Source organism: Streptomyces massasporeus, from assembly GCF_014648995.1.
In the GTDB taxonomy this organism is placed as follows: domain Bacteria; phylum Actinomycetota; class Actinomycetes; order Streptomycetales; family Streptomycetaceae; genus Streptomyces; species Streptomyces massasporeus.
In genome coordinates this window covers 171,751-228,337 of the sequence record NZ_BMSE01000003.1, presented here as the reverse complement: position 1 = coordinate 228,337, position 56,587 = coordinate 171,751, and the positions used below count along the sequence as shown (strand labels likewise).

At 71.8% G+C, this 56,587-nt stretch carries 51 protein-coding genes, 7 tRNA genes and 1 pseudogene (2 of these 59 running past the window's edge); 40 read left to right on the top strand and 19 right to left on the bottom strand.

From position 1 onward, the window contains the following. From IE153_RS10330 to IE153_RS10320, 3 genes are all read left to right on the top strand, one after another. On the top strand, positions 1 to 873 hold the 3' portion of the coding sequence (locus IE153_RS10330) for an aldo/keto reductase (protein ID WP_189589440.1). The gene continues 99 nt to the left of window position 1, outside the view; the window shows 873 of its 972 coding nt (coding positions 100–972); its start codon lies off the left edge, out of view; its stop codon occupies positions 871 to 873. An 89-nt stretch (positions 874 to 962) separates the two neighbouring features. Further along, positions 963 to 1,514, top strand: a complete 552-nt coding sequence (locus IE153_RS10325; RefSeq protein WP_189589439.1) for a TetR/AcrR family transcriptional regulator — start codon at positions 963 to 965, stop codon at positions 1,512 to 1,514. Then, positions 1,511 to 3,046 (top strand): MFS transporter, encoded by a 1,536-nt coding sequence (locus IE153_RS10320; RefSeq protein ID WP_189589438.1) that lies wholly within the window; start codon positions 1,511 to 1,513, stop codon positions 3,044 to 3,046. Before IE153_RS10325 ends, IE153_RS10320 begins: the two co-directional genes overlap by 4 nt. Before the next feature lie 237 nt (positions 3,047 to 3,283). On the opposite strand, the gene IE153_RS10315 is transcribed toward IE153_RS10320, so the two are convergent. Continuing rightward, entirely contained in the window at positions 3,284 to 3,958 is a 675-nt protein-coding gene (locus tag IE153_RS10315; protein WP_189589437.1) for a lysophospholipid acyltransferase family protein, read from the bottom strand. A gap of 386 nt (positions 3,959 to 4,344) precedes the next feature. Here IE153_RS10315 and IE153_RS10310 point away from each other — a divergent pair, with 386 nt between their 5' ends. The 3 genes from IE153_RS10310 (at position 4,345) to IE153_RS10300 (ending at position 6,662) form a co-directional block, all read left to right on the top strand. Continuing rightward, on the top strand, positions 4,345 to 5,505 hold the full coding sequence (locus IE153_RS10310) for a glycerophosphodiester phosphodiesterase (protein WP_189589436.1): 1,161 nt from the start codon (positions 4,345 to 4,347) through the stop codon (positions 5,503 to 5,505). A gap of 107 nt (positions 5,506 to 5,612) precedes the next feature. Then, a complete protein-coding gene (locus tag IE153_RS10305; protein WP_189589435.1) occupies positions 5,613 to 6,107 on the top strand; it encodes an RNA polymerase sigma factor in 495 nt (164 codons plus the stop codon). 57 nt (positions 6,108 to 6,164) lie between these two features. Next, positions 6,165 to 6,662 (top strand): GNAT family N-acetyltransferase, encoded by a 498-nt coding sequence (locus IE153_RS10300; RefSeq protein ID WP_189589620.1) that lies wholly within the window; start codon positions 6,165 to 6,167, stop codon positions 6,660 to 6,662. Between the two features lie 72 nt (positions 6,663 to 6,734). On the opposite strand, the gene IE153_RS10295 is transcribed toward IE153_RS10300, so the two are convergent. Continuing rightward, positions 6,735 to 7,163 carry a hypothetical protein gene (locus tag IE153_RS10295; protein ID WP_184913432.1) on the bottom strand — a complete coding sequence of 143 codons (429 nt, stop codon included), beginning with the start codon at positions 7,161 to 7,163 and terminating at the stop codon, positions 6,735 to 6,737. Beyond that, entirely contained in the window at positions 7,144 to 7,503 is a 360-nt protein-coding gene (locus tag IE153_RS10290) for a hypothetical protein (RefSeq protein ID WP_189589434.1), read from the bottom strand. The genes IE153_RS10295 and IE153_RS10290 overlap by 20 nt, the downstream gene beginning before the upstream one ends. A gap of 69 nt (positions 7,504 to 7,572) precedes the next feature. Between IE153_RS10290 and IE153_RS10285 the strand changes: the two genes are divergently transcribed. From IE153_RS10285 to IE153_RS10240, 10 genes are all read left to right on the top strand, one after another. Continuing rightward, complete coding sequence (locus tag IE153_RS10285; protein ID WP_189589433.1) at positions 7,573 to 8,223, top strand: HAD-IA family hydrolase; 651 nt, start codon at positions 7,573 to 7,575, stop codon at positions 8,221 to 8,223. Positions 8,224 to 8,597: 374 nt separating this feature from the next. Then, entirely contained in the window at positions 8,598 to 9,632 is a 1,035-nt protein-coding gene (locus tag IE153_RS10280) for a methionine ABC transporter ATP-binding protein (protein WP_189589432.1), read from the top strand. Next, positions 9,629 to 10,336 carry a methionine ABC transporter permease gene (locus tag IE153_RS10275; protein ID WP_189589431.1) on the top strand — a complete coding sequence of 236 codons (708 nt, stop codon included), beginning with the start codon at positions 9,629 to 9,631 and terminating at the stop codon, positions 10,334 to 10,336. Before IE153_RS10280 ends, IE153_RS10275 begins: the two co-directional genes overlap by 4 nt. Positions 10,337 to 10,398: 62 nt before the next feature. Continuing rightward, the gene (locus tag IE153_RS10270; protein ID WP_189589430.1) at positions 10,399 to 11,220 is read left to right on the top strand and encodes a MetQ/NlpA family ABC transporter substrate-binding protein; all 822 of its coding nucleotides are present in this window, start codon (positions 10,399 to 10,401) and stop codon (positions 11,218 to 11,220) included. A gap of 140 nt (positions 11,221 to 11,360) precedes the next feature. Continuing rightward, positions 11,361 to 11,993, top strand: a complete 633-nt coding sequence (locus IE153_RS10265) for a GNAT family N-acetyltransferase (RefSeq protein WP_189589429.1) — start codon at positions 11,361 to 11,363, stop codon at positions 11,991 to 11,993. Positions 11,994 to 12,138: 145 nt separating this feature from the next. Next, positions 12,139 to 13,359 (top strand): precorrin-6y C5,15-methyltransferase (decarboxylating) subunit CbiE, encoded by a 1,221-nt coding sequence (cbiE, locus tag IE153_RS10260; protein ID WP_189589428.1) that lies wholly within the window; start codon positions 12,139 to 12,141, stop codon positions 13,357 to 13,359. A gap of 379 nt (positions 13,360 to 13,738) precedes the next feature. Next, the gene (gene cobT / locus IE153_RS10255; RefSeq protein WP_189589427.1) at positions 13,739 to 17,848 is read left to right on the top strand and encodes a nicotinate-nucleotide--dimethylbenzimidazole phosphoribosyltransferase; all 4,110 of its coding nucleotides are present in this window, start codon (positions 13,739 to 13,741) and stop codon (positions 17,846 to 17,848) included. Between the two features lie 176 nt (positions 17,849 to 18,024). Next, positions 18,025 to 19,266, top strand: coding sequence for a uroporphyrinogen-III C-methyltransferase (cobA, locus tag IE153_RS10250; RefSeq protein WP_189589426.1), 1,242 nt, complete (start codon positions 18,025 to 18,027; stop codon positions 19,264 to 19,266). A gap of 64 nt (positions 19,267 to 19,330) precedes the next feature. Further along, positions 19,331 to 20,149, top strand: coding sequence for a TrmH family RNA methyltransferase (locus IE153_RS10245; RefSeq protein WP_189589425.1), 819 nt, complete (start codon positions 19,331 to 19,333; stop codon positions 20,147 to 20,149). A 10-nt stretch (positions 20,150 to 20,159) separates the two neighbouring features. Then, positions 20,160 to 20,552: an NUDIX domain-containing protein gene (locus IE153_RS10240; protein WP_189589424.1), complete on the top strand. Its 393-nt coding sequence runs from the start codon at positions 20,160 to 20,162 to the stop codon at positions 20,550 to 20,552. Between the two features lie 33 nt (positions 20,553 to 20,585). On the opposite strand, the gene IE153_RS10235 is transcribed toward IE153_RS10240, so the two are convergent. Then, positions 20,586 to 22,022, bottom strand: a complete 1,437-nt coding sequence (locus tag IE153_RS10235; protein ID WP_189589423.1) for a serine/threonine-protein kinase — start codon at positions 22,020 to 22,022, stop codon at positions 20,586 to 20,588. Between the two features lie 195 nt (positions 22,023 to 22,217). Here IE153_RS10235 and IE153_RS41580 point away from each other — a divergent pair. The 4 genes and pseudogenes from IE153_RS41580 to IE153_RS10220 all read left to right on the top strand — a co-directional run bounded on the left by IE153_RS41580 (position 22,218) and on the right by IE153_RS10220 (position 24,447). Continuing rightward, positions 22,218 to 22,489, top strand: a pseudogene (locus tag IE153_RS41580) (DUF8836 family protein). 235 nt (positions 22,490 to 22,724) lie between these two features. Continuing rightward, a complete protein-coding gene (locus IE153_RS10230; RefSeq protein ID WP_189589422.1) occupies positions 22,725 to 22,931 on the top strand; it encodes a hypothetical protein in 207 nt (68 codons plus the stop codon). 204 nt (positions 22,932 to 23,135) lie between these two features. Next, positions 23,136 to 24,077, top strand: coding sequence for an aminoglycoside phosphotransferase family protein (locus tag IE153_RS10225; protein ID WP_189589421.1), 942 nt, complete (start codon positions 23,136 to 23,138; stop codon positions 24,075 to 24,077). Positions 24,078 to 24,156: 79 nt separating this feature from the next. Continuing rightward, positions 24,157 to 24,447 carry a TFIIB-type zinc ribbon-containing protein gene (locus tag IE153_RS10220; protein ID WP_107458274.1) on the top strand — a complete coding sequence of 97 codons (291 nt, stop codon included), beginning with the start codon at positions 24,157 to 24,159 and terminating at the stop codon, positions 24,445 to 24,447. Positions 24,448 to 24,508: 61 nt separating this feature from the next. Here the strand turns inward: IE153_RS10220 and IE153_RS10215 are convergent. From IE153_RS10215 to IE153_RS10195, 5 genes are all read right to left on the bottom strand, one after another. Continuing rightward, positions 24,509 to 24,580 (bottom strand) — tRNA-Val (locus tag IE153_RS10215). Between the two features lie 43 nt (positions 24,581 to 24,623). Continuing rightward, positions 24,624 to 24,695: transfer RNA gene (locus tag IE153_RS10210), tRNA-Val, on the bottom strand. A 24-nt stretch (positions 24,696 to 24,719) separates the two neighbouring features. Further along, a tRNA-Val gene (locus IE153_RS10205) sits at positions 24,720 to 24,791 on the bottom strand. Between the two features lies 1 nt (position 24,792). After that, positions 24,793 to 24,866, bottom strand: a tRNA-Cys gene (locus IE153_RS10200). 37 nt (positions 24,867 to 24,903) lie between these two features. Then, a tRNA-Gly gene (locus tag IE153_RS10195) sits at positions 24,904 to 24,976 on the bottom strand. Between the two features lie 178 nt (positions 24,977 to 25,154). Between IE153_RS10195 and IE153_RS10190 the strand changes: the two genes are divergently transcribed. Genes IE153_RS10190 through IE153_RS10180 form a run of 3 tightly spaced genes read left to right on the top strand, consistent with a single transcriptional unit; the run spans position 25,155 to position 27,895 of the window. Then, positions 25,155 to 26,198, top strand: a complete 1,044-nt coding sequence (locus IE153_RS10190) for a chorismate-binding protein (RefSeq protein ID WP_189589420.1) — start codon at positions 25,155 to 25,157, stop codon at positions 26,196 to 26,198. Continuing rightward, positions 26,195 to 27,016, top strand: a complete 822-nt coding sequence (locus tag IE153_RS10185; RefSeq protein WP_189589419.1) for an aminotransferase class IV — start codon at positions 26,195 to 26,197, stop codon at positions 27,014 to 27,016. Before IE153_RS10190 ends, IE153_RS10185 begins: the two co-directional genes overlap by 4 nt. Before the next feature lie 54 nt (positions 27,017 to 27,070). Next, on the top strand, positions 27,071 to 27,895 hold the full coding sequence (locus IE153_RS10180; RefSeq protein ID WP_189589418.1) for a GNAT family N-acetyltransferase: 825 nt from the start codon (positions 27,071 to 27,073) through the stop codon (positions 27,893 to 27,895). A 25-nt stretch (positions 27,896 to 27,920) separates the two neighbouring features. Here the strand turns inward: IE153_RS10180 and IE153_RS10175 are convergent, their stop codons facing one another. Then, complete coding sequence (locus tag IE153_RS10175; RefSeq protein ID WP_189589417.1) at positions 27,921 to 28,445, bottom strand: DsbA family protein; 525 nt, start codon at positions 28,443 to 28,445, stop codon at positions 27,921 to 27,923. Positions 28,446 to 28,621: 176 nt separating this feature from the next. Here IE153_RS10175 and IE153_RS10170 point away from each other — a divergent pair, with 176 nt between their 5' ends. After that, positions 28,622 to 29,065 carry a hypothetical protein gene (locus IE153_RS10170; protein WP_189589416.1) on the top strand — a complete coding sequence of 148 codons (444 nt, stop codon included), beginning with the start codon at positions 28,622 to 28,624 and terminating at the stop codon, positions 29,063 to 29,065. Between the two features lie 157 nt (positions 29,066 to 29,222). Further along, positions 29,223 to 29,399, top strand: a complete 177-nt coding sequence (locus IE153_RS10165; RefSeq protein ID WP_185009190.1) for a hypothetical protein — start codon at positions 29,223 to 29,225, stop codon at positions 29,397 to 29,399. A gap of 83 nt (positions 29,400 to 29,482) precedes the next feature. On the opposite strand, the gene IE153_RS10160 is transcribed toward IE153_RS10165, so the two are convergent. Then, on the bottom strand, positions 29,483 to 30,043 hold the full coding sequence (locus IE153_RS10160; RefSeq protein ID WP_189589415.1) for a CGNR zinc finger domain-containing protein: 561 nt from the start codon (positions 30,041 to 30,043) through the stop codon (positions 29,483 to 29,485). Between the two features lie 290 nt (positions 30,044 to 30,333). Then, positions 30,334 to 30,747, bottom strand: a complete 414-nt coding sequence (locus IE153_RS10155) for an SsgA family sporulation/cell division regulator (RefSeq protein ID WP_004002642.1) — start codon at positions 30,745 to 30,747, stop codon at positions 30,334 to 30,336. Between the two features lie 191 nt (positions 30,748 to 30,938). On the opposite strand from IE153_RS10155, the gene IE153_RS10150 reads away from it, so the two are divergent. From IE153_RS10150 to IE153_RS10120, 7 genes are all read left to right on the top strand, one after another. Beyond that, complete coding sequence (locus tag IE153_RS10150; protein WP_031109812.1) at positions 30,939 to 31,397, top strand: TIGR02611 family protein; 459 nt, start codon at positions 30,939 to 30,941, stop codon at positions 31,395 to 31,397. 46 nt (positions 31,398 to 31,443) lie between these two features. Next, a tRNA-Val gene (locus IE153_RS10145) sits at positions 31,444 to 31,515 on the top strand. Between the two features lie 709 nt (positions 31,516 to 32,224). After that, a complete protein-coding gene (locus IE153_RS10140; protein WP_189589414.1) occupies positions 32,225 to 33,514 on the top strand; it encodes an ABC transporter substrate-binding protein in 1,290 nt (429 codons plus the stop codon). Next, complete coding sequence (locus IE153_RS10135) at positions 33,514 to 34,515, top strand: carbohydrate ABC transporter permease (protein WP_189589413.1); 1,002 nt, start codon at positions 33,514 to 33,516, stop codon at positions 34,513 to 34,515. Before IE153_RS10140 ends, IE153_RS10135 begins: the two co-directional genes overlap by 1 nt. Then, entirely contained in the window at positions 34,512 to 35,399 is an 888-nt protein-coding gene (locus IE153_RS10130; RefSeq protein WP_142165008.1) for a carbohydrate ABC transporter permease, read from the top strand. The genes IE153_RS10135 and IE153_RS10130 overlap by 4 nt, the downstream gene beginning before the upstream one ends. Positions 35,400 to 35,406: 7 nt before the next feature. Then, entirely contained in the window at positions 35,407 to 36,036 is a 630-nt protein-coding gene (locus IE153_RS10125) for a hypothetical protein (protein ID WP_189589412.1), read from the top strand. Between the two features lie 115 nt (positions 36,037 to 36,151). Then, positions 36,152 to 38,887: an exo-rhamnogalacturonan lyase family protein gene (locus IE153_RS10120; RefSeq protein ID WP_189589411.1), complete on the top strand. Its 2,736-nt coding sequence runs from the start codon at positions 36,152 to 36,154 to the stop codon at positions 38,885 to 38,887. A gap of 54 nt (positions 38,888 to 38,941) precedes the next feature. Here IE153_RS10120 and IE153_RS10115 read toward each other — a convergent pair whose 3' ends face one another. From IE153_RS10115 to IE153_RS10100, 4 genes are all read right to left on the bottom strand, one after another. Next, positions 38,942 to 39,148 (bottom strand): hypothetical protein, encoded by a 207-nt coding sequence (locus IE153_RS10115; RefSeq protein ID WP_189589410.1) that lies wholly within the window; start codon positions 39,146 to 39,148, stop codon positions 38,942 to 38,944. 10 nt (positions 39,149 to 39,158) lie between these two features. After that, positions 39,159 to 40,514, bottom strand: coding sequence for a type III PLP-dependent enzyme domain-containing protein (locus tag IE153_RS10110; protein ID WP_189589409.1), 1,356 nt, complete (start codon positions 40,512 to 40,514; stop codon positions 39,159 to 39,161). Positions 40,515 to 40,763: 249 nt separating this feature from the next. Further along, a complete protein-coding gene (locus tag IE153_RS10105; protein WP_189589408.1) occupies positions 40,764 to 42,425 on the bottom strand; it encodes a helix-turn-helix domain-containing protein in 1,662 nt (553 codons plus the stop codon). A gap of 141 nt (positions 42,426 to 42,566) precedes the next feature. Next, the gene (locus IE153_RS10100; protein ID WP_189589407.1) at positions 42,567 to 44,987 is read right to left on the bottom strand and encodes an SCO7613 C-terminal domain-containing membrane protein; all 2,421 of its coding nucleotides are present in this window, start codon (positions 44,985 to 44,987) and stop codon (positions 42,567 to 42,569) included. A gap of 61 nt (positions 44,988 to 45,048) precedes the next feature. On the opposite strand from IE153_RS10100, the gene IE153_RS10095 reads away from it, so the two are divergent. Next, entirely contained in the window at positions 45,049 to 45,495 is a 447-nt protein-coding gene (locus IE153_RS10095; protein ID WP_189589406.1) for an SRPBCC family protein, read from the top strand. A 39-nt stretch (positions 45,496 to 45,534) separates the two neighbouring features. Continuing rightward, a tRNA-Val gene (locus tag IE153_RS10090) sits at positions 45,535 to 45,606 on the top strand. Positions 45,607 to 45,675: 69 nt separating this feature from the next. Here IE153_RS10090 and IE153_RS10085 read toward each other — a convergent pair. Then, positions 45,676 to 46,407, bottom strand: a complete 732-nt coding sequence (locus IE153_RS10085) for a 3'-5' exonuclease (protein WP_031104480.1) — start codon at positions 46,405 to 46,407, stop codon at positions 45,676 to 45,678. Between the two features lie 169 nt (positions 46,408 to 46,576). On the opposite strand from IE153_RS10085, the gene IE153_RS10080 reads away from it, so the two are divergent. The 4 genes from IE153_RS10080 to IE153_RS10065 all read left to right on the top strand — a co-directional run bounded on the left by IE153_RS10080 (position 46,577) and on the right by IE153_RS10065 (position 51,126). Then, positions 46,577 to 47,143 (top strand): DUF4365 domain-containing protein, encoded by a 567-nt coding sequence (locus IE153_RS10080; RefSeq protein WP_189589405.1) that lies wholly within the window; start codon positions 46,577 to 46,579, stop codon positions 47,141 to 47,143. Next, positions 47,140 to 48,357, top strand: a complete 1,218-nt coding sequence (locus IE153_RS10075) for a hypothetical protein (protein WP_189589404.1) — start codon at positions 47,140 to 47,142, stop codon at positions 48,355 to 48,357. The genes IE153_RS10080 and IE153_RS10075 overlap by 4 nt, the downstream gene beginning before the upstream one ends. A gap of 168 nt (positions 48,358 to 48,525) precedes the next feature. After that, on the top strand, positions 48,526 to 50,502 hold the full coding sequence (gene thrS, locus IE153_RS10070) for a threonine--tRNA ligase (protein WP_185009161.1): 1,977 nt from the start codon (positions 48,526 to 48,528) through the stop codon (positions 50,500 to 50,502). Between the two features lie 66 nt (positions 50,503 to 50,568). Continuing rightward, entirely contained in the window at positions 50,569 to 51,126 is a 558-nt protein-coding gene (locus tag IE153_RS10065; RefSeq protein ID WP_189589403.1) for an HIT family protein, read from the top strand. Positions 51,127 to 51,237: 111 nt separating this feature from the next. Here IE153_RS10065 and IE153_RS10060 read toward each other — a convergent pair whose 3' ends face one another. Together IE153_RS10060 and IE153_RS10055 are read right to left on the bottom strand one after the other, a co-directional pair. After that, on the bottom strand, positions 51,238 to 52,905 hold the full coding sequence (locus IE153_RS10060) for an AbeC-like domain-containing protein (protein ID WP_189589402.1): 1,668 nt from the start codon (positions 52,903 to 52,905) through the stop codon (positions 51,238 to 51,240). 171 nt (positions 52,906 to 53,076) lie between these two features. Then, entirely contained in the window at positions 53,077 to 55,275 is a 2,199-nt protein-coding gene (locus IE153_RS10055) for an elongation factor G-like protein EF-G2 (RefSeq protein ID WP_189589401.1), read from the bottom strand. 218 nt (positions 55,276 to 55,493) lie between these two features. Here IE153_RS10055 and pgsA point away from each other — a divergent pair, with 218 nt between their 5' ends. Then, on the top strand, positions 55,494 to 56,258 hold the full coding sequence (gene pgsA / locus IE153_RS10050; protein ID WP_229828958.1) for a phosphatidylinositol phosphate synthase: 765 nt from the start codon (positions 55,494 to 55,496) through the stop codon (positions 56,256 to 56,258). Next, positions 56,255 to 56,587, top strand: the beginning of a protein-coding gene (locus IE153_RS10045) for a phosphatidylinositol mannoside acyltransferase (RefSeq protein ID WP_189589400.1). The gene runs 576 nt beyond the window's last position; 333 of the gene's 909 nt are visible here — the first part of the coding sequence; the start codon lies at positions 56,255 to 56,257; its stop codon lies beyond the right edge, outside the window. Before pgsA ends, IE153_RS10045 begins: the two co-directional genes overlap by 4 nt.

The window sequence follows — 56,587 nt, the reverse complement described above, 5'->3', positions numbered from 1 at the left end:
GACGAAGACCTCGGAGAAGACCGCAGCGTGGAGACGCTGCGCACCCGCACCCACGAACTCCTCGACGCCGCCTACGCCCAGGGCGTCCGCTACTTCGACGCCGCCCGCTCCTACGGCCGCTCCGAGGAGTTCCTCGCCGACTGGCTCAAGGACAGGCCCGGCCTCGACGACATCGTCGTGGGCAGCAAGTGGGGCTACACCTACACCGCCGACTGGTCCACCGACGCCGAGAAGCACGAGGTCAAGGACCACACCCTCGCCACCTACGAACGGCAGCGCGCGGAGAGCGACGCCCTGCTCGGCGACCGGCTCGACCTCTACCAGATCCACTCGGTGACCCCGGACAGCCCGGCCCTGACCGACAAGGAACTGCACGCGAGGCTCGCGGAAGCCGCCGCACAGGGCCTCACCGTCGGCTTCTCCACCAGCGGCCCCGCCCAGGCGGACGCGATCCGCGCCGCCCTCGCCGTGACGGTCGACGGCGAATCCCTCTTCCGTACCGTGCAGTCCACGTACAACGCGCTGGAGACCTCCGCCGCCCCCGCCCTCGCCGAGGCGCACGACGCCGGGCTCACCGTGATCGTCAAGGAGGGCATGGCCAACGGCCGGCTCGCCGGGCCGCACGCCCCGGACGTCGTCAAGGAGATCGCCGAGGCGACGGGGCTGGGCTGCGACGCCGTCGCCCTGGCCGTGATCCTCCGGCAGCCCTGGGCCGGTGTCGTCCTCTCGGGCGCCGCCACCACCAACCAGCTCGCCTCGAACCTGCACGCGGCCGTGATCGACCTCGACGACGACCAGCTGAGCCGCCTCGCCACGCTGGTGGAGGAGCCTCCCGCGTACTGGGAGCGGCGCGGGCAGCTGCCCTGGCACTGATCACCCCGTCCCGCGCGCCAGCACGACAGTCGTGAGTCACGCATACCCCTGATGAGACATTAGTGTCTCATATGGACTATGCTTGTCTCATGGCTGTCGATCCCGAACATGTGCTGCGCGCCGCCGCGGCCCTGCTGACCCGTAAATCCACCGCGACCATGGACGAGGTGGCCAAGGCCGCCGGAATCAGCCGGGCCACGCTGCACCGCCACTTCGCCGGACGGGACGCCCTCGTCCGCGCGCTGGAGTCGCTGGGCATCGCGGAGTGCGAGGCCGCGCTGGACGCCGCCCGGCTCGACGAGGGCACGGCGAGCGAGGCCGTGCGCCGACTGGTCGCAGCCATCGAGCCTGCCGCCGGGCTGCTCGCGTTCCTCTACTCCGAGAACCAGCTCTTCGAGGGCGAGGAGCTGAACGCGGGCTGGACCCTGATAGACGACCGGATCTCCGCCCTGTTCCGGCGCGGCCAGCTCGGCGGCGAGTTCCGCATCGACCTCACGCCCGCCTGGCTCACCGAGGCGCTGTACGGCCTGCTGGCCTCCGGCGCCTGGATGGTGCACAGCGGCAAGGGCGCCCCCAAGGACTTCCAGCACATGATCGTCGAGCTGCTGCTCGGCGGCGCACTCAGGAGAGAGGAATCATGACCAGCACCCTGCAGCCGACGATGACGACGGAGGCCGTGAAGCGCCCGGGCCGCTGGCTCGCGCTCGGCGTTCTCGTGCTCGCCGTGCTGCTGGTGGCCGTCGACGCGACCGTTCTCGGCCTCGCGACCCCCTACATCAGCGAGGACCTGAAGCCCTCCGGCACCCAGCTGCTGTGGATCGGCGACGTCTACTCGTTCGTCATCGCCGGTCTGCTCGTCTCCATGGGCAGCCTCGGCGACCGGATCGGCCGCAAGCGGATCCTGCTGATCGGTGCGACGGCGTTCGGCGCGGTATCCGTGTTCAACGCCTACGCCACGACACCCGAGATGATGATCGTCGCCCGGGCGCTGCTCGGCGTCGCCGGCGCGACCCTGATGCCGGCCACGCTCGCCCTGATCCGCAACCTCTTCCACGACCCGCGCGAGCGCAGTCTCGCCGTCGGCATCTGGGGCGCCACCGCCTCCGCCGGTACGGCCGTCGGTCCGATCGTCGGCGGGTTCCTGCTGGAGCACTTCTGGTGGGGCTCGGTTTTCCTGATCAACCTGCCCGTGATGGTCGTCCTGGTCCTCGTCGGGATCAAGCTGCTGCCCGAGTCGCGCACCGCGAACCCGGGCCCCTGGGACCTGGCCAGCGTCGTGCTGTCGCTGGTCGGCATGATCGGCGTCGTGTACGCGATCAAGGAGGTCGCCACCCACGGCTTCGCGTGGAGTGCCCTGGCCGCCGGTCTGCTGGGCGCGGCAGCCCTGTACGGGTTCGTCCGCCGCCAGCTCAGGCTGCCGACGCCGCTGCTCGACATGCGGCTGTTCCGCAACCGCGGTTTCAGCGGGGCGGTCCTGGCCGACCTGCTGACCATCCTCGGCTTGTCCGGGCTGGTGTTCTTCCTGTCCCAGTACCTGCAACTCGTCCAGGGCAGGCGCCCGTTCGAGGCCGGGCTGGCCGAACTCCCCGCGGCGATCGGCGCGGTGGTGGCCGGACTGATCGCGGGGCGCGTGGCCCGGCGCTTCTCGGTGCGGTCCGTCGTCTCCGGCGGCCTCGCGGCGATAGGCCTCGCTCTGGCCGCGCTCACGGTGCTCGACCAGTCCACGGGCTATCCGCTGCTCGGGGCCGCACTGCTGGTGGTCGGGGTGGGCGCCGGCTTCTCGTTCACCGTGACGGCGGACGTGATCCTCTCCAGCGTGCCCAAGGAGCAGGCGGGGTCGGCCTCCGCCGTGTCCGAGACGGCGTACGAACTCGGTGCCGCGCTCGGTATCGCCGCGCTCGGCTCGATCGTGACCGGCGTCTACCGCGACTTCACCGGCCCCGCGGGCACACCGGCCGCGGCCCACGAGTCACTGGGCGGTGCCGTCGAGGCGGCCGCCCGGATGCCCGCCGACAGCGCCGCGACCATGCTGGACGCGGCCCGCACATCCTTCGTCGACGGCCTCGCCCTCGCGTCGGGCGTGGGCGCGGCAGTCCTGTTGGCAGCGGCGGTGGCGGCGTGGTTCCTGCTGAGGGGCCAGAGGCTGGAGGGCGGCGCGACGAAACACTCGTAGGTGAGCGGCCTACGCCCTTGAGGTCACGCCTTCAGGGGCGCGGGGAACTGCGCGACAAGCCCCCACTCACCCGCAGCCGCCCGAGACAGGCACGCCCACACATGCACGGGGTTCCACACGGCCACGCCCTCGAGGGTCACGCCTTCAGGGGCGCGGGGAACTGCGCGACAAGCCCCCACTCACCCGCAACCGCCCATGCTCCCCGGCAACCCGATCCCACCGGCGCCCCGAAAAGCCCTACGCCGCTTCCTTCGCCTTGCTCGCATACATGTCCACATACTCCTGCCCGGACAACTGCATGACCTCGGTCATCACCGAGTCGGTCACGGCCCGCAGCACATACCGGTCCCGGTCCATCCCCTCGTACCGGGAGAACTCCATCGCCTCACCGAACCGCACGGTGACCTTCCCGGGCCGCGGCAACCCCGCCCCACCCGGCTGAAGCTTGTCCGTGCCGATCATCGCGAACGGCACCACAGGCGCACCCGTCATCAGGGTCAGCCGGGCGATCCCCGTCCGCCCCCGGTACAGGCGCCCGTCGGGCGACCGCGTCCCCTCCGGGTAGATGCCGAACATCCGGCCTTCCTCCAGCACCCGACGCCCGGTCATCAGCGCGGCGACACCACCCCGGCCGCCGTCGCGGTCCACGGGGATCATGCCGACGCCGGTGAAGAACCACGCCATCAGCCGGCCCTTGAGGCCCTTGCCGGTCACGTACTCGTCCTTGCCGATGAAGACGACCTGGCGGTCGCAGACCAACGGCAGGATCATCGAGTCGATGAACGTCAGGTGGTTGCCGGCCAGGATGACCGGGCCATCGCCGGGAATGTGCTCCGCACCTTCCACCTGTGGGCGGAACATCAGGCGCATGATCGGGCCGAGCACTGCCTTGATGAACGCGAAGCGGGACAACGGGCCCTCCGGTGTCAAGGGATTCTGTATGAGTCTGTGCAGGTGAGGACGATACTCGTGGCCCCGGGCATCGTGCACATCGGGCACGGCGACTTCACCGAGGCCTTACGCACTGTTGACGCGTGTTTACCTGCGGTGGCGCCCCGCCGGCGGTCCGTAACGCGGCCGACATGATGTGACGCACATCGCCCGGGGGTCCATCGGACGCGTTCCCAGAACGGCCGGACCGAATCGAACGGACGCGATGGACCGTCAACTCATCCTCCTCACCAGCCGCTACGACATCCGACATCACCCGCGTGTTCCGCCCGGGGTCTCCCACTCGTCATGTACGCGCCCCTACGATCGGCCCGCACTGACGAGCCGAACGGCCAGGGAGGGCGCTCATGGGAACGCAGGAGTCGAACGAAGAAACGAGCGGTACCGGACGGCGGGCCCTGCTCGGCGCGGCGGTGTTCGGTGCCGGCGGAGCGGTCCTCGGCATGGCCGGCACCGCGCGTGCCGACGCCGCCCGGCACGGCGGCGGAGTGCGGAACCTGCCCAAGCCGACGATCATCGGCCACCGTGGCGCCAGCGGCTACCGCCCGGAGCACACCTTCGGTTCGTACCAGCTGGCCCTCGACCTGGGCGCCGACATCGTCGAGGCGGGCGACCTGGTCCCGACGAAGGACGGTCACCTGGTCTGCCGCCACGAGCCGGAGATCGGCGGCACCACGGACGTCGCCGACCATCCCGAGTTCGCCGACCGCAAGAAGACCACACTGCTCGACGGCGTCTCCACCACCGGCTGGTTCACCGAGGACTTCACCCTCGCCGAGCTGAAGACGCTGCGGGCGGTCGAGCGCATCCCGGCCAACCGCCCGCACAACACCCTCTACAACGGCCGCTGGGAGATCCCCACGTTCGAAGAGGTCCTCAGGTGGCAGGACGAGCAGACCCGCAAGCGGGGCAAGCAGGTGTGGATCTACCCCGAGCTCAAGCACCCCACCTACTTCCGCCGGCTGGGCCTCCCGCTCGAGGAGCGTGTCGCCAAGCTGCTGCACAAGCACCGCAAGGACCGGCGCACCTCCCCGGTCATCCTCCAGTCCTTCGAGCCGACCAGCGTCCAGCGCCTGCACAAGCTCGTCGACAACCCGCTCGTCGTCCTGCTCTCCTCGGCGAACTCCCGGCCCTGGGACTTCGTCGAGACCGGCGACCCGCGCACGGTCGCCGACCTGGTCAAGCCGGCCGGCCTCAGGGAGATCGCCTCCTACGCGCAGGGCATCGGCCCGACCCTGGACCTGATCATCCCGCGTGACGCCCAGGGCAACCTGACCCGGCCGACGACCCTCGTCTCCGACGCGCACAAGGTGGGCCTGATCCTGCACCCGTACACCATGCGCAACGAGAACCCGTTCCTGCCCGCGAACTTCCGCAAGGGCGCGGACGCGGACGCCTACGGCGACGTCTTCGGCGCGTACAAGGCGTACTTCGCGACCGGCATCGATGGCGTCTTCACCGACCAGCCCGACACGGGTCTGCTCGCCCGCGAGGACTTCAACGGTTGAGCGGCGTCACGATCCGCGCACGTCAACATCCGGGCTCACGCCCCCCGGTCGAGTGAGCTTCGGCCGCCCGGGCAACCCGCCGCCCGGGCGGCCGCGTCGCTCCGCATATGACGCACGACATGGTCACCGCCCTGCGCCCGCTGCTCACCGCCGAGGCCTCCGCGGAGGCATATTCCACCGGAACCGAGCCGGGCGACCTGGAGCAGGCGGTCTGGCTCCGGCTCCTGGAACGTCTTGATGCCGAGGGCCCACCGGCCGACCCCCAGCAGTGGCTCCGCCGTGCCGTCCGCTCCGAGGTGCGCCGCACCCGCCGTACGAGCCGCCTCGAACGGCCGTACGTCGAAGAACCGGTCGACGACGGGGGGCGTGATCCCGAACAGCTCGCTCTCGCCGCGGCTCGTGGCCGGGCCCTGCGCGAGACCGTGCGCCGCCTCCCGGGCCGCTGTCCCCGGCTGATGGAGGCCCTGCTCTCGCCGGAGGACCCGACATACCGGGAAATCGCAGGGGAGTTGGGTATCTCACAGGGCAGTCTTGGCCCAGAACGTTCCAGATGCCTGGGATGTCTCCGGAGATTGCTCTCGCCGGAGGTTGCGGCCCGCTGAGGACGGGGATAGGAGTGGGGGACGACAGGTGATCAGATGAGCGGGAGGCGTGCGCACATGGGCATGAGCGTGACCATCTCTGCGGCGACCGAGCAGGACGCGGAGCAGATCTTCAGACTGCAGTACCTGTGCTTCCAGCCGGAGGCGGCTCTGTACGGGAACTACCGCATCGACCCGCTCGTCCAAACCCTCGACTCGGTCCGCGAAGAGGTCGCCCGCGACTGCGTCTTCGTGGCCCGGCTGGGCGAGGAGGTCGTCGGCTCGGTCCGCGGCGCGGCCACCGAGGACGGCGCCGCCGCGATCGGCAAGCTCTGCGTCCACCCCCGCCTCCAGGGCCACGGCATCGGCGCCCGACTCCTCCGGGCGGCCGAATCGGCCCTCGCCGGCCAGCACGGCGCCACCCGCTTCCGCCTGCACACCGGCCACCGCAGCGAGGGCAACCTCCGCCTCTACCGCAAGGTCGGCTATGAGACGGTGGGCACGTCCCAGGGCGCCGACGGCGTACCGATGATCGTCCTGGAGAAGCCGGCGAGCACCTACGCGGCGACGGCGTGACGACCGGCCCTCTTTAGGGGCGCGGGGAACTGCGCGACGAGCCACCGTCGGCCCGCGGCCGCCTGACCGACCTCAGGCGGCATCCTCCTTGGGCGCACCCTTCCGCAGCCAGTAAATGGCGGACACCGGCAAGATCACGGGAATGAAGAGATACCCCATCCCGAAGTCCGACCACACGGTCGCGTCCGGGAAGGCCGACGGCTCGACCAGGGTCCAGGTCCCCACCGTCAGCACCCCCACCAACTCGGCGACACAGCACGCCAGGGCGACCCTCCGTGCCGTCTCCCCACCCCGCACCAGCGTGTACGTGATGAACCCGTACACGACACCGGCGACCGCCGACAGCGAGTACGCGAGCGGTGCCCGGTCGAATTCCGTCGCGATCTGATACGCGGACCGCGACACCGCCCCCACGACCATCACGCCGTACAGCCACACCAGCAGCGTGCCCGGACCGCTGATCAGCCGACGCCGGCTCACCTCAGCCTCCCCAGATGTCATAGAGACGCACCTCCAGCACCGCCAGCACGACACCGCCGGCGGCGACCGTCACCGAACCCCAGCGGCTCCGCTCGGCCAGCGACATGAACCCGGCGGCCGGGACGCACGCGAACGCCCCCAGCAGATACGCCACGAAGATCGTCGTGCCCTGGTCCGGCTTCTCGCCCTGCGCGAGCAGCACGATCCCCACCACCAGCTGGATCAGCGACAGCAGCGTGACCACGGCCATCCCGATGAAGTGCCAGTCCTTCGTCGGCTGGTCGCGGTAGGCAGCCCAGCCGCACCAAGCGGCGAGCAGCAGCGCGGCGACGCCGGTCACCAGCGTCAGGGCATCAAGCATGCTGCGACCTTATTACGGCCGAAAAGGCCCGATGCTTCCGGCCCTGGCCTGCACCGTAGGGTCGAGCGCATGACGATCCATGCCCAGGCCCTGCTCTTCGACAACGACGGAACCCTCGTCTCCTCCCTCGCCTCGGTGGACCGCTGCTGGACGCGGTGGGCCGGGGAGTACGGGATCACGGCCGATCGGTTCGCGCGGGTCGAGCTGCACGGCCGGCCGGCCGCCGAGATAGCCGCCGACCTGCTGCCCGCCGAGCTCGTGCCCCAGGCCGTCGCGCGGATCGAGGACCTGGAGGTGGACGACGTACCGAACGACGGGGTGCACCTGCTGCCGGGAACCCGGGCCTTCCTCGACGTGCTGCCCGCCGAGCGCTGGGCCGTGGTCACCTCCGCCACCCGGCGGCTGGCCGAGGCCCGGCTCGACGCCGTCGGCATCCTGCCCAAGACCCTCGTCGCCGCCGACGACATCACGCGCGGCAAGCCCGACCCCGAGCCCTACCTGCTCGCCGCCCGCGCGCTCGGCGTCGACCCCGCGCACTGCGTCGTGTTCGAGGACGCCCCGGCGGGCCTCGCGGCCGGTCACGCCGCCGGCATGACCACCGTGGCGTTGACCACAACCCACCAGGCCCACGAACTGCACGCCGATCTGATCGTCGAGAACCTGTCGGCCCTGTCCGCACTGGTCACCGAGCAGGGCGTGGAGATCTCCCCGCGCCGCTGACAGGCCGCGACTCCGTCCACCGCTGTCCAGCATCCGGACAGCGGAGAGGAGGTCAGGACCGTACACATGTTTTACTGACGGCATGACCACGACGAGCGACCGCATCCCCGCGACCGAGGCGACCCTGACGCCCGGTGCTCGTTGTATGTGTCGAATGTGCGCCTTCTAGAGGGCCCCTGCACCACCCCTGAGCTCGCGCCCCGAAGCGAGACGCGGCCTGTCCGCACGCCCTGAGCGCTGCGTGGCCCGAAGCCGCCCCGCGCACATGTTCTCCCCGGTTCCACTTCCCAGCGAGAACCGTGTCGCGTCCCTGACCGAATGCACCTGTGCCCGGGCACACCCACGCCCGCGCACTCGACAGTGACGGAATCCCAGTGATCACCACCTCGGGTCTGACCAAGGTCTACCGTGCACGCGGCCGCGAGGTCACCGCCCTGGACGGCGTCGACCTGCACGTCCGCGAAGGCGAGGTGTACGGCGTCATCGGCCAGTCCGGCGCCGGCAAGTCCTCGCTCATCCGCTGCGTCAACCTGCTGGAACGCCCCACCTCCGGCACCGTGACCGTCGCCGGGCAGGACCTCACCGCCCTTTCCGGCCGCGGCCCGCGCGCCGGAAAGGAACTGCGCCGGGCGCGCAGCCGTATCGGCATGGTCTTCCAGCACTTCAACCTGCTGTCCTCCCGGACCGTCCAGGACAACGTCGAGCTGCCGCTGGAGATCCTCGGGAAGTCCGGGCAGGAACGCTCCCGCAAGGCGCTGGAGCTGCTCGACCTGGTCGGCCTCGCCGACAAGGCCTCGTCCTACCCGGCGCAGCTCTCCGGCGGCCAGAAGCAGCGCGTCGGCATCGCCCGCGCCCTCGCCGGAGACCCGAAGGTGCTGCTGTCCGACGAGGCCACCAGCGCCCTCGACCCCGAGACCACCCGCTCGATCCTGGCGCTGCTGCGCGACCTCAACCGCCAGCTCGGCCTGACCGTCCTGCTCATCACCCATGAGATGGACGTCGTGAAGTCGGTCTGCGACTCGGCCGCGCTGATGGAGAACGGACGCATCGTCGAGTCGGGCACGGTCAGCGAGCTCCTCGCGACCCCCGGCTCCGAACTCGCCTCGGCGCTGTTCCCGCTCGGCGGCGAGGCCTCCGGCGAGGACCGCACGGTCGTCGACGTCACCTTCCAGGGCGAGAGCGCCACCCAGCCCGTCATCTCGCAGCTCGCCCGCACCTACAACATCGACATATCGATCCTCGGTGCCGCCATCGACACCGTCGGCGGCCTCCAGGTCGGCCGGATGCGCATCGAACTGCCCGGCCGCTACGAGGACAACGTCGTGCCCATCGGCTTCCTGCGTGAACAGGGCCTCCAGATCGACGTCCTGGGCCACGAGTCCGAACTGGTGAAGGAAGGTGCGAAGTGACCTGGTCCGAGATGCAGCCCCTGCTGGAGCAGGCGTGTTGGGACACCCTCTACATGGTCGGCTGGTCCACGCTCATCGCCGTCGTCGGCGGACTGCCGCTCGGCGTCCTGCTGGTCCTGACCGACCGCGGCGGCCTGCTCCAGAACCTCGCCGCCAACAAGGTCATCGGGCAGGTCGTGAACATCGCCCGCTCCCTGCCGTTCATCATCCTGATGGTCGCGCTGATGGGCTTCACCCGCTCGATCACCGGGACGACCATCGGCGTCGAGGCGGCCATCGTGCCGCTTGCCGTCGGCGCCATCCCGTTCTTCGCACGCCTGGTCGAGACGGCCGTCCGCGAAGTGGACCACGGGCTCGTCGAGGCCGTGCAGTCCATGGGCGGCAACACCTGGACCATCGTCCGCAAGGTGCTCGTCCCCGAGTCCCTGCCGTCGCTGATCTCCAGCACCACCACCACGATCGTCGCCCTCATCGGCTACTCCGCCATGGCGGGCACGGTCGGCGCCGGGGGCCTCGGAGACATCGCCATCCGGTACGGCTACCAGCGCTTCGAGACCCAGCTGATGTGGATCACCGTCGCGATCCTCGCCGTCGTCATCTCGGTCATCCAGTTCGCCGGCGACTTCGCGGCCCGCTCCCTGCACCGTCGCGGCGCCCACTCGGGGCCCGCCCCCAAACTGCGGCTGCTCAAAGCCGCCTCCTGAACCCCCCGTACACCCACAACGGGGTCGCACCACTCGCAAGGTCATAAGGAAAGGCACTTTTCGTGCGTAACACCGCCAAGATCACCACCGCCGTTCTCGCTGCCGGAGCCCTCACCCTCGGGCTCAGCGCCTGCGGCGGCGCGGACAGCTCCGACACCGACGGACCCCTGATCGTCGCCGCCAGCCCCGTCCCGCACGCCGAGATCCTGAACTTCGTCAAGGACAACCTGGCGAAGAAGGAGGGCCTCGACCTGCAGGTCAAGGAGTTCACCGACTACGTCACGCCGAACACGGCGACGCAGGACGGCTCCGTCGGCGCCAACTACTTCCAGAACAAGCCGTACCTCGACGACTTCAACAAGAAGAACGGCACCGACATCGTGCCCGTCGTCACGGTTCACCTGGAGCCGCTCGGCCTCTACTCCCACAAGGTCAAGAAGGCCGACGACCTGAAGAGCGGTGCGACCGTCGCCATCCCCAACGACACGGTCAACGAGGCCCGCGCCCTCAAGCTCCTCGCCGCCGACGGGCTGATCACCCTCAAGGCCGGCGTCGGCAACGAGGCGACCCCCTCCGACATCACCAAGAACCCCAAGAACCTCAAGTTCAAGGAGTTGGAGGCGGCCCAGACCCCCCGCTCCCTGGACGACGTGGACGCCGCCGTGGTCAACGGCAACTACGCCATCGAATCCGACCTCAAGCCGTCCAAGGACGCCCTCGTCCTGGAGTCCCCGAAGAACAACCCCTACGGCAACTTCCTCGCCGTGAAGAAGGGCAACGAGGACGACCCGCGCGTGAAGAAGCTCGCGAAGCTCCTCACCTCGCCCGAGGTCAAGAAGTTCATCCAGGACAAGTACGCCGGCTCGGTGCTCGCCTCCTTCTGAGCCCTCGCCCGGCACCCGCGCACACGGGGTCCTTCCCCCACCCGGTGGGAAGGGCCCCGTGGTGCGGATCAGTGCTTTCATGCTGCATGCTGGGCAGTTCAGCATGCCCTGAAGGTTCACCGAAGGTTACGGAGCGGCGCATGACGAGCACCTTCCCCAACATCTCCATCAGCACGGAGCGGTTGGTGCTGCGTCCCCTCGACGAAGACGATGTCGCCTCCCTGGCCGCGATGATGAACGACGAACAGGTGGCGGCCTGGACCTCCGTCCCCCAGCCCTTCACGGAGGACGGCGCCCGCACCTGGATCACCGAGTACGCCCCCACCGAGCGCACCGAGGGACGCGGACTCGACTTCGCCGTCACCGAGTTCCTCACCCAGCGCCTGGTCGGCGTCATCCAGCTCTCCAAGACCAACTGGCACGTACGCTCCACCGAACTGTCGTACATCATCGCCCCCTGGGCCCGCGGCGAGGGCTACGCCTCCGAGGCCGCCCTCGTCACCGCCCAGTGGCTCTTCACGGACCAGAAGTTCGAGCGCATCGAACTGCGCACGGCGGCCGACAACACCGCCTCCCAGCAGGTCGCCCAGAAGATCGGCTGCATCAGCGAGGGCGTGCTGCGCAACGCCTGTATAGCCCGGGCCCGTGCCGAGGACGGCACGTGGACCGACGTACGCACCGACTTCATCGTCTGGAGCCTGCTCCCCGAGGACCTGGAAGGCGTCGGAGAACAGCTCCGCGACGGCTTCACGTCCTTCGGCGACTGGAACTGACCGGAACCACCCGGCAGGCGACGGTGACGACGACACCGAGGCTCCCTCCGACACCTCCACCGGGTACCCTCACGGAGCCCGCCCCCGGGCTGCTCCCCACCACGCCACGCAGACGACCTGCGAAAACCCCTGGAGACTGACGACGATGGCCGACCGGGTCACGGTGATCGGCTGGGACGGTTCGCCGCTGACCGCCGCGGCGAGCGCCGCCCTCGGCGCCGCCACGCTCGTGGCCGGTGCCGCCCACCACCTGGCGCTCCCCGAGGTACCCGCCGGGGCCGAGCGCATCCGCCTCGGCAGTGTCGCCCTCGCCGCCCGCCGCGTCGCCTCCCACCGCGGCACGGCCGTCGTGCTCGCCGACGGCGACCCCGGCTTCTTCGGCGTCGTACGCACCCTGCGCGCCCCCGAGTTCGGCCTCGAGGTGGAGGTCGTCCCCGCCGTCTCCTCCGTCGCCGCCGCCTTCGCCCGCGCGGGCATGCCCTGGGACGACGCACAGGTGGTCGTCGCACACCCCCGCACCCTGCGCCGCGCGGTCAACGTATGCCGCGCCCACACCAAGGTCGCGGTCCTCACCTCGCCCGGCGCCGGCCCCGCCGAACTCGGCCTGCTCCTCGAAGGAGTCCACCGCTCCTTCGTGGTCTGCGAGGAACTCGGCACCGCCCGCGAACGTGTCTCCGTCGTCACCTCCGACAAGGCCGCCGACCACGCCTGGCGCGACCCCAACGTCGTCATCGTCCTCGGCGGCCCGGCCGGGCCCGGCACCGCAGGGGAGACCGGGGGCTGGATCTCCGGCCGCGACCCGTCCACCGGGCCGCGCGGCTGGACGCTGCCCGCCGACGCCTACGGCGCGGACTTCGGCGAGGGCGAGACCCAGTTGCTGCGCGCCTCCCAACTCGCCCACCTCGGACCCCGGGTCGGCGACCTCGTGTGGGACATCGGCTGCGGCAGCGGCGCCTTCGCCATCGAGGCCGCCCGCGCCGGTGCCGCCGTCCTCGCCGTCGACAGCGACCTGACCGCCTGCGTCCGCACCGACGCAGCCGCCCGCCGCCTCGGCGTCCAACTCCAGATCGTGCACGGCACCGCCCCGCACATCCTGGAGAACCTCCCCGAACCGGACGTCGTCCGCGTCGGCGGCGGGGGAGCGGCCGTCGTCTCGGCGGTCGTCGACCGCCGCCCGCAGCGCATCGTCACGCACGCCGCGACCCGCGACGCCGCCGAACTCATCGGCCGCGACCTGACCGAGCACGGCTACGGCGTCGAGTGCGCCCTGCTGCAGTCCGTCGAACTCGACACCAGGGCCTGGGCGGAGAAGGAGCGGAGCGTCGCGTTCCTGCTCAGCGGTGTCCTGCCGAAGCGCGGCGCCTGACCCCGCGTCCGTCCCCACGACTGTCCCCGTGATCGGTTTGTCGTACTGCGCGCGGTAGGCTGGCCGATCGCTGCACCGCACAAGGACGCCCGGCGCTTCGTCGGTCAATGTCCGGAAAACCCGCCCGTTTTGGGGTGTGTGTGGTACGGCAGAACCTGAGGGCGCGCAACGTGGCGCAGTCCACAGCGGAACCGTCGCGGATCAAGCTGCCGTGAGGGTGCTACGGCCGCAACAATGCCAGTGAATGGCTTTGTCGCCTTTTCCGGGCGGACCGTTCGTGCCGCTGGGGACGCACGCTCGTTCTTCACTGCGGGGCGGTCGGTGCGCCGTTCCGGGCGAGCAGGTCGTAGGAGCACTAACCGATGGGCGAGGGGTACGCATGACCGACACCGGCCAGGTCCCGGGCGAGGGACTGCCGGAGAGCGCAGGCATGGTGGAGCAGCCGGGCACCTCCGCGCCCGGTGCGTACACCTACCTCTCCGAGACCACCGCCGATACCGAGGAAGAAGACCTGCTGCTGCCGGGCGCCCAGGGCGCCTGGGGCAACGAGGTCCCTCCGCCCGCGCCGGAGCCGGTCCTGGAGACCGTGCACCAACCGGGCCCGCACGAGATGTCCGGCCGCGACAGCGGCTCGGTCGACCTCAGCGCGGTCCGTCTGCCCGACCCGCCGCCGATCCCGCCCATCACCCCGCGCCGGCCCCTGCACCTCGGCCCGCCGCTGCCCGACAGCTCTGCCAGCCCGGTCCGCTCCCTCGCCGACCGCGGCCCCGCGGGCGCGCCCGTCCGCCAGCCGGGGCCCGCCTCGGCGGGCCCCGAATACCTCGACGGCCCCCGCGCCCCCGAGGCGGCGGCCTCACCGCCCGCCGCGCCGTGGGGCGCACCGGTCACGAACCCGGCGCCGGTGAGCGCAGGGGTGGCACCTGCGGAAACGGTTGTTCCGGCGACGGAACCGATGAGCACGGCCCAGGCGGTCGCGACCGGCGTCACGGCGGACGCGGCGACGGGTGTGACGGCGGACGGGACGGAGGTCGCGTCGGCGGAGGCGAGCCACACCACCCCGCCGGTACCGGCACCTATGCCGGCACCGGCCGAGGCAGAGCAGGCCGCCCCCGCCGAGCAGCCCGTGAGCGAGCCGCCGGCCACCACCGAGGCCGGTCAGGCCCCGGCGGGTGACCCCGCCGGTGCGGGCGCCGGCCCGGAGGGAGCCCAGGCCGCCGTCGCGGAGCAGGTCATGCCCGCGCAGGTCGACCCCGCGGCGCTGGGCGTGGACGCGGTGGCGGGTCAGGTGGCCGCCGCCCAGGCCGGTCTGGCCGCTGCCGGTGACGCCGCCGCCGGGGCGATCGAGGCCCAGGTGGCCGAGGGCGGGTACGCGGTTCCCGAGCAGGACGTGGCCGTAGCGGGCGACCCCGCCGGGGCCGGCGCCGGTCCGGACGTGGGCCAGGTGGCTGCCGTCGAGGCCGGGGCCGTAGCCGCTCCGGAGGCCGTTGCGCAGCCGGCTTCAGCACCGGAGCCGGTCGTGGACAGCCCTGTCCAGGGCGGTGAGCCCGCCGCCACTTCGCAGGCATCCGCTCCGGACGCCCCCGCCGCACAGGTCCCGGACGCCCCCGCCGCACAGGCCCCGGCGGTCGCTCCCGAGCAGGCTGTGGCACCGGCCCCTGCTCCGGAGGCCGTTCAGGCCCCCGAAGCGGTCCCGTTCCCCGAGGCAGCCGTTGCCCCGCAACACGCCGCCGTCGTGCCGCCCGAGGCCCCCGGCGCGGAGACTCCTGCCCAGGTTCCGGACGCTGCGGCCCACGCTCCCGAGGCAGCAGCACCCGAGGCCGACGTCGCTCCCGGTCCTCCCGAGGCCGCCGCACCGGGGCCGGAGGACATCGCCGCCGAAGAAGCAGCGCCCCAGCCTCACCCTCAGCCCCCGGCGGCAACTGACGCCGCGCCAGTCGCGCATGAGCCCGAGGCGACGGTTCCGCAACCCACCACACCTGGCCCTGAAGCCCTGGGCCAGGCCGCCGTTGCCCCGGCCGCCGAACCGGTCGGCCCGGAACCGGTCGGCCCGGAAGCCGTCGCCCCGGAACCGGTCGCGCCTTCCGCCGAAGCTGTCGCCGCCCCCGAGCCGGCCCCGGCGCCCGAGGCCGTCGCCACTCCTGCCGCCCCCGAGCCGGTGGCCCAGGCCGCCGCCGTACCTGCCGACGCACCCGCACCCGCCGCGCCGGAAGTCCCGGAAGCTCCGGAAACCCCGGAAGCGACCGCCCCGGCCCAGCCCCCCGCGGCAACGGCGCCCACCGAGGCCCCCGCCCCCGCCGAGGCCCCCGCCCCCGCCGCTCAGGCACTCGAAGTACCCGAGGCACCGGAAGTACCTCAGGCGCTCGACGTACCCGAGACCTCCGAGGCGCCGGCCCCGGCCCCCGAGGCGGTCACACCCACCCCCGCTCCCGAAGCCGTCGAGCCCGGCCAGGCCCCGGACACCCCGGCACCCACCGAGGACGTCACCGTCGTACTCCCTGCCACGGACGAGCAGCCCGAGGAGCATGTGGAGCCCGAGCAGCACATGCAGGGCCCCCAGCAGGCCCAGCCGGCGCCGCCCGAGACGTTGGAGCCCCCCGCCCCCGCGGTCACCGTCCCGGCGCCCCGCGACGGCGACGCCGAACTCGCTCAGAACGCCGACGACCTGGACACCCGGGCCGCCGAACAGGAAGATCTCGCCGACCAGGAACGCCGAGAAGAGAGTGCGGCCGCAGTGGCAGAAGCCCGACAGTCCACCGGCCCCGCGGCCCCCGGCTACGACCCCGCCGAGCGCGAGGCCGTCCTGAAGGTAATGCGCGAACGCCGCGACATCCGCAACGGCTTCCGCAGCGACCCGATCCCGCACGAGGTGCTGCTGCGCGTCCTGGAGGCCGCCCACCACGCCCCGTCCGTCGGCCACTCGCAGCCGTGGGACTTCGTCGTCATCCGCTCCGCCGACACCCGGCGCGCGATGCACGAACTGGCCATGCGCCAGCGCGACGCCTACGCCAAGTCCCTCCCCAAGGGCCGGGCCAAGCAGTTCAAGGAACTGAAGATCGAGGCCATCCTCGACACACCGGTGAACATCGTCGTCACCGCCGACCCGACGCGCGGCGGCCGCCACACCCTCGGCCGCCACACCCAGCCCCAGATGGCCCCCTACTCGGCCGCCCTGGCCGTGGAGAACCTCTGGCTCGCCGCCCGCGCCGAAGGCCTCGGTGTCGGCTGGGTCAGCTTCTTCGACGAGCGCGAGATGGTCCGCGCCCTCGGCCTGCCCGAGCACCTGGAGATCATCGCCTATCTGTGCGTCGGCTACGTCGACGAATTCCCGGACGAGCCCGAGCTGTTGCAGGCCGGCTGGTCCAAGCGCCGCCCGCTGTCCTGGGTCGTGCACGAAGAGACATACGGCCGCCGTGCCCTGCCCGGAGAGGAACCCCACGACCTGCTCGCCGAGACCGTCGCGCAGATCCGCCCGCTGGACGCCAAGGCGCTCGGCGAGGCGTGGGAGCGCCAGAAGCGTATGACCAAGCCGGCCGGTGCACTGGGCATGCTGGAGATCATCTCCGCGCAGTTGTCCGGCCTGTCCCGCCAGTGCCCGCCGCCCATCCCGGAGCCCGCGGCCGTCGCGATCTTCGCGGGCGACCACGGTGTGCACGCCCAGGGCGTCACCCCCTGGCCGCAGGAGGTCACGGCCCAGATGGTGGCCAACTTCCTCGGCGGCGGTGCCGTGTGCAACGCCTTCGCCACCCAGGTCGGTGCCGAGGTGTGCATCGTGGACGTGGGCGTCGCCGCCGACCTGCCGGCCACCCCGGGTCTGCTGCCCCGCAAGATCCGTGCCGGCACATCCGACATGACGACCGGCCCCGCGATGACCCGCGAGGAGGCCAGGCAGGCCGTCGAGGTCGGCATCGAGACCGCCCGCGACCTGGTCGCCGCCGGCAACAAGGCCCTGCTGACCGGTGAGATGGGCATCGCGAACACCACCGCGTCCGCCGCCCTGATCTCCGTCTTCACGGGCGCGGACCCGGCCGAGGTCACGGGCCGGGGCACCGGCATCAACGACGAGACCCTCGCCCGCAAGACCGAGGTCGTGCGCCGCGCCCTGGAACTGCACCAGCCGGACCCGGCCGATCCGATCGGCGTGCTCGCCGCGATCGGCGGCTTCGAGCACGCCGCCATCGTCGGCCTCCTCCTCGGCGGCGCCTCCCTGCGGACGCCGGTGATCCTGGACGGCGTCAGCGCCGGCGCCGCCGCCCTGGTCGCCCGCGCGATCGCCCCGGAGGTCCTGGCCGCGTGCATCGCGGGCCACCGCAGCGCCGAGCCGGGCCATGTCGCCGCCCTCAACAAGCTGGGCCTGCGCCCCCTGGTCGACCTCGACCTCCGCCTCGGCGAGGGCACCGGCGCCCTGCTCGCCCTCCCGCTGGTCCAGAGCACGGCCCGGGCGATGCACGAGGTGGCGACGTTCGACTCCGCAGGAGTGACGGAGAAGTAGGGCTGCTGTCGTCGACGTGGCTCGTGGGCGGGCGTTCCGCGGTCCGGGACGCCCGCCCACGGACCGACGGGCGGCCCAGGTGCCCAGCCACTGGACCACCCGAGCCGCCCTTCCTCCTGCCCATTAAAATCCGCACGTCAGGGCACTGAACACCGCCGCAACAGGAGCCGCACCTCATGGCCGAACACCCCGCCTACCCCGTAGGCCTCCGCCTCACCGGCCGTCGCGTGGTCGTCCTCGGCGGCGGCCAGGTCGCCCAGCGCCGCCTCCCGGCACTGATCGCGGCGGGCGCGGACGTCCTCCTCGTGTCGCCCGAGGCCACCCCCTCGGTCGAGGCCATGGCGGACGCCGGCGAGATCACCTGGCAGCGGCGCCCGTACGCGGAGGGCGACCTCGCGGACGCCTGGTACGCCCTGATCGCCACCAGCGACCCCGAGGCCAACACCGCCGCCTCGGCCGAGGCCGAGCGGCACCGCGTCTGGTGCGTCCGCTCCGACGACGCCGACCGGGCGACGGCGTGGACCCCGGCCACCGGCCACAGCGAGGGCGTCACGGTCGCCGTCCTCACCACCGACGCCAAGGGGCGCGACCCCCGCCACACCGCCGCCGTCCGCGACGCGGTCGTCGAGGGCCTGCGCGACGGCACGCTCGTCGCCCCGCACCACCGCACCCGCACACCCGGAGTCGCCCTGGTCGGCGGCGGCCCCGGCGACCCGGACCTGATCACGGTGCGCGGCCGCCGCCTGCTCGCGGAGGCCGACGTGGTCATCGCGGACCGCCTGGGCCCGCGTGACCTGCTCGCCGAACTCCCGCCGCACGTCGAGGTGATCGACGCGGCGAAGATCCCTTACGGCCGCTTCATGGCCCAGGAGGCCATCAACAACGCGCTGATCGAGCACGCCAAGCAGGGCAAGTCGGTCGTCCGGCTGAAGGGCGGCGACCCGTACGTCTTCGGCCGCGGCATGGAGGAGCTCCAGGCCCTCGCCGAGGTCGGCATCCCCTGCACGGTCGTTCCCGGGATCTCCAGCTCGATCTCGGTCCCCGGCGCGGCCGGCATCCCCGTCACCCATCGCGGCGTCGCCCACGAGTTCACCGTGGTCAGCGGGCATGTCGCGCCCGACGACGAGCGCTCCCTGGTGGACTGGCCGTCCCTGGCCCGGCTGACCGGCACCCTCGTGATCCTCATGGGCGTCGACAAGATCGGGAAGATCGCCGAGACGCTCGTCGCCCACGGAAAGCCGGCCGACACCCCCGTCGCCCTCGTCCAGGAGGGCACGACCGCCGCTCAGCGCCGCGTCGACGCCACGCTCGCCACGGTCGCGGAGACCGTGCGGACCGAGGACGTGAAGCCCCCGGCGGTCATCGTCATCGGCGACGTCGTCCAGGTCGGCCCCGCGGCCCCCGCGCCCCGCAAGTAACCCCGGGTAACACAACCCGTACCGAGCCGTTGGCACCACACCCAGGACAAGGCAGTATCACCCTGTGGCCGATCTCATCACCGTCGAGGATCCCGACGACCCGCGTCTGCGCGACTACACCGGCCTGACCGACGTGGAGCTGCGCCGCAAGCGCGAACCCGCCGAGGGCCTGTTCATCGCCGAGGGCGAGAAGGTCATCCGAAGGGCCAAGGAAGCCGGCTACGAGATGCGGTCCATGCTGCTCTCGGCCAAGTGGGTCGACGTCATGCGCGACGTCATCGACGAACTCCCCGCCCCGGTCTACGCCGTCAGCCCGGAGCTCGCCGAGCAGGTCACCGGCTACCACGTGCACCGCGGCGCGCTCGCCTCCATGCAGCGCAAGCCCCTGCCCACGGCCGCCGACCTGCTGCGCGGCGCCCGCCGCGTCGTCGTCATGGAGTCGGTCAACGACCACACCAACATCGGCGCGATCTTCCGCTCGGCCGCCGCCCTCGGCATGGACGCGGTCCTGCTCTCCCCGGACTGCGCCGACCCCCTCTACCGCCGCAGCGTGAAGGTCTCCATGGGCGCGGTCTTCTCCGTCCCGTACGCCCGACTGGACACCTGGCCCAAGGGCCTGGAGTCGGTCCGCGAGGCGGGCTTCACCCTGCTCGCCCTCACCCCCGACGAGAAGGCCCGGCCCCTCGACGAGGCCGCCCCGCACACCATGGACCGCGTGGCCCTGATGCTCGGCGCCGAGGGCGACGGCCTGTCCACCCAGGCTCTGGTCGCCGCCGACGAGTGGGTCCGCATCCCCATGTCCCACGGCGTCGACTCCCTCAACGTGGGCGCGGCGGCGGCGGTGGCCTTCTACGCCGTGGCCACCGGCCGGCCCCAGGTCTGAGGACGTTCAGATGGAGCAGCGCGAGGCCGTCGTCGCCGTCCTTCTGCGCGGCGATCACCTCCTCGCCGTCCGGCGCGGCCCGGCCGTCGTCCGCCCCGGTTTCTGGCAGCCGCTCAGCGGCAAGGTCGAGCCGGGCGAGACCCAGGAGCAGGCGGTCGTCCGGGAGGTGCGCGAGGAGGTCGGTCTCACCGTCGTGCCGGAGGCGAAGGTCTGGGAGTCGGAGACCGACGACCACCGCTTCCGCCTCCACTGGTGGACCGCCCGCGCCGACACGGGCGTGGTGGTCCCCGACCCCCGCGAGGTCGCCGAGACCCGCTGGGTCACCCCGCAGGAGTTCCTGGCGCTGGACCCGGTCTTCGACGGAGACCGGGAGTTCTTCGAACGGATCCTGCCGGAGCTCTGACCCCGCGCCGAACAGCGGGCCGTCGTCCCCCGGCTAGAAGCCCCGCGGGTGATCGTCCGGCTGGACGCGCTCCTGCCGGACCCCGCCCCCGTCGCCGCCGAGTCCCCGCGCCGGACCCTGGCAGCCCTGCACCAGGGCGATGCCGACCGCGACCAGCAGCGTCACCACGACGAACACGAACAGCCGCTGCCGCAGCAACCGGGGGTTGGCGGGCCGCAGTTTCGTCCCCGTGTTCCTGGACGCCGGGCGCCCGGTGCCGCTGTGCGGGGCGGGGCGGCTGCCGCTGCCCGACCGCGTGCCGTTGCGCCCGGTGGGCGTCGGCCGCGACCCGGACCGCGACGGGGTGCCGCCCCGCGAGGCGCCCGCCCCACGCATCGGAGTCCTGCCGCGGTTCCCGCCCCCGGTCGCCCGGGCTCCGCCGCGCCCACCGGTCCCGCTCTGCGAAGCGGGACCGTCCGGCGACGCATGGCCGTCCCGGGACGGGGAGGAACCCCGCGGCGGGGGAGTGCCCCGGCCCCGCTGCGCCCCGGAGACCCCGCCGCCCTGCTGTCCCTGCGGACGCCGGGTGCGCTCGGGGTAGGTGTCGACGGGCCGGTCGCTCTCGGCGCCGCGTGGCGCGGGCGGCCGGACGCCGGTGAGGTCCTGCGACTCCCGGGCCGCGATCTCCTTGAGCCGCAGCGACAGTTGGAGCGTGCTGGGCCGCTCCTCGGGGTCCTTCGCCAGACACGCACGGACGAGCGGGGCCAGCGCGTCGGGCACGCCGTTCAGCTGCGGCTCCTCGTGCACCACGCGGTACAGCATCACCTCGGAACTGCCGTGCCCGAAGGGTGAGTCGCCCATTGAGGAGTACGCGAGGGTGGCGCCGAGCGAGAACACGTCCGTGGCCGGGGTGACGGCGGCCCCGCGCACCTGCTCCGGCGCGAGGAAGCCGGGCGAGCCGACCGCCGTGCCGACATGGGTGAGTGTCGAGGCGCCGGTGGCCCAGGCGATGCCGAAGTCGATGATCCGCGGCCCCTTCGGGGACAGCAGGATGTTGGACGGCTTCAGGTCCCGGTGCACCACCCCGGCCTCGTGCACCGCGACCAGGCCCTCCGACAGGGCGGCACCCACGGCGGCGACATCGGCCGCGCCGAGCGGTCCCTCGGCAGCGACCTTGTCGTGCAGGGACGGGCCGGGCACGTACTGGGTGGCGAACCAGGGCCGGTCCGCGTCGAGGTCGGCGGCCACCAGCCGGGCCGTGCAGCCGCCGCGGATCCGCCGGGCCGCCGAGACCTCACGGGCGAACCGGGAGCGGAACTCCTGATCCTCCGCCAGGTCGGGACGGATGACCTTGAGCGCGACCCGCTGCCCCTTCTTGTCGGAGCCCAGATAGACCACGCCCATCCCGCCCGCGCCGAGCCGTCTGTGAAGCCTGAACGAGCCGACGACGCGCGGGTCCTCGCGCCTCAGGCGCATCATCGCCATGTTCATCCCCGCTGCCCGGTCCTGTGACGAGCCACAGCTTACGTTTCCACGGCCGCCTGCGCGCAGAGGCCGCGCCCTCTCGGCGTGATGGATTGTCAGTGGTGGGTGGGAGACTTGAAAGGTGGTCAGGGAGGGCGCGAGGAGGCGGACTTCGCGCTGCGAGTGACCCCAACCACCCGTCGAAGAAGGGGGATTGGTCCTGTGAAGGGTGATCGCGTGGAGATAGTCGTGGACGCGGGGGACACGACGCGCACCTACGAGGTGGTGGCGAGCAGGGCGGGCCGCGGGGTGGAGACGGCGATACGCCGAGGTGTCGTGGAAGTGAGCGAAGTCACCCGGTGGGGGTCCCCCCACGCCGTTTAGGCAGTGGGGGAGGGACGGTCGTGCGTACCGCCCGCTTCATGGCGAATCGGGTGCTGGCTCTGGTGGAACAGCCGGTTCCGCGAGAGGGGAGCTCGGACAAAGAGGGGTGATCCGGTCGTCCCGTCGGGGAAGACCCTGAGACCCGCGTCCGCGTCTCCACCCAGGGGAGTACATCGCAGGGGGCGGCTCATCCTCCGGGAGGCCCGGCAATCGGTACGAGGGCATGACGCCGGAGGAGGGCCGGACGCCTAGATTTGAGGTCAAGCGGCGGGTGGCAGCACTCGTCCCCCGAGGTCAGACGCCCGCCGCTGCCAACGACAACCGATAACGGTCAGGAGAGGGACCATGGCCCAGACGGCTCCGCGGACGCTGCTCCGCGAAGAGGGACGCAGGGTGTACGCCGCCGCGTTCCGCCGCCGCCAGGGTCGTCGCCACCCGGTGGTGGCGACACTGATGGCCCTTCCCCTGGCGGTCCTGCTCCTCCTCGTCTTCGACGGGTGGGAGACAGTGGCCACACAGGCGTCGTCCGTGGGAGAGATGCTGGGGCGCTGAGCGGCGACCCCCAGGCCCGGAAGAGCGGTCCGGGCGGGGACATCCCACCCATGAAACCCCGTGGGGACGGGGGTGCGGCGGACGGCAAAAAATGCCGGCGCAGCTGGGGAGCTGCGCCGGCATTGCTTTTGTCCCGCAAGCGCCGAGCACCCGGACCGAACCGTTCCCTACGGCCGGGTCCCCGTCGGCACGTACTCTCGGCCGGTGACCTCCGCCGCCGTTCCGCTCCTGGCCGACCTCACCGCCAAGGCCCGAGCCGCTGCCCACGCACGCTCGTCGGCCTGCCCCTGCGGCGCGGCCACGCTCGCCGACCGCCCCGACGGCCTGGTGGTGCGGCACGCGAACACCGTCGCGAAGGCCCACGCCCCGGGCACCGACCCGGCCGCACTGGCCGGCCGGCTCACCCTCGCCACCCACCACCCCGACATCCTCCTGCCCCCACTGGACCGGGCCCCGGCGGACCTGCACGGCCGCCTCACGTCGTTCTGGCCGTACGGCACCCCCGTGGATCCCGACGATCCGGACGCCGCCCCCTGGGAAGCAGCCGCCACGCTCCTCGCCCGTCTCCACCGCACCCCGGCCCCGGTGGACCTGCCCGCCATGCGCGGCCCCCGCAAGGCGGCCCAGGCCATCGGCCGACTCCGCGAGGCCGGTCCGCACCCGGCGGCCGCCCCCGTCCTGCGCGCCTGGGCCACCCTCCCGCCCTGGGCCCGCGCCGAGGTCCCGATGCCCGACACCGGCACCCTCTGCCACGGAGACCTCCACCTGGGGCAGCTCGTCCGTCACCCCGCCCCCGACGGCCCGTGGCTGCTGATCGACGTGGACGATCTCGGCGTCGGCGTCCCCGCCTGGGACCTCGCCCGCCCCGCCGCCTGGTACGCCTGCGGCCTGCTCCCGCCCGACGAGTGGACCCGGTTCCTCGCCGCCTACCGGGAGGCCGACGGCCCCGCCGTCCCCGCCGAGGGCGACCCCTGGCCCGCCCTCGACGTCCCCGCCCGGGCCCTCACCGCCCAGACCGCGGCCCGGGCCGTCACCAAGGCGCTCGCGGCCGGCCGCCCGCTGGACGAGGTGGAGCAGTCGGTCGTGGACGCCTGTGACCGAATGGCTACTGTCCCGCCGCAGTTGGCGCAGGATCACGCGAAGTAGGGTGCAACCGACTACAGCGGGACAGAGTCTGTCCTGGCGAGATGTGAAGCAGGACCGACCGGCGAGGAGTTGAACGACCATGCAGTGTCCGAAGTGCCGTGCGCCGATGCACACGTACAACCGCAACGGTGTCCAGATCGAGCAGTGCAGCGGCTGCCGCGGGATCTTTCTCGACTACGGCGAGCTGGAGTCGCTGACCCGCCTGGAAGCCCAGTGGTCCCAGGCCGCCCCGCCGCCCCCGCCCGCCCCGCAGGCCTACCCCGCCCCGCCGGCCCCCGCCTGGGGCGCCCCGCACGGTGGCCACGGGCACCACGGCCATCACGGTCACCACCGCAACAAGAGCTTCGGCCACATGCTGTTCTCGTCGTGACGTGAAGGCGTGACATCACAGGAGCCCCCGGCCGCGAGCGGCCGGGGGCTCCTGTGTGATGTGGACGATACTGGGATTGAACCAGTGACCTCTTCCGTGTCAGGGAAGCGCTCTCCCGCTGAGCTAATCGTCCTCGGGACCATGACCACCGAGTGCATCGGATCATGGGCACTGCGTGCGCGATACTGGGATTGAACCAGTGACCTCTTCCGTGTCAGGGAAGCGCTCTCCCGCTGAGCTAATCGCGCGGGTCGGGATCTTGAAAGATCCAGTGGACGATACTGGGATTGAACCAGTGACCTCTTCCGTGTCAGGGAAGCGCTCTCCCGCTGAGCTAATCGTCCTTGGAGGTGGAGACGGGATTTGAACCCGTGTAGACGGCTTTGCAGGCCGTTGCCTCGCCTCTCGGCCACTCCACCAGGAGTGTAGGGGGCCGGGAAGCCCCCTCTTCCTTCGAGCGGACGACGAGGTTCGAACTCGCGACCTCAACCTTGGCAAGGTTGCGCTCTACCAACTGAGCTACGTCCGCCTGTCGTTTCGGACCGCTCTCGCGGCCCGGCGACGTGTTGAACTCTAGCGGATTCCGGGGCCAGCACAAAAACGCGTTTGTGCAGCGTGCTGCGCTTCCCCTGCTCAGCGAGGTCACAGGGCCGCCCGACGGGACATCCCCCGGCCACCCGCAGGACACCCGCCCTAGACTCGACGGCGTGCTCGACCTCCCTCCTCTCGCCCGCTTCGGTGACCGTGTCGCCACCGGGCTCCTCGACGTCACCGACGATCCCGAAGCCCTGGAGTCCAGCGGCTTCTGGGCCGTCTGCGCGGACTTCGAGGGCCGTCTGACCTGCGCCCGCTTCGCGGAGGTCCGGACGACGGGCGTGCCCGTTCCCGTGCCCGGCGCATGGCGCGGTCCCGCTGCCGGTGACTGGGCGTCCTCGCTCGACCGCGCCGCGTACACGGCCGGGGTGCGGCGGATCCGCGAACACATCGCGGCGGGCGAGGTCTACCAGGCGAACCTCTGCCGGGTGCTCTCCGCGCCCGTCCCGCGCGGCGCCGACGTGGACGCGCTCACCGCGCTGCTGGCCCGCGGCAATCCGGCACCGTACGCAGGAACGATCCGCCTGCCCGGGCACGGTGTGGAGATCGCCACCGCGTCCCCCGAGCTGTTCCTGCGGCGCGACGGCCGGACCGTCGAGTCCGGGCCGATCAAGGGCACCGGCCGCACCGAGGCGGACCTGCTGGAGAAGGACTACGCCGAGAACGTGATGATCGTGGACCTCGTCCGCAACGACATCGGGCGGGTGTGCGCCACGGGCAGCGTCACGGTGCCCGACCTGTGTGCCGTCGAGAAGCACCCCGGGCTGGTCCACCTCGTGTCGACGGTCCGCGGCGAGCTGGGGGAGGGGGCCGGCTGGGCCGATCTGCTCGGCGCGGCCTTCCCGCCCGGCTCGGTCACCGGCGCGCCCAAGTCCAGCGCGCTGCGGATCATCGACACGCTGGAGACGGCGCCCAGGGGGCCCTACTGCGGCGGCATCGGCTGGGTCGACGCCGACCGGGAGGTCGGAGAGCTGGCCGTCGGCATCCGTACCTTCTGGATCGACCGGGCCGACGGCATGCTGCGCTTCGGTACCGGCGCCGGCATCACCTGGGGCTCCGACCCCGAGGGGGAGTGGCGGGAGACCGAGCTGAAGGCGTCCCGGCTGCTCGCGATAGCGTCGGGAGCGTATGAGGTGAGTGGAGAGGACCTGACGTGAAGATCTGGCTCGACGGCGGTCTGCAGGACACCGAGTCCGCCCGCGTCTCCGTCTTCGACCACGGGCTGACCGTGGGCGACGGCATCTTCGAGACGGTGAAGGCCGTGGACGGCCGGGTGTTCGCGCTCACCCGGCACCTCGACCGGCTGACCCGGTCCGCGCGCGGCCTCGGCCTGCCGGACCCGGACCACGACGAGGTGCGCCGCGCCTGCGCCGCCGTCCTCGACGCCAACCCCGTGCCGCTCGGCCGCCTCCGCATCACCTACACCGGCGGCCACGGTCCCCTCGGTTCCGACCGCGGCGAGCACGGCCCGACCCTGGTCGTCGCCCTCGGCGAGACCACCCGCCGCCCCGACTCCACCGCCGCGATCACGGTCCCCTGGACCCGCAACGAGCGCGGCGCGCTCACCGGCCTGAAGACCACCTCGTACGCCGAGAACGTCGTCGCCCTCGCCCGAGCCCGTGAACAGGGCGCGTCCGAGGCCCTGTTCGGTAACACGGTGGGGCAGCTGTGCGAGGGCACCGGGTCGAACGTCTTCGTCGTCCTCGACGGCGAGATCCACACGCCGCCGCTCGCCTCGGGCTGCCTCGCGGGCATCACCCGCGCGCTGACGGTCGAATGGACCGGCGCCAGGGAGACCGACCTGCCGCTGGACGTCCTGGAGCGGGCCGACGAGATCTTCCTGACGTCCACCCTGCGGGACGTGCAGGCGGTGCACCGCGTCGACGGCCGTGAGCTGCCCGGCGCGCCGGGCCCGGTGACCGCCAAGGCCATGCGGATCTTCGACGAGCGGGCCGGGAACGACCTCGACCCCTGAAAGGCCCCGGAAATTCGGCTGACCAGGGCCGTGGTTGCGGGTAGAACACCCCTGATGACCACGACCCTGCGGCCGATCGAGCCGCTTCAGCAGAACGCCGACGGGACGCGCTCGCGCCGCTTCCAGGTGTGTGTGAACAGCCGTCCCGTGGGGGCGATACACCTCGGCACGCACCCCGTCTTCGGCACCGGGGTGGCCCGGATCACGAAGCTGCACATCGACGAACCGGACCGCAGGCGGGGCCGGGGCACGGTCGCCGCACTCGCCGCGGAGGAGGTGGCGCGCGGCTGGGGGTGCCGCCGTATCGAGGCGACGGTCCCCGCCGCATCCGTGGCGGGCCTCCGGCTCGCCACGGCGCTCGGCTACGTCGTCCGCAACCGCGGCATGGAGAAGCGGCTCGGCGACACCCCGCCCGACCTGCCGGAGGGCAGTCGCGCCCGGCCCATGACCGAGGCGGAGTTCGGGCCCTGGCTGGAGAAGGGTCTGGACGACTACGCGCGCAGCTGGATCGAACGGGGCGTCCCGGAGGCCGAGGCCCGGGCCAAGTCGGAGCGCGACCACGCCACCCTGCTGCCCGAGGGCCTCGCCACCCCCGGCATGCTCATCAGCGTCGTCGAGCACCTGGGGACACCGGTGGGCACACTGTGGCTGGCGGTGCGCGAGAGCAGCGCGTTCGTCTTCGACGTCGAAGCCGACGCCGCCCACCGGGGGAAGGGCCACGGACGCACGCTGATGCTGCTCGCCGAGGCCCAGACGATCGCCGAGGGCAGGCGGACCCTCGGCCTCAACGTCTTCGCCGGCAACGCCCCGGCCGAGCGGCTCTACGCCTCCCTCGGCTACGAGACCGAGCAGTACGCCATGTACAAGCCGCTGCTGTAGCGGCCCGGGAGCCGGGCGAGGGCGGTCAGTGCTCCTGCCCGGCCAGCAGCCGGTCCGCGATCTCCTCGACGCGCTCGCGCAGGCCCTCCTGGCTCTTGCCGCCGTCGAGCCGCTCACCGCCGATGACGTACGTCGGGGTGCCGGTGACGCCGATCGCCTTGCCCTCGGCCTGGTCCGCGTCCACGATCAGGATGTGCCGGCCGTCGACCAGCGCGGTGTCGAACTCCTCGGCGTCCAGGTCCAGTTCGCGGGCCACCTCGACCAGGAAGGGTTCCCCCTTACGGGACAGCTCCTCCACCCGCCCCAGCAGGGCCTCCGCGTACGGCCATCCGCGGCCCTGCTCCCACGCCTCCTCCACGGCCTGGGCGGCGGCGAAGGCGTGCTTGTTCTTCTCCAGCGGGAAGTGCCGCAGCCGCAGTTCCAGGCGGTCGCCGTAGCGGGCGCGCAGGGCATGGAGATCGTCCAGCGCGGTGCGGCAGTCCGGGCACTGGAGGTCGCACCAGACCTCGAGGACGGGGGCGGCGGAACGGTCGGAGGAGGAGTCGCTCATGCCGACAGTCTCCCAGCAGTGCGGACCGGGGGCGCAGCCCGCACCGGCACCTGCGGAGGAGGTGACCCGGAGATGTCCCTGATGTCGGGCCGTGGCATGGCCCCCCGGGGTACGGCGGGTGCAGGATGGAAGGGACGAAGTGCCCCGACCCGACCGCGCCACGCCTGGAGGACCGGATGATTGCCGAGACCGTCTGCTCCGCCGTGTCCGCGGCAGGCCTGGGCATTGCGATCGTCACGGCGTACCGCAAGCGCTACCTCGCGGCGGTCCGTATCGCGGCCTACTCCCTCGTTCCGATCGGCCTGGTGATGACGGGAGTCGTCGAATGGCTGGCCGACACGGCGTTCAGCCCGACGGCCTGGGCCGGGTTCGGGGTGCTCGGTGTCGCCTGGGTGCTCTTCATGACCACACGGGCGGTGGAGCGCCGCCGCCGCGGCGGCACCCGCAAGGAGCGCCGGGCGGCGGCCCGCGAGGCCGGCCGGTCCGATGCGGTGGCCCCTGCCGCCGCGGCGCCCTCCCTGGGCCAGGGCACCCGCCCGGCGACCCGGCCGGCGCCGGCGTCCCGCGGCGACGACGACTTCAGCGACATCGAGGCCATCCTCAAGAAGCACGGCATATGACGGGGCACCGCGCCCGGGGCTGAATCGTCACAGTGCGTCCGCGGGTGCGCGGAAGTGATCACAACCCGACCCGGACCTCACGGAATCGGCGCACTCCCGCACGGAACGAGGGCGCTGATCGCGTCCGGCGGGGCGACTGCGTCATCATCGCCGCGAGATGCTCGACACGACGAAACAGAGCGACCCCGCACCGCCGCAGGACGAGCCACGTCCCCGGCGGGACGAGCCGCGTGGTTGCCTCTTCGCCCTGTCCCAACCACCGCTGATGATCTTCCTGGCGGTGATCGGGAGCCTGCTGCTCATGGCCTCGTTGCACGATCTGCTGTTGCTGTGAGCCGTACCCGCGGTACCCGGCGCCATCCGCCGGGGCCGCGTCGGCATCGACGTCCTGTGCGACCCCGGGACCCGGCGACGGCGTCAGCCCGCCGCCTCCTTGCGGCGCGCCCGGTACGCGGCCACGTGCAGCCGGTTTCCGCAGGTGCGGCTGTCGCAGTAGCGCCGTGAGCGGTTGCGGGACAGGTCGACGAAGGCGCGCCGGCAGTCGGGCGCCTCGCACCGCCGCAGCCGCTCCTGCTCGCCCGCGACCACGAAGAACGCCAGCGCCATGCCGCAGTCGGCGGCCAGATGGTCGGCGACGGAGGCGCCGGGCGCGAAGTAGTGCACATGCCAGTCGTAGCCGTCGTGGTCCGTGAGCCGGGGCGTGGTGCCGGCGGCCGCGACCAGTTCGTTGATCTGGCCGGCCGCGGCCCGGGCGTCCGGGGCGGCGAAGACGGCGGCGAAGCGCTCGCGGATCTTGCGCACCGCGGAGAGGTCGAACTCCGAGAGCACCCCGACATCGCTGATCTCGTGGTTCCGCACGAAGTCCATGAGGGTCGCCACGTCCGGCAGCCCGTCCGACTCCGTGTCGTCCTCCGGTGCGGTGTTCACCAGATCGACCACGGTGTCGAGGGCGCACCGGGTGTCGTGGGTGATCAGCACGATTTGCTCCCTGGCCTGAGGGTCGGGCGGGCGCCCGCCGATGCTGGCCGATGGTAACGGCTCCACCACCGCCGGACCGCCCTCATGCCCGCACATGGCTTCGAATACAACGCCGCCGGGCCCGCCGGGGTTCCCGCGCCTCGGCAGCGGGGGAGGGGCTCAGGACGCGAACCGGCGCCGTACCGCGTTGAGCCGCGGTAACGGCGCCGGTGTCATCCCATGTGCGGTTGTCCAGGCCCGAGCCGTCTCCCCGAGTCGACGGCGCCGGGCGGCTTTGTGGGGGCCTCGCCCTAGCTTTCCGCCAGGATGTGCGAGAGCTCCTGGTCGAGGTCGAAGTGCCGGTGTTCCGTGCCGGGCGGCACGGCGGCGTCGGTCCGCTTCAGGAAGGACTCCAGGGCCCGCGCCGGGGCCTCGAGCAGGGCCTCGCCCTCCGGCGAGCTCAGGGCGATGCACACGACGCCCTGACCGTGACTGCGCGACGGCCAGACGCGGACGTCGCCGGTGCCCGTAGGGCGGTGAAGCCCCTCGGCGAGGAGGTCACGGGCGAACACCCACTCGACGGTTTCCTCGGCTCCGGTGTGGAAGGTGGCGTGCACGGCGTAGGGGTCGGCCGTGTCGTACCGCAGGCCTGCGGGGACAGGCAGGGAGGACTCGCTCGACACAACGAGGCGCAGGTGCAGCTCGCAGCTGACCGTGGTGTTCATAAGCGCCAGGGCCTTTCGCTCAGTGTGCGCTCGGGGATTCGCACGTCGGCGAAATCGACATGCCACCTACGGTGCCGTTGTAAACCCCTCTGAGTGTTTTGCGTGCCTTTACGTAACTCTTCCGGCCGAGAGATCGTTCGCGTCGTGCGTCCATTCCGGTGACTGGTTTCGCTCGGGTAGTGTTTGGTCGTATGAATACGGGGAGTAACGAGCCGGGCGAGGTGGCCGTGGCGTCGGACGAGACGGGGACGGGCGAGGTGCACGGCGAGCAGGACCGCGGGCTCGGCTCGCGGGCGCCGGAATTCATCAAGGCTCGTCGGGCGCTGCACGTGAGCTGGCAGGTCGGCGTTTTCATCATCGGGCTCGCGGTCGTCGTGGCCGGCATCATCATGCTGCCCCTTCCCGGGCCGGGCTGGGTCGTGATCTTCGGCGGCATGGCGATCTGGGCGACGGAGTTCGTCTGGGCCCAGCTGGTGCTCCGCTGGACCAAGCGGAAGGTCACCGAGGCCGCCCAGCGTGCCCTCGATCCCAGGGTGCGGCGCCGCAACATCATCCTGACGTCGATCGGGCTGGTGATCGTGGGCGTGCTGGTCGGCTTCTATCTGTGGAAGTTCGGCATCACCATGCCGTGGAAGATCAAGGACCAGTGAGCGTCACAGGCACCCCCTGACATGGGGTAATGTTCTTCCTGCGTCCGGGCGATTAGCTCAGTGGGAGAGCGCTTCGTTCACACCGAAGAGGTCACTGGTTCGAACCCAGTATCGCCCACCCGGACCGGCGGCCCACCTGCGCAAGCGCAGGTGGGCCGCCGTCGTTGTGCCTGCCGGGACACCGCGCGCCGGGCTCCGTCCGGGCCGGGGCTTCCAGGTGTCCGGCGGTGCTCCTCCGCCGGGCGCTCGCGCCCGCCTCGGTAACGCAGAGTTCCGCCCGCCGAGGGCTGCCGCGCCCCCTGCCGAGCGGGCCGTGCCGGGAGCCTGCGGGAGGGGGTGCATCGGACTGGCAGGTGGCGCGACCGTCCGGGGGAGCCGGGCGTCAAGGGGCGCCCCGCGAGTCGATCAGGCGGAGGCCGAGATCCGCCCGTCGGGCCGGCCAGGACCCCGGGAACGCCGCCCCTGCCCAGGGACCCGTTCGCGCCGCCGCCCCACCCGCGACGCCCCCACCCCGACGCCACATGGCTGAAACGAGCCCCCGCCCCCGCAGCTCCTCCCGCCACCCCCACCGTCGACTTCCGGTCGCGCCCGAAATCGGCCCGGCTCGCCCCTCCTTGTTCGGCGCCTCGGCCACCCGGCCGCCACCAGCGACATCGCCGGACCCCGCCCCGGGACCCACCTCCCCGCCCCGCTCCGTCACCCACGGCTTCGCTAAGAAAATCTTGTCCGAATCATTGACGCACTCTCAGCCCCTCCGTACCTTGTGCCAGCAAGCGCTTACTTGAAACGATTCATGCGAGCGGGACGACGTGCGGGGAGGTCCAACCGTGGTGAACGGCAGGAATGTTGAGAGACGTACGATCCTGAAGGCGGCCGGAGCCACGGCAGCCACGCTGGGGTTGGCCGCGACGACCGGGTGCGGCGGTGACGGAGGGACCTCCGCGGACGGGACGGTGACGATCCGTTATGCGTGGTGGGGTGCGGAGGATCGCGCCGAGAGAATCAACAAGACGATCGAGCTCTTCCACAAGAAGTACCCGAAGATCAAGGTGAAAACGGACTTCCAGCCTTATCTCGACTTCTGGAAGAAGTTCAACACCCAGGCCTCCGGCGGGAATCCGCCGGACGTGTTCCAGAATGCGATCGGCTTCCTCCGGAAATACGACGCGAAGAACGTCCTGCTCGATCTCAGCGAACAGGCCGAGGCCGGCAACCTCCGGATGGAGGGATTCCGTGCGGGCCTCGAGAAGTTCGGCGAGATCGACGGCAAGCTCCTCGGCGTCCCGGTCGGTTCCAACTCGATGGCCCTCGTCATCGACAAGCCCGTCTACACCCGCGCCGGAGTCAAGCCGGAGCAGGGCTGGACCTGGGACGACTACCACGCGGCGATGAAGAAGATCCGCGATAAGACGGGGCGGGCCGGTGACACCGGCCCGTACAACGTCATGTATCTCTACGACCTCTACCTGCGCCAGAACGGCAAGGCGTTCTTCACCGAGGACGCGCTCGGCTTCACCGAGGCGGATCTGACGGACTGGTGGACGAAGGCCAAGGAAGGCGTCGAGGACGGCAGCTACGCCAACCAGAAGAAGGTCGCCCAGATCAAGCCCAAGTCGGCGGTCGCCGGGGAGCTCTCCGGCGGCGAGTTCACCTGGGACAACTTCACCGTCCGCTACACCTCCGAGGGCAAGAGCGAGTACGGTCTCGCCCCCATCCCGACCACGGACGGCAAGAAGACCGGCCAGTACCTCGGCTCCCTCATGCTGAGCGCCTCCAAGCGCACCCAGCACCCCAAGGAGGTCGCCCAGTTCATCGACTTCATGGTGCACGACCCCGAGGTCGCCAAGATCATGGGCTACGACCGTGGCGTGCCCGCGACGCAGGCGCAGTACGACGCGTACAAGCCGACCGACGAGGTGAACAAGGCGATCGCCGCCTACGAGGAGTCCCTCGTCAAGGCGGGCGTCCTGGAGCCCATCACCCCGCACCCGAACGGTGCGGACGTGTGCGAGGCCGCCTTCCTGCGCATCGGCGAGGAGCTCGGCCTGGGCAAGCGCTCGGTGGCGGAAGCCGTCAAGCAGTTCTTCACCGAGTCGAAGACGGCTCTCGGCACCTGATGGGAACCACCGTGACACACGCCCCTGCGATGGAGGGCCTGTCCCAGGACTCCGAGCCGCGGCACGGTCCGGTGAAGCCCGAGCGCCCCGCCGCCCTCAAGCGGCGGCGGCGCCGGGAGAACCTGGCCGGCTATCTCTTCATGTCCCCGTGGATCGCCGGGTTCCTGCTGCTCACAGCGGGCCCGATGATCGCCTCGCTCTACTACGCCTTCACCGACTACAACCTGTTCGACGCGCCCAAGTGGATCGGTCTCGACAACTTCTCCGAGATGTTCGGCGATCCGCGCTGGCGCCACTCGGTGCAGGTGACGCTCTGGTACGTCGCCGTCGGGACACCGCTGAAGCTGATCGCCGCCCTCGGCGTGGCGCTGCTGCTCGCCCAGAGCCGGCGCGGGCAGGCCTTCTACCGGGCCGCCTTCTACGCTCCCTCGCTCATCGGCGCGAGCGTCTCCGTCGCGATCGTCTGGAAGGCGATCTTCTCGGACGACGCGATCGTCGACCGTACGCAGAAGATCTTCGGCATCGACGTCGGCGGCTGGACCGGCGACCCGGACATGATCATCTACAGCCTGGTGGCGCTCACCGTCTGGCAGTTCGGCGCCCCCATGGTCATCTTCCTGGCCGGCCTCAAGCAGGTCCCGCGCGAGCTCTACGAGGCGGCCGAGGTCGACGGGGCGGGCAAGCTGCGGCGGTTCTGGAACATCACGCTCCCGATGATCTCCCCCGTCCTCTTCTTCAACGTCCTGCTGGAGACGATCCACTCCTTCCAGATCTTCAGCTCGGCGTACATCGTCGGCGGCGGTGCGGGCGGCAACGCCTGCGGTCCCGCCGACGGCTCGATGGTCTACACCTGCTACCTCTACGTCCAGGGCTTCGAGAACAGCCGGATGGGTCTGGCCTCAGCGATGGCCTGGCTGCTGCTCGTCGCGGTCGCCCTGGTGACGGCGGTGCTGTTCTGGACCCAGAAGCGCTGGGTGCACTACGAGGAGGGCGCCCGATGAGCGCGCAGGCCACCACCGACGTCAAGCCGTCCGGCTCCGGGGCGTTGCGGCACAAGCTGCCCGGCTCCCTCGCCTGGCACCTCGGGTCCCTGCTGGTCCTCGCGGTGATCCTCTATCCGGTGGTCTGGGTCGTCGGCGGGTCCTTCAAGAAGAGCGAGGACATCGTCGGCAGCCTGGACCTTCTGCCGAGCGACCCCGTCGTCGCCAACTACAAGAGCCTCGCCGACGGCATCGCCGACATCTCGGTCTCCACGTTCTTCTACAACTCGCTCTTCCTCGCGGTCGGTTCCGTCATCGGCATCCTGGTGTCCTGCTCGCTGACGGCGTACGCCTTCTCCAGGATCAGGTTCGCAGGCCGCAATCTGCTGTTCACGCTGATGATCGGCACGCTCCTGCTGCCGTACCACGTGCTGCTGATCCCGCAGTACGTGCTGTTCCGCAACATGGAGATGATCAACACCTACACACCGCTCCTGCTGGGGAAGTACCTGGCCACGGAGGCGTTCTTCGTCTTCCTGATGGTGCAGTTCATGCGCAACATGCCCAAGGAACTGGACGAGGCGGCCCGGCTCGACGGCTGCGGGCACTTCCGGATCTACTGGTCGATCGTGCTGCCGCTGAGCCGGCCGGCCCTGATCACCAGCGCGATCTTCACGTTCATCAACTCCTGGAACGACTTCATGGGCCCGCTGATCTACCTCAACGAGCCCGACAAGTACACGGTCTCACTCGGCCTGAAGATGTTCGTCGACCAGGAGGGTCTGGCCAACTACGGCGGCATGATCGCCATGTCACTGGTCGCGCTGCTGCCGGTGCTCGCCTTCTTCCTGGCCTTCCAGCGCTATCTGATCGACGGCATGGCCACGTCGGGTCTGAAGGGCTGAGGCGGGCATGGCCGGGACACGGGTGAAGGCACGGGGCGAGTCGGTGTTCGCCAAGGGGGCGTCCCCTGCTCGAGCGGAGTCGAGAGCTTGGGGAAGGTTCGCGGTGTTCGCCGAGTGTCTGCTGACCGGTGTGTGGATCGCGGTGGCCTCACTGGGAGTCGTCACCTATCCCGCCGCGTTCGCCGCCGGGGCACGGCATCTGCGGCGCAGTACCGCCCATGAGGGCGGTGGCCGACGGGAGTTCGTCGCCGACTTCCGCACCGCCCTGCGCGGCGGGTGGCTCGCCGGGGTCGCCGGGTGGGCGGCGGTGGCAGCGGTCTGGGTGGATGTGCGGGCGGCCCGGGCGGAGATTCCCGGTGGGCCGCTCGTCGGGGCCGTCGGCGTGGTCGCGCTCATCGGGCTCGTCGTGGCAGGGCTGCGTGCGGCGGCGGTCTGGGAGCCGGGCGCACGCTGGCGGGCGCTCCTCGCGCACGCCGGGCGCCGTACGGTGCTCGACCCTGCCGGGTCCTTCCTGATCGTCGGCGGGCTGGCCGTGGTGGCCGTGTCCGCCTGGTTCGCCGCGCCGCTGGCGCTCCCCGTCCTCGGGGCCGTGGCGGCGGCGGCCGTCGCCGTGGAGGAGCGGTACCGGCACCGCTGAACGCCGGTGCCCTCCCTGTTCCAGGTCGGCGCTCCGGCGCCGCACCTCTCTCTGTCATGCCCCTGACCAGCGTACGGATTCGCTTCCCGCACGGACAAGGAAAGGCAGCATCGCCATGTCTCCCATCCCCCGCAGGTCCCTCCTCAAGGCGGCCGCCGTCACCGGAGCCGCCGCCCAGGTCAGCTGGGCGCTGGGCGCGCAGGACGCCCAGGCCGCGCCCGGAGCCGAGGCGGCCGACGCCGACCCGGTGACCCTGGACTGGCTGGAGGACGGCGGCCTCGGCGCCGCACCCGGCTCCACCGTCGGTGTGCCCTGGCCCAAGGGCGCGTACCAGAAGGACCAGACCTTCGCGCTGACGGACGCGGGCGGCACGGCCGTGCCCGTGCAGTCCTGGCCGATCGCCTACTGGCCCGACGGCTCCCTCAAGTGGACGGCGCACGCGGTCGCCTCGGGCGACGGCAAGCTCACCCTCGCCGCCGGGACGCCCGCCGCCCCGGAGAAGAAGGTCACCGTGCAGAAGCGCGGCGGTGCCATCGACATCTCGACCGGCGTCATCACCGCGCGGATCGGCACGTCCGGCTCCACGCTCGTCAAGTCCGTCACCCGGGGCTCCACGGAGATCGCGAAGAACGGCCGGCTCGTGCTGATCCGCCAGCCCGAGGTCGAGGACGAGGACCAGGGCGCGGTCAGGACCGAGCGCTTCGACGGCGCGATCTCCAAGGTCGAGGTCGAGCAGGCGGGCCCGGTCCGCGCGGTCGTCCGCATCGACGGCAAGCACCGCAAGGGCGGCCGCAGTTGGCTGCCCTTCTCGATCAGACTCTACTTCTACGCGGGCGCCGACTCCTTCCGCATGGTGCACACCATCACCTACGACGGCAAGCAGGAGCCGGGCAAGGCCAGTGGCGACTTCATCCGCGGTCTCGGCGTCCGTTTCACCGTGCCCCTGCGGGACGAGTCGTACGACCGGCACATCCGCATCGGCGGCGACGGCACCGGGCTGCTGCGCGAGGCCGTCAAGGGCATCACCGGACTGCGCCGGGACCCCGGAGCGGCTGTGCAGGCGGCCCAGTTCGAGGGCAGGAAGCTGCCCGACCCCGCCACCTGGGACCAGCGGGTGACGACCCGGCTGCAGTACATCCCCGAGTGGGGCGACTACACCCTCTCGCAGCTGTCCGCCGACGGCTTCACGCTGCGCAAGCGCACCAAGAAGGGGCACGGCTGGGTCGCCGCGGGCGGTGGCCGGCGCGCGTCCGGCTTCGGGTACGTCGGCGGGGCGAGCGGTGGGTTCTCCTTCGGGCTGCGCGACTTCTGGGAGAAGTTCCCCGCCCAGCTCGACATCCGGGACGCCCACACCGACGAGGCCGAGGTGACCCTCTGGCTCTGGTCGCCCGAGGCGCAGCCGATGGACATGCGCTTCTACCACGACGGCATGGGCCAGGACACCTTCCCGGAGCAGCTCGAAGGCCTCAACATCACCTACGAGGACTACGAGCCGGAGTTCGGCACCCCGTACGGCATCGCCCGCACCTCCGAACTCCTCTTCTGGGCCAACGAGACGACCCCGAGCCCCGACCGGTTCGCCGAGCAGGTCGAGGCCGTCCGTGTGCTGCCGCAGCTGGCCGCTCCGCCCAAGCAGCTCATCAAGGCCAAGGTCTTCGGCCCGAACCTGTACTCCGAGCCCGACCGCTCCACCCCGGCCAAGGCGAAGATCGAGGACCACCTCGACTTCCTCTTCACCTACTACAAGGACCAGGTGGAGCAGCGCCGCTGGTACGGCTTCTGGGACTACGGCGACATCATGCACACCTACGACACGTTCCGGCACCAGTGGCGGTACGACATCGGCGGCTACGCCTGGGACAACTCCGAGCTGTCGCCGGACCTGTGGCTCTGGTTCGCCTATCTGCGCTCCGGCCGCTCCGACATCTTCCGCTTCGCCGAGGCGATGACGCGGCACACCGGCGAGGTCGACGTCTACCACCTGGGCACATGGGCGGGCCTCGGCACCCGCCACGGTGTGCAGCACTTCGCCGACAGCGCCAAGCAGCAGCGCATCGCCAACACCACCTACCGGCGCTACTACTACTTCCTCACGGCGGACGAACGCGTCGGCGACCTCATGCACGCCAACGTCGACTCCGACGAGACCTTCCTCGCCCTCGACCCGCTCCGCAAGATCCGCACCGAGCCGTACACTCCCGACCGGCACGCCCTGTCGATCGGCTTCGGCACGGACTGGAGCGGCCTGGTGTCGGCCTGGCTGACGGAGTGGGAGCGCAAGGGCCCCCAGTGGGAGAAGGCCAAGGCCCGCGTGCTGTCCACGATGGAGACCATCGCCGCGCAGCCCAACGGCTTCGTCCAGGGCAGCGGTCTCTACGACCTCGACACCGGCAAGTTCGCCGTCGCCGGGGCGGCCAAGGTGGAGGTCTCGCACCTGTCGGCCGTCTTCGGCCTCAACGAACTGTGCGCCGAGCTCATCGACCTGGTCGACATGCCGAAGTTCAACGAGGCGTACTTCGACTACTGCCGCTACTTCAACGCCACCAAGGCCGAGCAGAAGGCACGCTACGGCTCCGACTTCGGCAGCCTGCTGCTGTTCCAGGGCCACTCGCGCCTCGACGCGTACGCGGCCGTCAAGACCGGCGACGAGAAGCTCGCCAAGCGGGCCTGGGAGAAGTTCTACAACTCCGACGGCTACAAGGAGTCCGCGCCCTGGAAGACGGAGAAGCTGAACGGGCCGGTCGCGCTGGTGGCGGGCAGCGAGGCCACCTGGGTGTCCACGAACGACACCGCGCTGTACGGCCTCGCCGCCATCGAGAACCTGGCGCTGCTCGGCGACAAGATGCCGTAGCGGGAAGCCGGACGAGCGGTTCCCGTGGCGACGCCTCGGCGGGAACCGCTCGTCCTAGTCGATGATCTGGTTGAAGAACAGGACGGCCGGGGCCACCACCCCGCCGCCGACGCTCACCGCGACCGGCCACATGTTGCCGGCCAGCGCCGCCAGAACAGTGGCACCGACGCCGACCAGGGCTGCCAGCAGGAAGACGATCGCGGTGCGCTGGCTGAGGAGCGGTCCGTCCCCGCCGGGCCGCCGGCGGTTGGCCTGTGCCACCTCGGTGCCCTTACCCGACGCCGTGAACGGGTTCGTACTCCCGCTGCCGGCCGGGGACGTCGTGCCCGTCCGGGCCCGGCACGTCCCACGGATCCTGCGCGGGACGCAGGAGTTCGAAGCGGACACCGCCGCCGTCACCACGCGACCTGACCCCGTACACGGCGGGTTCGGGCAGGCTGTTGTAGTGGAAGGGCGTCGAGAAGTAGTAGGCGCCGGTGTCCGGGACGGTGATGAGGTCGCCCGGTTCCAGGAGCGGCAGCGCGCGGTCACGGGCCAGCAGGTCCCCGGCGAAGCAGGCGGGTCCCGCGATGTCCTGGCGGACCGGTCCGCCCCGCTTGGCCCCGCCGCTCCCGTCGTGCGCCTCGATCCGCAGCGGCCAGGCGTCGGGGTTGAAGACCGTCCGGGTGGCCACCTGCACACCGGCGTGGGTGACCGCGATCGGCCGGCCGCCCATGCTCTTGGTGTACTCGACGTACGCGGCGGTGAACCCGTTCTTGGCGAGGACGGACCGCCCGAACTCGGTGACGATCTCGTACCCGCCGGAGAACAGGGCGGGAGCCTGGGCGCGCACCTGCCGGACGTACATCTCGAAGGTCGGCGTGGTCTCGTCGTCGGCGAAGTTGACGGGCAGTCCGCCGCCGATGTCGATGCCGACGACCTGGCGCCGCCCGAGCGAGGCGTTGACCTCCTCGGCGAACGCCACGGCCTGCCCGACCCCGCCGGCCATGAGGTCGAGCGGGCAGCCCTGCGAACCGGCGTGCGTGTGCACCCAGGTCAGCCACGGGTGGTCGTGGTAGGCGCGCAGCAGCCGCTGCCGGCTCCCCGGGTCCGCCAGGGGGACGCCGAACTTCGAGGTGCTCGTCGCCGTGCTCATCGCGGCGATGCTGCCGCCACCGAGCTGGGAGTTGACGCGCACCCCGATCCGCGAGACCGGGACGCGGCCGCCCAGCACCCGGTCGATCCTCGCCAGTTCCTGGTAGTTGTCCGCGTTGACGGCCACACCCAGGTCGAGGGCGTGCCGCAGCTCGGCCTCCGTCTTGGCGGGGGAGTCGAAGACGATCCGGTCCGGCGCGAATCCCGCTGCCAGCGCGCGGGCCAGCTCACCCGCGGTGGCCACCTCGCACCCCATGCCGAGCCGCCGCAGCTCCGCCAGCACCGGCACCAGGCAGTTCGCCTTGGCGGCGAACGCGTGCAGCACACGCGGTGCGGAGGGGAAGGCGCGGTGCAGGGAGGCGACGGTCGCGGCGACGCCGTCGAAGTCGACGAAGGCGGCCAGCTGGGACCGCCCGGCGTCCAGCAGTCCCTGCCGTACCGCTTCCTGGAGGATCCGTGTCCGCCGCTCGGCGGCGGGGGTCAGTCCGGTCATGGTGAGCCTTCCGGTGTCGTGGGCGAGGCGCCCGGGGCCGCCCCGGGTGGAACACCAGGCTGCGGCCCGCACCGGGACGGCGTCTTCGTCGAGTCGTCAAAGACCCGCGCCTCACATACGGCAGCCGGGAGCAACAACTCCTCTGCCAGGCCGAGGCGTTGGGCGATACGACAAAAGGAAGGCCCTGCGATGGTGGCCCCGGCCGAACGGCGGCCGGCCCGCCCCCGCTCGTGTCTCGGTGCCGGACGCTCAGGGGCGTGCGCAGTCGGCCTCTCCGCCCAAGCGCAGCTGCACCTGGGCGAGCAGCCGGGCGTCGGGACTCTCCAGGTCCAGCCCCGACACCTGCCTGATCCGGCGCAGCCGGTAGCGCAGACTGTTGGCGTGCACGCCCAGCGCACGCGAGGCGGCGGACACGTCACCGAAGTGGTCGAGGTAGGCCCGCAGGGTCTCCACCAGGCAACTGCCGCCGTGATCGGCGTCGAACTCCCTCAGCCGGGCCACCGAGGTCCGCGGTGGCAGCGTCACCTCGCGCAGCGCCTCGACGACCTGGAGGATGCCCACGGTGTCCGCGACGTCCTCGCTCCGCGCGACGGCGTGCGGTCCGTCGGCCGCGAGGAGCGCCTGGAGGGCCCGCTCGGCCGACCGGCGTGATGCGGGCGCCCCCGCCAGGCCGGGGGCCACGTCGCCGAGCCCGGCCTTCACCGGCGAGCCGATCGTCGCCGACAGCTGATCGGCCAGTGCGCTCCCCAGTCGCCTCACCTGGCCGTCGGCCCGCCGGGCCTCGCGCTCCAGCCCACTGACCAGCACCCAGGCCCCACCGCCCGCCGGGACCACCACGACGCGGTGGCCCAGCGCCGCGCAGTGCAGGGTCAGCAGGCCGTACAGCCACGAAGGACCGTCGTCCGCGGGGTGGCCGGACCCGATGCCCACCGCCAGGACGGCACAGGGTTCCCGGGGCGGCAGCGAGGCCCGCTCCGCGAGCACCTCGACGGACCCACGGTCCTCCAGGAGCGCCCGGGCCGCATCCTCCACCAGCCGGCCGTCCGAGCTGTGGGTGCGGTGGTGGAGCAGGTGGGCGGCGGCGGTCCGGGCCGCCGCGCGCAACGTCTCTGCGGCGTTCGGCGCCAGCGGGCGGCCGGCCACCGCCGCCACCCAGATGGACCCGAGCGCCTCTCCGCCCGCCCGCACGGCGCCCACCAGACGCTCCGGGTCCTGCCCGTGGGCGGGCCGGTGCAGCACATCGCCCGCACCCCACAGCGCCTGGAAGAACCCCGCCTCCCGCATGGCCGCCACCCGCCAGGGCGGCACCCGGCGGCCGAGGATGGTCAGCCGGCGCATCTCGTCCACGTTCTCCTCGGTGGACGAGTACGCCAGCACCCGAGACTCCGTGTCCTCGATCGTCACCGAGCCTCCCACCAGGGCGGCCACCGCATCGGCAAGTGAGTCCAGATCGCCCAGGGGCACGCCGCTGGTGGCGGGCATCGGGGGAGCACCCGCCGCGGCCAGCCCGGCCCTCAGGACCCCCACGAGCTGTGCCCAGGTGCACCAGGCGGTGCGGAAGAGCACCGCGGTGCCGCTCTCCTCGGCGGCCGACTGCAACGCCTTCGTAGTGGGCTCCGGCCGTCCCGGGCCGAACACCACACCCGCCGCACCGGACTCACCTGCCCGGCGCACGACGTCGACCGCATGCGCCGAGCCAGGGTCGACGCCGACGGCGAGCAGTAACTCCCGCGGTCTGATGGCCGGTTCCAGGGCGTCCAGCACATGCACACCGGTGACCTGCGTCCGCAGCCCCTCCGGGGCCGTGTGCAAGTCCACGGCTCCCGCCCCCACCACCGAGAGCAGGCGCTCCAGTGTCCCTTCGTCCCCGACGCCCGCGCCCCGGCCCGCCGATTCCCCCAGGTCCGTCATGATGCCCCCCGCCTCCGCCCGAGCGTGCCGCTGTCGCGGCGGCCGATCGGAGAACGTATGACATCACGGGACTTGTCCGCAGTCGAGACGGCCTCGACGCACCCGGGGCCTGTCGTGCGGATCACGCCGCAGATACGGGGCCTAGTCCATCCTCCCCAGGACCTCCCGCACCCGCCGGACGTCCCGGATCCGCTGCTCGTACGTCGCTCCGAGTGCGAGCAGCAGGAGTCCGGCGAGGGCGGGAGGCGCCCAGCGGGGGAGCGCCCCCGTCACCTGCACGACGTACGGGGCGAGTTCGTGCAGCGTGACCAGGGCCAGCACCGAGCCGCCGAGCACCAGCGGTGCCTGGAGATGGTGCCGGGCACCCAGCAGCGTGACCAGCAGGGCCGCACCGCCCAGCAGCAGTGGCCGTGTCCAGTACGGGTCGGCCCAGGCCGTGACCAGGCTCGGCAGGAGCGTGACGGTGAGGCCGGCGCCGTACGCCGTCCAGGAGGAAGTCTGCGGGTCGCGGCGCCGCCGCAGCGCTCCGACGAGCAGCGCCGGGACGGTCACCGGGAGCGTGTACGCCTCGGGCGTGCCGACGTCCCAGGCGGCCAGGCGCACCCACGCGGCCAGGACGAACAGGGCCGTGGCCGCGTAGCCGACGGCACGCCGCTCGGCGCGCAGGGCCGTGCCCGCGGCGATCACCCCGCACAGGGCCAGCACCAGGGCGAGCATCGGCGGGTCGGTGACGGCGAGCGCCACGGCGAACAGCCCGAGGGCGGCTCCCACGGCCTCAACGGGCACCGTCGCCCGGGATGCGTCCAGCCGCGGCGCCAGCAGGGCGGCGGCAGCGGGAACCAGCAGGACCAGCAGGGCGGTTCGGGCCGCGGGCCAGTTCGCGGCGGCGCCGGACGCCGAGGCCAGCGCGGCGGCGTAGACGAGAGCGGCCGGAGCGGTGAACGGCGCGACACCCGCCCGCCACGACGCCGCGGCGAACAGCACCGTCAGCCCGGACAGCACGACGAGGGTCGCGGACTGGGACGCGAGGGAGACCAGGGTCAGGCCGACGGCCGTGACCAGGGCCAGGACGAGAGCCGTCACCTGCGCGGCCGACGCCGTGACCCGGCACGCGTACAGCGCCGCCGCCGTCATGACGCCCAGGACCAGCAGGCCGGCGGCGTACGGGACCTCCAGGACCGCCGGGAGTATCAACGCCGTGGCCCACAGCAGGCCGACAGCACCGAGCCGGGCCCGCGGACGCCACACCTGCGCACGGACCGCCAGGGCGAGCACCGCCGCCACGCCCACCAGCACGACCGGAGCCACCACCGCGTCCGGCGGCCAGGGGGCCTCGACGAGCACCGCCGCACGCGCATCGGAGGGCGCGCCACTCCACACCCGGCCCAGCCATCCGGCCGGGCCCAGCAGCACCACGGCGACGACGGGCAGCGTCCACAGCACCGCCAGCGCCTGTACGGAACCGGAGGCATAGGCGAAGCCCGTCCGCATCGCGTCCGGCAGCCGTCCTGCCCGCACCGCCGCCAACAGGGCCACACCGACGGCCAGATGAGCCGGAACCACCCACTCCGAAGGCAGCCCGGAACGCGCCACCCCACCGAGCGCGGCCACGACGAGCAGACCGGCCGTGATCGCGAGGCCAAGGGCGTGCCCGACGCCCGGACCCCGCCAGGCCGCACCCAGGGCGATCGCCGCCGCGAGCAGGAGCAGCGCCCCGGCGCGGGAGGCCTCACCCGGACCGCCGGCCGTCAAGGACAGCCAGCCCGCCCCCAGAACACCCCAGCCGCCCATGCCGTAGGCACCGACGACGGCGGTGATCCGCACCGCCCCGGCCGCCAACCGCGCCACCGCCACCGCGTCGAGCCCGGCCGTCACCAGCAGCGCGGCCGTGATCGTGTACGGACTCGCGTCGGCGGCCAGGGCCGACAACAGCAAGGGGAACTGGGCCGCGGCCAGGGCGGAAGGCAGGGGCAGGCGCAGCGCGGACGTGACCGGCAGCAGGCCGTACGCCGACCACGTCACCGCCAGCACCGCCGAGGCGGCGGCCGCGTACCCGGTCCCGTCCGTCCCGGAGAGGGCCGCCGCGTACAGCGCGTAGGCGTCCAGGACGGTCAGGGCGAGCCCGAGGCCCGCCACGGACTCGGCCGTCGACCGCAGCCCCCGCTTCAGCAGGGCCACGGGCGCGGCGAGCGTGGCCAGCGTGACCGCGCCGAGCACCAGGGCCCGCCCGGTGATCCCCATCTGCCCCCAGCTGACCAGCGTGAACACCGCCGCCGCGAGCGTGAGCAGGACACCGCCGAGGACCAGCAGCACGTTCTGCACGCTGGGCGCCGCCGTCTCGGGACGCGGCGGTGCGGCGGCCGGGGACTGCGCCGAGGCCCAAGGCCGCGGCTGCTGCTGCGTCTGCTGCAGTGCCGCGACCAGCCAGGCGCGGCGGGTCAGCAACTGGGAACGCCGGGCGTCCAGTTGACGGAGTTCGGCGTCGAGGAGCCGCAGTTCCTCGGCCGGGGGCGGAAGGTGGGTCATGGATCGCAGTGTGGTCCGCGTCACCCGGCACGGCATGAGTGCGGGTACTCAGGCGCGTACTCAGACAGTCCGTGCCGCGCGTGGGCAGACTGCCGGGATGGACTGGAACCATTACCGCTTCCGCAGCCTGTGGCCCCTGCCCGCACCCCCCGCCACCGTCTACGACGTGCTGGAACGTCCCGAGGACTACCCGAGCTGGTGGCGCCAGGTCCGGGAAGTGACCCGGCTCGACGACACCACCGGGGTGATCCGCATCCGTTCCCTTGTGCCGTACGACATGACCTTCACGGCGCGCGAGGTGCGGCGCGACCGCGCCGCCGGTGTGCTGGAGACCACCCTGTCCGGGGACATCGAGGGCTGGGCACGCTGGACGGTCACGCCGCGCGGGACGGGCAGTCTGGCGCGGTACGACCAGGTCGTCAGCGTGAACAAGCCGCTGCTGCGGCGGCTCGCCGTACCGGGTCGGCCCGTCTTCCGCGCCAACCACGCGCTGATGATGCGGTCCGGGCGGCGCGGACTCCTCAGGCACCTCGAAGCGGTTTGAAGGAAGCGTGCCCGGACCTGTATGGTTCAGTGCGTTCCCGGGCGATTAGCTCAGTGGGAGAGCGCTTCGTTCACACCGAAGAGGTCACTGGTTCGAACCCAGTATCGCCCACCGGAAACAGCCGGTCCGTCACAGACGGACCGGCTTTTTCATGCCCGCGCGGGCCCCCGCGCCGGCTGCTCAGGCAGCCGCCGCCGGCAGGTCCGGACGCAGCGGCCACGCCGGGTCGACCGCCTCGTCCACACCGCTGCGCGCGAACCACGCCTGCAGGCCCCGCGCCTGGGCCGCGTGCCACACCGCCTGCAGGGTGTGCAGCTCACCCGGGGCGAGACGCTCCAGCCGGGACGCGAACCGGCGGCCCACCGCCCGCGTGACCTCCAGCGCCGCCACGGCGTCGGCCGCCGCGTCGTGCGCACCCTCCAGAGCGACGCCGTAGTGCGCACACAGGTCCGTCAGGGTGCGACGGCCCTTGCGGTAGCGGTCCAGATGCTTGTCCAGGACCCGCGGGTCCAGCACGGACAGCGGCGCCGACTCGAACCAGCGCCCGAGCGCCGAGGCGCGATGACGGCGCAACTCCCGGTCCAGCAGGGTCAGATCGAACGGCGCGTTCATCACCACGACCGGGCGACCGGCGTGCGCCTGCTCGGCCAGAGCCTGCGCTATCTCGTGCATCACCGGCGCCGGCCACCGGCCGTTGCGCTGCAGGTGCTCCTCCGTCAGTCCGTGCACCGCTGTCGCCCCGGCGGGCACCGGCACCCCCGGGTTCACCAGCCAACGGCTCACCCGCGGCCGGACACCCGGCGCATCCTGGACGACCACGGCGGCCGACACGATCCGGTCGGTCTCGACGTCGACGCCCGTCGTCTCCGTGTCGAAGGCGGCCAGCGGCCCCTCGTACCAGCACGTCGTCATAGCCACACAACCCCTCGTTCACCTTCGGCAGTTGACGCACCGTCCGCTGCCCGATTCGGTGATACCCGGGCTGTTTGCGCCGTACGCCGGAAGGAGACAACAGGAGTACGGGTTGTTGCAGTTCAGCGGCCCGCAGTGGGGAATCACTTGTTCTGGAAGGCTGTTGGCCATGGCCATTGCGCAGCCCGAACGGGGCGGGCTGCTGCCCGAGCGCACGGCTCCCTCTCGCGGCACTCTCGCCACCACCGCCTGCATGGAGACACTGCAGGTCGGCTATCTGCACGCCGTCGCGGCGGCCGCCGGCTGCTCGCTGTCCCAGCCCTTTCCCGACAACGGCATCGACTGGCACGTCAGCCACAGCGCCCCCGGGCACACGGTCGACGACGAGGTCACCATCAAGGTGCAGCTCAAGGCCACCTACCAGGTGCCGCCCAACCCGCCGGGCCGCAGCTTCTCCTTCACCCTCGACAACCACCACTTGGCGAAGCTCGCCCGCACCCCCGTGTCCGTGCACAAGATCCTTGTGGTGATGCTGGTGCCGCGTTCCCAGGACGACTGGCTGCGCGCCGGCCACGACCGGCTCGACCTCAGGCACTGCTGCTACTGGACCAACCTCGCCGGACAGCCGATCACCGGCCGCCACCGCACCACCGTGCGGATACCGACCTCGCGCATCTTCGACGACCGGGCCCTCTGCGAGATCATGACGCGGGTCGGGACGGGAGGGAAACCGTGACGCACCGCCCGACCGAGGAACCACTGAGGCAGGTCCGGCCGCACCCCGTCGACACCACCCGCAGCGGCGCTCCGCCCGAGCCCGTCGACGTCGACCCGGCCGTCCTGGGCGCCCTGCTGCGCCGGCACGGCTGGCAGCGGCGCGGTGGCGCCCCCGGACGCTACGGCCGCTGGACCCCGCCCGGCCCCGGCGGCAGCGGCACGAGCCTCCTGGTGCCGGAGAGCCGCGCCTTCCCCGACAGCGACGACCTGCTCGGCGAGGCCCTGCTCGCCCTGTCCCGCAGCGGATCGCCCTCCGCCCGCGAGGTCCTCGTCTCCCTCGCCGTGCCCAGCGACGAGATCCGGTGGTGGCACGACGTCCCCGCCGGACCAGCCGGCGCGGCGTCCTGGACCGTCGAGGACCGGCTGCGCGGCGCCGCCCGCCGGATGCTGCTCGCCGCCGCCCTCGCCACCCGCGCCCGGGCCGGTTACCACGGCGCCCGGCACCGCCGCTCCGCCGCCGCTGCCCTGGAGAACGTCCTCGTCGGCTCCGCCACCGACGGCCGGATCACCGCGTTCGTGCCGGTCGCGGCCGGCCGCCCCCTCGCCGTACGCCTCCACCAGGCCCTCTTCGCCGCCCGGGAGGCCATCGACTACCAGCGGGCCACCGGCGGCATGGACGCCTTCGACGCCGCCGTCGAGGCAGGGGTGAGCCATGAGCTCACCGAGGCCCTCGTCGCCCTCGTCCGGGGCACGGAAGGCGCCCGGATCGCCGTCGAGTGGGCCCCGGCGGCCGGTGTGCCCGAGGGCTGTGCGCCCTCCGCCGAGCCTGTCGAGTTCTCACCCGGCGACCTGGCCGTGCTGCGCGAGGCGGGCGCCCGCTACCTGCGCGAGGAACCCGCGGTTCCGGTGCGGATCACGGGAGCGGTCGTACGGCTGCGCAGGTCCGGGCCGCGCGGCGACGGCACGGTGCGGCTGCGCGTGCTGGCCGGGGCCGAGGTGCCGAACGTCCGGATCACCCTCGACGAGGAGGCGTACCGGATCGCCGGGCACGCCCACCTGGTCGGACTCCCCGTACGGGTGCAGGGGCGGCTGGAGAGCAGGGGCGGATTCCGCCGCCTCACCGGGGCCCACGGGGTCGTCCCCGTCCAGGTCGACGACGCCGAACGGGACCGGCTGATGAAGGAGCTCCACGAGAACCTCGACTTCTTCGAGGAGGCCTGCGGAGGGGACTGAAGGGGCCTGGGGGAGGGGATCGCGGCAGCGTGTGGGAGTGCACTGCGGCGGCCTCCGGAGGTGACCGCCGGGACTGATTTCGCGTAGGGCGGTCCCGGGTCGGTACGATCCTTACTCGTGCGCGCGCTCGGGTATGGCGCCGCAGCCCCCTTCAGTCAGGAGAGACCGGTGTCAGACGTCCGTGTGATCATCCAGCGCGATTCCGAGCGGGAAGAACGCGTGGTGACGACGGGCACTACGGCCGCCGAGCTCTTCGCCGGCGAGCGCTCGATCATCGCCGCGCGCGTGGCAGGCGAGCTCAGGGACCTGTCGTACACCCTGTCCGAGGGCGACGAGGTCGAGGGCGTCGAGATCTCCTCCGAGGACGGCCTGAACATCCTGCGCCACTCCACCGCGCACGTCATGGCGCAGGCCGTGCAGGAGCTCTTCCCCGAGGCCAAGCTCGGCATCGGCCCGCCCGTCAAGGACGGCTTCTACTACGACTTCGACGTCGAGAAGCCCTTCCACCCCGATGACCTCAAGGCCATCGAGAAGAAGATGCAGGAGATCCAGAAGCGCGGCCAGCGCTTCTCCCGCCGTGTCGTCACCGACGACGAGGCCCGCGAGGAGCTGGCCGACGAGCCGTACAAGCTGGAGCTGATCGGCCTCAAGGGCTCCGCCTCGCACGACGACGGCGCGGACGTCGAGGTCGGCGCCGGCGAGCTGACGATCTACGACAACCTGGACGCCAAGACCGGTGACCTGTGCTGGAAGGACCTCTGCCGCGGTCCCCACCTGCCCACCACCCGGAACATCCCGGCGTTCAAGCTGATGCGCAACGCGGCCGCCTACTGGCGCGGCAGCGAGAAGAACCCCATGCTCCAGCGCATCTACGGCACCGCCTGGCCCACCAAGGACGAGCTCAAGGCGCACCTGGAGTTCCTCGCCGAGGCCGAGAAGCGCGACCACCGCAAGCTCGGCAGCGAGCTCGACCTGTTCTCCGTCCCCGAGCAGATCGGCTCCGGCCTCGCCGTCTTCCACCCCAAGGGCGGCATCATCCGCCGGGTCATGGAGGACTACTCGCGCCGCCGCCACGAGGAAGAGGGCTACGAGTTCGTCTACACCCCGCACGCCACCAAGGGGAAGCTCTTCGAGACCTCGGGCCACCTGGACTGGTACGCCGACGGCATGTACCCGCCCATGCAGCTCGACGAGGGCGTGGACTACTACCTCAAGCCCATGAACTGCCCGATGCACAACCTGATCTTCGACGCGCGCGGGCGTTCCTACCGTGAACTGCCGCTGCGCCTCTTCGAGTTCGGGACCGTGTACCGGTACGAGAAGTCCGGCGTCGTGCACGGTCTGACCCGCGCCCGCGGCTTCACCCAGGACGACGCGCACATCTACTGCACCCGTGAGCAGATGTCGGAGGAGCTCGACAAGACGCTCACCTTCGTCCTCGGCCTGCTGCGCGACTACGGCCTGACCGACTTCTACCTGGAGCTGTCCACCAAGGACCCGGAGAAGTTCGTCGGCTCGGACGAGGCCTGGGAAGAGGCGACGGAGACGCTGCGCCAGGTCGCCGAGAAGCAGGGCCTGCCCCTCGTCCCCGACCCGGGCGGCGCCGCCTTCTACGGCCCGAAGATCTCCGTCCAGACCAAGGACGCCATCGGCCGCACCTGGCAGATGTCGACGATCCAGCTCGACTTCAACCTGCCGGAGCGCTTCGACCTGGAGTACACCTCCGCGGACGGCTCCAAGCAGCGCCCCGTCATGATCCACCGCGCGCTGTTCGGCTCCATCGAGCGCTTCTTCGCGGTCCTCCTGGAGCACTACGCGGGTGCCTTCCCGGCGTGGCTGGCCCCGGTCCAGGCGGTCGGCATCCCGATCGGCGACGCGCACGTGGAGTACCTGGAGAAGTTCGCCGCCGCGGCCAAGAAGAAGGGCCTGCGCGTCGAGGTCGACTCCTCCTCCGACCGCATGCAGAAGAAGATCCGCAACGCCCAGAAGCAGAAGGTGCCCTTCATGGTCATCGCGGGCGACGAGGACATGTCCCACGAGTCCGTGTCCTTCCGCTACCGCGACGGCTCGCAGGAGAACGGCATCCCCTTCGACGAGGCCATCGCGAAGATCCTGAAGGTCGTCGAGGAGCGCGCCCAGGTCTGATCACACGGTGCGAAGGCCCCCGGGGAGATCCCGGGGGCCTTTGCCGTACCCCCAGCTCGACGCCATATGCTGCACAGCATGACGAGTGAGCCGGAGCAGCAGCTGGGAGTAGGGACGCAGGACGCGTTCCAGCGACTGTGGACGCCCCATCGGATGGCCTACATCCAGGGCGAGAACAAGCCGACCGGCCCGGGCGCCGGCGACGGCTGCCCCTTCTGCTCGATCCCGGCCAAGTCCGACGAGGACGGGCTCGTCGTCCGGCGCGGCGAACAGGTCTACGCGGTGCTCAACCTCTACCCGTACAACGGCGGGCACCTGATGACCGTGCCCTACCGGCACGTCGCCGACTACACCGACCTCACGGCCGGGGAGACCGCCGAGCTCGGCGAACTCACCAAGCAGGCCATGACGGCCCTGCGCACGGCCTCCGGCGCACACGGCTTCAACATCGGCATGAACCAGGGCACGGTCGCCGGCGCGGGCATCGCCGCACACCTGCACCAGCACATCGTGCCGCGCTGGGGCGGGGACACGAACTTCATGCCGGTGGTGGGTCACACGCGGGTGCTGCCGCAGCTGCTGGCGGACACGCGGAAGATGCTGGCGGAGGCCTGGCCGGCATAAACCGCGGGCATGCGTGCCGCCCGGGGCGGCACGGGTGGGCGCGGTGGCACCTCGAAGCGCCGGGCTGCGCACCCACCCGCGCCTCAGCAACAACGCCGGGCACCTAACCGACTAGGCGTCGTACACGTCCGCCTTCTTCGGCGAAACCTCCTGCACCGCCCCACTCAGCGCCGCCGACCTGGACCCGAACTTCTCCACGTCCACCCCGTTCTCCCGGAGCACCTTCAGCGCCGCCGTGTGCACGACCCGCAGCACGGGTGTGGCCGCCCGCAGCGCGTCGTCGGCCATGAAGCGGTGCCGCCACGGCTGGTCGGCCCACGCGTGCCGCAGACCGAACGGCTCGGGCAGCGTCAGACTGCCGCCGAGCCAGTTCAGCAGCGGCGGGTACCAGGTCAGCGGGGCGCGCGCGGCCAGCCGTACCACCTCGTCGGCGTCGATCAGCGGCAGCTTCACGGTGCGGGTCTCCCAGAACCGGAGAGCCTTCTGCACCGCCTTCTCCTTGGCCGCCGGCTTCTCGTTGAACAGGGGGTTGACCGGCCCCAGCGCGTGCCCGGTGACCTCGATGCGCAGGGTGTCGTGCAGCACGGTCACCGTGATCAGCATCGTGATCACCAGGTGGCCGTCCCACAGGGTCCACTGCACGCCCAGGTAGTGGCGGTCGCCGCTGCCGAACTGCTGCTTGTTGCAGATGTCCTGGATGGCGTGCGTCCGGACCGTGTACGCGTCGACGTCCGTGCCGCTCGGCCGGGACACGTCCGTCGCCTTCTCACCGATCGGCGTGACGATCCAGTGCGTGATGGACGGCTTGGGGAAGCCGCCGGTATTGATCGACGTGCGCTCCAGCATGCCGAGCCCGCCCTGGATCGCCACGATGACGTCCCAGCTGCGGAAGGGGTGGAACTCCTTGCCCGGCTCGGCGGAGACCAGCTCCTCGGCCAGCTGCCAGCTGCCCCACCGCGTGCCCATGCCGAGTATGCCCTTGGGGCCGGCGTAGAAGACCGAGTTGGACCGCTGCTCGGCGGCGAGACGGGCCAGCTCCTTGCGGACCTGCTCGGCCGCGTCACCGGGGTTGCCGGGCACGGCCTCGGGGATCTTGGCACCGACACCACCGCCCGACAGCAGACTCGACCAGCGCTCCCGCAGGTCGCGCGCCGTCCGCTCGCAGATCTGCTTGGCCCAGAACCAGCCGACCACCGGCATGATCACCGCCGCGCGCCCGTACAGGGCCCAGAAGCCCGTGAACGGCATGCGGATCAGGAACAGCACGGCCAGCGCGCCCACCGCGACCAGCAGCGTCGTGGCGAGGGCGCCGGCCCGCTTGTCCTCGCGCTTGGCCATGGTGGTGCGCAGCGTGAACACCAGCAGCCACACGAGGAAGCCGGGCAGGAAGAGCACCCCGCAGATCACCGTGATCGCCGCGAGCCAGTTGTCGCGGTCGCGGCGGATGCGGTGGGCCGCCAGGCAGTGCTCCACGACGACCTGCGGCTCGATGCCGAAGGACTGGATGACCGGCTTGCGCCCGGCACCCAGCATCCGGTCGATCACCGCGCGGGAGAACGCCTCGCCGAACCTGGGGCGGAAGATCTTCGCCCAGGAGCGCGGGGGAGTCACCTTCGACTGGTGCCACTCGTTGTCGGCGGCCAGGATCTTGGTGACCTCGTCGTCCCGGTACGCCGCCGCGGCCAGCGCATAGGTCGCCGCCGTCTGGCCGCTCGCACCCGCCAGGGGCACCTGGGCTCCCGGGCTGAAGTCGAATCCGTCCGTCACTGCCGCCCCCATCGCTGCCGCATCCGCATCTGCGGCCTTCCCGACTTCCGCGCTCCGCACACCTGTTGATCAGGTCATCAGCGTATCCGTCCGTACCGGCGAGCGGGGGCGGGCGGCCCGTCAAGCCGTCCGCCCCCGCGGAGGGGAGCTCCCACAAGGGCACTTGGTGGCGCCCGGCGCCAACTACGAGGCCTTGCGCTCCTCTTCACGCACCCGGTCCGCGACCTGCTGCGGCATCGGTTCGTGCCGCGCGTACCGGCGGCTGAACCCCGCGGTGCCGTGCGACATCGACCGCAGATCGATGGCGTACCGGCCGATCTCGATCTCCGGAACCTCGGCCCGGATCAGGGTGCGCCCGCCCGGGGTCTGCTCGGTGCCGAGCACCCGGCCGCGCCGCCCCGACAGGTCGCTCATCACGGCGCCCACGAAGTCGTCACCGACCAGCACCGACACCTCGGCCACCGGCTCCAGCAGATGGATCCTCGCGTCGGCCGCGGCCTCCCGCAGCGCGAGCGCGCCGGCTGTCTGGAAGGCGGCGTCGGAGGAGTCCACCGAGTGCGCCTTGCCGTCCAGGAGGGTCACCCGTACGTCGATGAGCGGGTACCCGGCCGCGACCCCCTTGGCCGCCTGGGCCCGTACGCCCTTCTCCACCGACGGGATGAACTGCCGGGGCACCGCCCCGCCCACGACCTTGTCGACGAACTCGATGCCGGACCCACCGGGCAGCGGCTCGACCTCGATCTCGCAGATCGCGAACTGCCCGTGCCCGCCGGACTGCTTGACGTGCCGACCGCGGCCGGCCGACTTGGTCGCGAACGTCTCGCGCAGGGACACCCGGTGGGGGACGACGTCGACCTGGACGCCGTACCGGCTGCGCAGCCGCTCCAGGGCCACGTCGGCGTGCGCCTCGCCCAGACACCACAGGACCACTTGGTGCGTGTCCTGGTTCTGCTCCAGCCGCATCGTCGGGTCCTCGGCCACCAGCCGGGCCAGGCCCTGGGACAGCTTGTCCTCGTCCGGTTTGCTGTGCGCCTGGATGGCCAGCGGCAGCAGCGGGTCGGGCATCCGCCACGGCTCCATGAGCAGCGGGTCGTCCTTGGCGGACAGGGTGTCGCCGGTCTCCGCGCGGCCCAGCTTCGCCACGCACGCCAGGTCGCCCGCGATGACGTGCGACACCGGGCGCTGCTGCTTGCCGAACGGCGTGGACAGGGCGCCGATCCGCTCGTCGACGTCATGGTCCTCGTGTCCGCGATCGGCCAGCCCGTGCCCGGAGACGTGGACCGTCTGGTCGGCGCGCAGCGTGCCGGAGAACAGGCGGATCAGCGACAGCCGGCCCACGTAGGGGTCCGAGGAGGTCTTCACGACCTCCGCGACCAGCGGGGCGTCCGGATCGCACGGCTTGAGCTCGCGCGGCTTGCCGTCGATGGTCGTGACCCGCACCGTCTCGTGCTCCAGCGGCGTCGGGAAGCCCCGCGTGATCAGCTCCAGCAGCTCCAGGGTGCCGAGCCCCTGCCGGGCGCCCTCACCCGCGGGGGCGGCGGCCAGGACGGGGAAGAAGACCCCGCGCGCGACGGCCCGTTCCAGGTCCTCGATGAGCGTCTTGACGTCGACGGGCTCCCCGCCGAGGTAGCGGTCCATGAGGGTCTCGTCCTCGCTCTCGGCGATGATCCCCTCGATGAGCCGGTTGCGAGCCTCCTCGATCAGCGGCAGCTGGTCCTCGCCCGGCTCGGACTCCTTGCGCTCGCCGGTCGAGTAGTCGAACAGCTTCTGCGACAGCAGCCCGATCAGCCCGGTCACGGGCGCGTGCCCGTCGGGCGCCTGGGGGCCGTGCAGCGGCAGGTAGAGCGGCAGGACCGCGTCGGGGTCGTCCGCGCCGAAGGCCTCGGCGCAGGTGCGGGTCATCCCCTCGAAGTCCGCGCGCGCCGACTCCAGGTGCGTGACCACGATGGCCCGGGGCATGCCCACGGCCGCGCACTCCTCCCACACCGTGCGGGTCGAGCCGTCCACCCCGTCCGAGGCCGAGACGACGAAGAGGGCCGCGTCCGCCGCGCGCAGACCGGCCCTGAGTTCACCGACGAAGTCGGCGTATCCGGGGGTGTCGAGGAGATTGACCTTGATGCCGTCCCACTCGACGGGCACCAGGGAGAGCTGTACCGAACGCTGCTGCCGGTGCTCGATGTCGTCGTAGTCGGAGACGGTGCCGCCGTCCTCCACGCGGCCCGCCCGGTTCACCGCCCCCGCCGTGAGCGCGAGGGCTTCGACCAACGTGGTCTTTCCCGATCCGGAGTGGCCGACCAGCACCACATTCCGTACGGACTGAGGGTGGTCGGCCGCTTGTGCCCTGCCGGCGGCCCCAGGGTGTGTCTGTGCCTTGTCGCCCATGATCCTGCCTCCCGTGCACGGTGAGGTCCCTGTGGGCGCGGACACGCGGAATCCGCGTGCGGTGCGGCTCCGGCGACGCCCGCGGTCATTCGACCTTCCCACTCCCGTCACGGTGCGTCCATACGAACGACGCGATCCCACGGCCCACCAGCGGCCCGCGGGTTCCCCCGAAAGGGGTCAGGGTGCCCGCACCTCGCCCACGCGCGCGCGTGACTACGATGGGCCAGCCGGTGGCCAGCAGGGGCCAGACGGCGACACCGACCCTCGGGAAGGCCATGCTGAACAAGTACGCGCGTGCATTCTTCACGCGTGTCCTCACGCCGTTCGCCGCGTTTCTCATCCGCCGGGGCGTCAGCCCCGACACGGTCACCCTCATCGGCACCGCCGGTGTGGTAGCGGGCGCGCTGGTCTTCTACCCCATGGGCGAGTTCTTCTGGGGCACGGTCGTGATCACGCTGTTCGTGTTCTCCGACCTCGTCGACGGCAACATGGCCCGTCAGCTCGGCCGCAGCAGCCGCTGGGGAGCCTTCCTGGACTCCACGCTCGACCGGGTCGCCGACGGCGCGATCTTCGGCGGCTTCATCCTCTGGTACGCCGGCGGGGGTGACGACCTCGTCCTGTGCGCCGTCTCGATCTTCTGCCTGGCCAGCGGCCAGGTGGTGTCGTACACCAAGGCCCGGGGCGAGTCGATCGGCCTGCCGGTCGCGGTCAACGGGCTCGTCGAGCGGGCCGAGCGGCTGGTGATCTCCCTGGTCGCGGCGGGGCTCGCGGGCCTGCACACGTTCGGTGTGCCCGGCATCCAGTACCTGCTGCCCGTCGCCCTGTGGATCGTCGCCGTGGGCAGCCTCGTCACGCTCATCCAGCGGGTCGTCACGGTCCGTAGGGAGTCCGCGGAGGCCGAGGCCGCAGAGGCCACGCCGGACGGGCAGGACAATGGGGACGAGCAGCAGAACGCCTCTCACGGGAGCGAGGCGGCCACGTGAGCGCACAGGACCGGCTGACGGACGCGCTGTACGGCCTCGGCTGGGGCGCGGTCAAGAAGCTCCCCGAGCCGGTCGCCGCACGGCTCGGCCGGACCATCGCCGACCTGGCCTGGAAGCAGCGCGGCAAGGGCGTCCAGCGCCTGGAGGGCAACTACGCGCGCGTGGTGCCCGGAGCGAGCCCCGAGCGCCTCGCCGAGCTGTCCCGCGCGGGCATGCGCTCCTACCTGCGCTACTGGATGGAGTCCTTCCGCCTCCCGGCCTGGAGCGAGGAGCGGATCAAGGGTGGCTTCGAGGGCAAGGACCTGCACCACCTCACCGAGGGCCTGGCC

Bases quoted from the DNA above. Each gene is read 5' to 3' on its own strand.
- IE153_RS10325 (WP_189589439.1), top strand. From the start codon at position 963: ATGGCTGTCGATCCCGAACATGTGCTGCGCGCCGCCGCGGCCCTGCTG.
- IE153_RS10320 (WP_189589438.1), top strand. From the start codon at position 1,511: ATGACCAGCACCCTGCAGCCGACGATGACGACGGAGGCCGTGAAGCGC.
- IE153_RS10310 (WP_189589436.1), top strand. From the start codon at position 4,345: ATGGGAACGCAGGAGTCGAACGAAGAAACGAGCGGTACCGGACGGCGG.
- IE153_RS10305 (WP_189589435.1), top strand. From the start codon at position 5,613: ATGACGCACGACATGGTCACCGCCCTGCGCCCGCTGCTCACCGCCGAG.
- IE153_RS10300 (WP_189589620.1), top strand. From the start codon at position 6,165: ATGGGCATGAGCGTGACCATCTCTGCGGCGACCGAGCAGGACGCGGAG.
- IE153_RS10295 (WP_184913432.1), bottom strand. From the start codon at position 7,163: ATGACATCTGGGGAGGCTGAGGTGAGCCGGCGTCGGCTGATCAGCGGT.
- IE153_RS10290 (WP_189589434.1), bottom strand. From the start codon at position 7,503: ATGCTTGATGCCCTGACGCTGGTGACCGGCGTCGCCGCGCTGCTGCTC.
- IE153_RS10285 (WP_189589433.1), top strand. From the start codon at position 7,573: ATGACGATCCATGCCCAGGCCCTGCTCTTCGACAACGACGGAACCCTC.
- IE153_RS10265 (WP_189589429.1), top strand. From the start codon at position 11,361: ATGACGAGCACCTTCCCCAACATCTCCATCAGCACGGAGCGGTTGGTG.
- cbiE (WP_189589428.1), top strand. From the start codon at position 12,139: ATGGCCGACCGGGTCACGGTGATCGGCTGGGACGGTTCGCCGCTGACC.
- cobT (WP_189589427.1), top strand. From the start codon at position 13,739: ATGACCGACACCGGCCAGGTCCCGGGCGAGGGACTGCCGGAGAGCGCA.
- cobA (WP_189589426.1), top strand. From the start codon at position 18,025: ATGGCCGAACACCCCGCCTACCCCGTAGGCCTCCGCCTCACCGGCCGT.
- IE153_RS10240 (WP_189589424.1), top strand. From the start codon at position 20,160: ATGGAGCAGCGCGAGGCCGTCGTCGCCGTCCTTCTGCGCGGCGATCAC.
- IE153_RS10235 (WP_189589423.1), bottom strand. From the start codon at position 22,022: ATGAACATGGCGATGATGCGCCTGAGGCGCGAGGACCCGCGCGTCGTC.
- IE153_RS10230 (WP_189589422.1), top strand. From the start codon at position 22,725: ATGGCCCAGACGGCTCCGCGGACGCTGCTCCGCGAAGAGGGACGCAGG.
- IE153_RS10220 (WP_107458274.1), top strand. From the start codon at position 24,157: ATGCAGTGTCCGAAGTGCCGTGCGCCGATGCACACGTACAACCGCAAC.
- IE153_RS10180 (WP_189589418.1), top strand. From the start codon at position 27,071: ATGACCACGACCCTGCGGCCGATCGAGCCGCTTCAGCAGAACGCCGAC.
- IE153_RS10175 (WP_189589417.1), bottom strand. From the start codon at position 28,445: ATGAGCGACTCCTCCTCCGACCGTTCCGCCGCCCCCGTCCTCGAGGTC.
- IE153_RS10170 (WP_189589416.1), top strand. From the start codon at position 28,622: ATGATTGCCGAGACCGTCTGCTCCGCCGTGTCCGCGGCAGGCCTGGGC.
- IE153_RS10165 (WP_185009190.1), top strand. From the start codon at position 29,223: ATGCTCGACACGACGAAACAGAGCGACCCCGCACCGCCGCAGGACGAG.
- IE153_RS10155 (WP_004002642.1), bottom strand. From the start codon at position 30,747: ATGAACACCACGGTCAGCTGCGAGCTGCACCTGCGCCTCGTTGTGTCG.
- IE153_RS10150 (WP_031109812.1), top strand. From the start codon at position 30,939: ATGAATACGGGGAGTAACGAGCCGGGCGAGGTGGCCGTGGCGTCGGAC.
- IE153_RS10135 (WP_189589413.1), top strand. From the start codon at position 33,514: ATGGGAACCACCGTGACACACGCCCCTGCGATGGAGGGCCTGTCCCAG.
- IE153_RS10130 (WP_142165008.1), top strand. From the start codon at position 34,512: ATGAGCGCGCAGGCCACCACCGACGTCAAGCCGTCCGGCTCCGGGGCG.
- IE153_RS10125 (WP_189589412.1), top strand. From the start codon at position 35,407: ATGGCCGGGACACGGGTGAAGGCACGGGGCGAGTCGGTGTTCGCCAAG.
- IE153_RS10120 (WP_189589411.1), top strand. From the start codon at position 36,152: ATGTCTCCCATCCCCCGCAGGTCCCTCCTCAAGGCGGCCGCCGTCACC.
- IE153_RS10110 (WP_189589409.1), bottom strand. From the start codon at position 40,514: ATGACCGGACTGACCCCCGCCGCCGAGCGGCGGACACGGATCCTCCAG.
- IE153_RS10105 (WP_189589408.1), bottom strand. From the start codon at position 42,425: ATGACGGACCTGGGGGAATCGGCGGGCCGGGGCGCGGGCGTCGGGGAC.
- IE153_RS10100 (WP_189589407.1), bottom strand. From the start codon at position 44,987: ATGCCGTGCCGGGTGACGCGGACCACACTGCGATCCATGACCCACCTT.
- IE153_RS10095 (WP_189589406.1), top strand. From the start codon at position 45,049: ATGGACTGGAACCATTACCGCTTCCGCAGCCTGTGGCCCCTGCCCGCA.
- IE153_RS10085 (WP_031104480.1), bottom strand. From the start codon at position 46,407: ATGACGACGTGCTGGTACGAGGGGCCGCTGGCCGCCTTCGACACGGAG.
- IE153_RS10080 (WP_189589405.1), top strand. From the start codon at position 46,577: ATGGCCATTGCGCAGCCCGAACGGGGCGGGCTGCTGCCCGAGCGCACG.
- IE153_RS10065 (WP_189589403.1), top strand. From the start codon at position 50,569: ATGCTGCACAGCATGACGAGTGAGCCGGAGCAGCAGCTGGGAGTAGGG.
- IE153_RS10060 (WP_189589402.1), bottom strand. From the start codon at position 52,905: ATGGGGGCGGCAGTGACGGACGGATTCGACTTCAGCCCGGGAGCCCAG.
- IE153_RS10055 (WP_189589401.1), bottom strand. From the start codon at position 55,275: ATGGGCGACAAGGCACAGACACACCCTGGGGCCGCCGGCAGGGCACAA.
- pgsA (WP_229828958.1), top strand. From the start codon at position 55,494: ATGGGCCAGCCGGTGGCCAGCAGGGGCCAGACGGCGACACCGACCCTC.